The following is a 56,418-nucleotide window of genomic DNA, read 5'->3' as shown; positions in this document are numbered from 1 at the left end:
CACTGACACCCCGGCGGGGGCCTGTTGAAGGCGCCGGGGCCCGGAGTCGAGGCCCTGCGGCACGGTCTGAACGACCCGCGTCCCAGCGGGGCGTAGCCACCGCGCCGCCCCCGGAAGGGCCGTGCGGGCCCCACGCGGCCGTTCCAACGAGAAGCCGAACGCTCGGCCAGTTCCTCCTGTGTGCGGGAGGCCAGCCGCCGCAAGCGACGAGGGGTCCGCCCCGGATCTTCGCCTGCCACGCTGTCACCGTACGCCGCACCGCGCGGCAACCTCCGAGAACGCGAAAGGACCCTGTCTCACCGAAGTGAAACAAGGCCCTCAAACCGCGACTCTTTCGAGTCGGGACGACAGGATTTGAACCTGCGACCCCTTGACCCCCAGTCAAGTGCGCTACCAAGCTGCGCCACGTCCCGTTGCGCGTCTCTCCCGGTTTGGGCCGGGCTTGCCGCGCAGGAAGAACATTACCCCACTCCCAGGGGGCCTCGGGACCGGGGGGACAATTTGGGGCGTGACGCGAAACGTGACTGGCCACAGCGGGGACAGCGGGGGCGACGGCAGGGATCGGGACGGCGAGGGGCGGGCCAGGAACGCCCGGCCGCGCGACGGGCTCGGGCGGCCCCTGCCGTACGGGGCGCCCGGGGTCGCGCGGCAGCCCGAAGGGGTCGTGCGCGGCGGGGAGCAGACGGTGCGTGAGGCGCAGCGGCTGCTGGACGCCGGGATGCCGTTCCACGCCCACGAGGTGTTCGAGGACGCCTGGAAGTCGGGGGCCGAGGAGGAGCGGGAGCTGTGGCGGGGGCTCGCCCAGCTGGCTGTCGGGCTCACCCATGCCGCGCGGGGGAACGCCGTGGGCGGGGCCCGGTTGCTCCGGCGGGGCGCCTCGTGGGTCGGGGGCTTCGCGGGGGCGGACGGGGTCGGGCCGTACGGGATCGACGTCGCGGGGCTCGTCGCCTGGGCCGAGGCGTTGGCCGGGCGCGTCGACCAGGGCGTGGACGCGGCCCGTGAGGCTCCTCGGCTGCTCGGGGCCTGACGCGGCCGGTCCGGTGCCCCGGACGCTCAGGGCTCTCAGGGCGCGGCCAGGAGGATCACCTCCAGGGTGCGCGGGCCGTGGACGCCCTCCACCCTGTCCAGTTCGATGTCGCTCGTCGCGGACGGGCCCGATATCCACGTGAGGGGGCGCTTCGGGTCCAGGCGCGGCATCGCCTGCGGTACCGAGGCGACCACCTGCCCGGGGACCCGTACGACGCAGATGTGGTGGTCGGGGATCAGGGTGGTCCGGCGCCGACCCTGCGCCGCGCCGCCGTCCAGGACGATCGTGCCGGTCTCGGCGACGGCCAGGGCGCAGCCGGTGACGACGCTGTCGATCGCGTCGATGCGCTCGTGGGTCAGGTCGTCGCCGTCGTGGATCCGGGTCGGGTCGGCCGACGCGAGCCACTCGGGCGGCAGTCCCTCCGGGACCAGTACGGAGGTGGCGCCGCGTGCGGCCAGCAGGGTCGCGATCAGGTCCGCGATTCCGGCGCCGTCCGTGCGGTGGACGACCGCCCGGTAGTCCGCCAGGTTCTCGTGGAGCAGGTCGAGGACGGCGGCCGGGTCGTCGGGGGTGTGCGTGGCGAGGTAGTCGCGGGTCGGCTCGGGGGCCTCGGGGGCGTCCGCCACGGCCGTGCGGATGCGCGCGAGGATCCGGTCGCGGGACGACGCGGGCGGCGTGGTCATGTGCGGTTCTTCCTCCACCAGTCGCGGAACGGTTCCGGGGGCAGCTCGGGCAGGTCGCGGCTGTCGGTCCAGGCCGCCGCGCCCGGTGGCCTGCGCGGGTGCGCCCTGCGGGTCCTGGAAGCGGCGCGCATCCCCGCCGCCATGGCCCCGGGGTGGTCCAGGAGCCAGGTGGCGGCCTTGATCGCGGCCTTCTCGACGCGGTGCCCCCTGCCGCCCTGCCCGGCGACGCGCTCGCGCAGGTGGACCAGTACCTCGGGGATGTCGATCGCGACGGGGCACACCTCGTAGCAGGCGCCGCACAGTGAGGAGGCGTACGGCAGCGAGGCGTCGATCTCGCTCGCGGTGCCCCGGAGTTGGGGCGTGAGGATCGCGCCGATCGGGCCCGGGTAGACGGAGCCGTACGCGTGGCCGCCCGCCCGTTCGTACACCGGGCAGACGTTGAGGCAGGCCGAGCAGCGGATGCAGCGCAGCGCCTGGCGGCCCACCTCGTCGGCGAGCGTGTCGGTGCGGCCGTTGTCGAGCAGGACGAGGTGGAAGTCGCGCGGCCCGTCGCCGTCCGTCGTGCCGGTCCACATGGTGGTGTACGGGTTCATGCGCTCGGCGGTCGAGGAGCGCGGCAGGGTCTGGAGGAAGACTTCCAGGTCCCGCCAGGTGGGGACGGTCTTCTCGATGCCGACGACGGAGATCAGGGTCTCGGGGAGGGTGAGGCACATGCGGCCGTTGCCCTCCGACTCGAAGACGACGAGGGTGCCGGTCTCGGCGACCATGAAGTTGGCGCCGGACACCGCGACCTTGGCGCGCAGGAACTTCTCGCGCAGGTGCAGCCGCGCGGCCTCGGCGAGCGCGGCGGGCGTGTCGGGCAGTCCTTCGGGCGCGGCGCGGCCCCAGTCGGCCATCTTCGTGGCGAAGATGTCGCGGATCTCGGCGCGGTTCTTGTGGATGGCCGGGACGAGGATGTGGGACGGGCGGTCGTCGCCGAGCTGCACGATCAGCTCGGCGAGGTCCGTCTCGTACGCGGCGATGCCGGCCGCCTCCAGGGCTTCGTTGAGCCCGATCTCCTGGGTGGCCATGGACTTGACCTTGACGACCTCGCGTTCGCCGGTCGCCTTCACGAGGTCGGTCACGATGCGGTTGGCCTCGTCGGCGTCGGCCGCCCAGTGGACGGTGCCGCCCGCCCGTACCACCGCCTCCTCCAACTGCACGAGGTAGCGGTCGAGATGGCGCAGCGTGTGGTCCTTGATCTGCTTGCCCGCCTCGCGCAGCCGGTCCCAGTCGGACAGCTCGGCGACCGCGGCGGCGCGCTTGTCCCGGATGGTGTGGGTGGCGTGCCTGAGGTTGGCGCGCAGCGTGGTGTCGTGGACCGCTTCCTTGGCCGCGCGGGGGAAGGAGGGCATCCCCAGGTACGTTCCGCTCACTTGCGGGGCTCCTCTTCGGTCACGTGCCAGGGCTCCTCTTCGGTGGCGGCCAGGATCTCGGCGATGTGCAGGGCGTGCAGCGGGGCGTTCGCGCGGTGCAGGATGCCGCTGATGTGCATCAGGCAGGAGTTGTCCGCGCCGCACAGGACGTCGGCGCCGGTGGCGGTCGCGCGGGCGACCTTGTCGCGGCCCATCGCGGCGGAAACATCGGAGTTCTTCACGGCGAAGGTGCCGCCGAAGCCGCAGCACTCCGCGGCTCCCGGCAGCTCGCGCAGCTCCAGCCCCTTGACCGCTTCGAGGAGCCTGCGGGGGCGGTCGCCGAGGCCCAGCAGGCGCAGTCCGTGGCAGGAGGGGTGGTAGGTGACGGCGTGCGGGAAGTACGCGCCGACGTCGGTCACGCCGAGCACGTCCACCAGGAACTCGGTGAGTTCGTACGTACGGCCGGGCAGCGATGTCTCCCCCATTTTGGGGTAGTTGTCCCGCACCATCGCGGCGCACGAGCCGGAGGGCGTGACCACGTACTCGTACCCTTCGAAGGCGCGTGCCGTGCGGCGCACCAGGGGTCGCGTCTCGCGGCGGTAGCCGGTGTTGTACTGCGGCTGGCCGCAGCAGGTCTGGGCCGCCGGGAAGTCGACCTCGACCCCGAGGCGCTCCAGGAGCCGTACGGTCGCGATGCCCGTGGACGGGTACAGCGCGTCGTTGACGCAGGTGACGAAGAGTGCGGCACGCATGATCGGAGGATAGGTCGGTGCGGGGCACACCGGAAGGTCATCCGATGAATTCATCCGAGGAGTGGTTATGTGAAGCCGCTCGCCCGCCGGGGCCCCCGCCGCCCGTGGTCACCAGGTGAGGTGCAGGTGCTCCGGTGCGCGGTGGATCAGCGTCGGCAGCATCTCTCCCGGGCCCTCGTCCACGAACCGCAGGCCGGGCAGTCGCCGGCTGAACAGCTCCAGCGTGATGCGGAGCTGTTCGCGGGCGAGCTGCGATCCCGGGCAGCCGTGGGTGCCGTACCCGAAGGCTACGTGGCGGGTGGGCCTGCGGGTGATGTCGAAGACGTCGGGGCGCTCGTGCCGCTGCTCGTCGCGGTTGGCGGAGCCGTACGCCACGAAGACGACGGACCCGGCGGGCAGGACCGTGCCGGAGAGGGTGACCTCGCGGGTGGTGGTGCGGCGGAAGCCCTGCACGGCGGTGTCGTACCGCAGCGCCTCCTCGACGGCGGAGTGCACCGACTCGGGCTGTTCGCAGAGGAGTTCCCACTGCCGCCGGTCGCCCAGTAGGTGGAGGAACGCGGTGCCGATGACGGCCGTGGTGGTGAGGTGTCCGGCGATGAAGAGGTTCTGGACGTTGGAGACCAGCTCGTGGCGCTGGTCGAGGGTGAGCTCGCCCGGCTCGGGCGCCAACGCCTCGACCATGCCGCTGAGCAGGTCGTCGCGCGGGGCTGCTCGGCGGTCGCGCACGTAGCTGTCGAGCAGGTGGTGGAGTTCGACGACGTCGTGCGCCGCGGCGATCTGCTCGTCCTCGGGCAGCGGGCGGAAGAGGAGCTGTTCGGCGCGGTTGCTGCCGTAGACGGCGGCCGGCACGTCGACCGGGTCGAGGCCGATGAGCCGGCCGACGACCTCGCTCGGCAGCCGCCGCGCGTACGCCTCGACGAGCTCGACGGTGCCGTGCGGCTCGAACTCGTCGATCAGCTCGGCGCTCCTGCGGGCGACGAACGGCAGCAGCTCGCCCACTCGGCCGGTGGACAGACCCCTGTTGAGCGGCGCGCGGTGGCGCTGGTGGGCGGGGCCGTCGCTGGAGACCACGGTGGGCTGGCCGCCGAAGCCGCCCGCGAGGACCGCGAAGGCGGCGGGCGAGGGGATCACGTCGGGGCGCAGGGCCTGGACCGAGGAGAACTCGTCGGCGCGGCGCAGGACTTCGCGCACGTCCGCGTCCCTGGCGACGAGCCAGGCATCGAGTTCGGGCACGAACGTCAGCCCCTCGGCGGCGCGGGCCCGTGCGTAGAGCGGATAGGGATCGCGCTGCAACGCGTCGAGCCTGTCGTGCGCTTCTCGGTCCATGAGGATCTCCGGGGGCCTACGGGGGGGGAGGAAGGGAACGGCCGGGCTTGCGTCGCGGAACTGCCGGGGGGCGGGGGTCGTGCGGGGTCCATCGTGCCCGAGGTGCGCGCGGGCCGGAAGGCGTCAGCGGGCGAGCGCGGCAGAGAGCCCTTCGAGGAGTTCCGCCACCGGACCGAGGGACACCAGACCGCTCGCCGCACCCGCCAACTCCCCACGCGCGGGCTTGAGTTCCTCGTACGCGCGTCTCATCGCGGCCTTGTCGCCGAGGCGCAGCGCGGCCTCGGCGGCGAGCCCGGCACGGGCCTCCATGAGGGGGTCGCCGGGAGATGGCGGCAGCGCGGCGAGGGCGCGGGCGGCCGCATCCGGGTGGCCCCGGTCCAGAAGGACGAGGGGACGGATCCAGGGCGCGTACGGGCCCCATTCGGCGAGGTCCGGGGGCTCGCCCTCGCCGTGAGGGCGTCGCCCCGGCCCGGCGGGGGCGAGCGGGCGGAGGGCGTGGAGGGTGTGGAGGGCCAGCGGGAGCAGCCCTTCCGCCGCGCCGCTCATGCCGCTTCCGGACAGCCGGGCGACGGTGTCGCGGTAGGCGTCCGCCGCCTCGGACGTGCGGCCGGAGAGGGCGAGGCGCAGCGCGGCGTACCCGGCGGTGAACGCGGTGGCGCCGGGCAGTCCGTGCCGCTCGGCCAGCCGGTCCACGGCTGCGGCGTGGGCGTCGGCCTCGTCGAACTCCGCGAGCGCGGCACGGGATTGGAGCAGGACGAGGTGGCCGAGCACTTCGGTGGACGGCATTCGGCAGCGGGCTGCGATGTCCAGCAACTCGATCCCGATCAGGGCGCGTTCGGGGGCGAGGCCGCAGCGGTGGAAGGTGTGCGTGAAGCGGGCGTTCAGGGCGAGGGCGAGGAGTTCGGGGTCGGCGGCGCGACGCGCGATCGCCTCGGCCTCGCGGGCGGCGGCGAGCCCGCGCCCGTCGCGGTTGCCGCGCAGCTCCATGGCAAGGGCGCAGAGGAGGCGGGCGCGGACGGCGAGTTCGGGGGTGGTGGGGGCGGGGCCTCGGCCGGGGCGGCCGGATCCAGGGCCGGGGCCGGGGTCGGATCCGGGACGGGGGTCGGAGCCGGGGCGGGAGCCGGATCCGGGACGGGAGCCGGGGCGGGGGTCGGGGTCTTGACCAGGCCCGGGGCCGGAGCCGGGGCGGGACCCGAGGTCGTGACCAGGCCCGGGACGGGAGCCGGGGCGGGGGTCGGGGTCTTGGCCAGGCTCGGGGCCGGAGCCGGGAAGTGCCGCGAGGGCGTGCTCCGCGGCCTCCGCGACCCGGCGTGACAGCTCCTCGTCGTCGTTGCGCGGCCAGTTCGCCGGGACGTCGTAGGCACAGACGACGCGGGCGGTGAGTTCGGGGGCGCCGCCCGCCCGCGCGGCCTCGGTGAGCGCGTCCGCGCGGAGCGCCCGCGCCCCTGCCAGGTCGCCGGTGAGGGCGAGCGCGCGCACGCGGCCCATGAGGAGTTCGGTACGGGTGCGGGGGTCGCCGTGGGGCGGGGCGGCGGCACCCGTGGCGGTCGGCGCCCGGCCGTCGGCCGCCGGGGCCGTCGCACGGTCGTGGGCGGCCAGCGCCTCGCCCCAGAGCCGCGCCGCCTCGTGCGGCGCGAAGGCCCGTTCGGCCCGCTCGGCCGCCGCGCGGGCGTGGCGCACCGCGCGGACGGCGGTCGCCCGGGTGCCTGCGGCGAGGTAGTGGTGGGCCAGGAGTTCGACGGCTTCGGGACGGTCCCGCTCGGCGGCCTCGGCCGCTTCGGTGTGCCAACGCGCCCTGCGGGCACGGGAGATGTCGGCGTAGAGCGTGTCGCGCACGAGCGCGTGCGCGAAGGAGAGCCGGTCCGGGTCGGGCCCGCCCTCCGTGAGGAAACCCGCCAGGAGCGCGGACTCCACGGCGTCCAGCACGGCCCCTTCCCCCGTCCCGCCGCCCGCGCGGCCCGATCCGCCGCCCGCGAGCGGGACGAGGAGGTCCAGGTCGACGTCGAGGCCGAGCACCGCGGCCTGTTGGAGGACGGTGCGCGCCGTGGCGGGCAGCAGCGCGAGGCGGTGCCGGATGAGGTCCCGTACGCCCGGCGGTACGGACTCCATGGCCGCGGCGCCCTCGGAGTCGTACAGCCGCGCGAGCTCGCGTACGAAGAACGGGTTGCCGCCGCTGCGGCGGTGGATGGCGCGGACCGTCTCCGGGTCCGCGTCGCGGTGCGCGGTGGCGCGCACGAGCACGGCGGTGGCCTCCTCCTGGAGGCCGGCCAGCTCGATGCGCAGCGGCTCGGCGGGGGCGGTGCGGCCGAGGAACGCGGCCAGCTCGGGACCGGCCTCGCCGGTGCGGTGGGTGGCGACGACGAGTACGGGGGCGGCGAGCGGGGGCAGCGCGAGCGCGGCGAGGAGGGCGAGGGTGTCCTCGCCCGCGAGGTGGAGGTCGTCCAGGAGGAGGAGAAGGGGGCGCGGGGGTACGGCTCCGGGCGGTCGCGGCGGCTCAGGGGCGCGGGGGTCCGGCGGGGTCGGCCGGACACCCGACACCTCGGTGAGGGCTTCGGCCACGGCGTTGTGCTGGTCGAAGCGCGAGGGGGCCGGGCTCGGTGGGAGGGGCGCTCCGAGGGAGGTGAGGACCTGGATCCAGGGCCAGAGCGGGGGCGCCCCCGACACCTCGGGCGCACGCCCCCGGGCGACGGTCCAGCCGCGAGCGCCGAGGCGCGCGGCGAGGGCTTCGGCCAGGGTGGTCTTGCCCGTGCCGGGCGCTCCGCCGATGAGGGCGAGGGCGAGGCGTGCGCGTACGGCGGTGGTGGCGCCCGCGTCGAGGAGCCTCGCCAACTCGGCGTCGCGCCCCACGAGGCCGGGGTCGGTGGGGTGGCAGGCCGCCGGGGGCGCGGGGGCGGGGTCGGTACGGGAGACCGGGGCGGGGTCCGTGCGGTGTGCGGACCCCCGCACGGACTCCCGTGCGGGCATCAGGTGGGGCGCCTGGGCCAGGATGTCGGCCTCCAGGCGGCGCAGCCCGGGGCTCGCGTCGAGGCCGTGCCGCTCCCCCAGCCCGTGGCGCGCGCCGCGCAGCGCCGCGAGCGCGTCCGTCTGGCGGCCCGTGCGGTACAGCGCCAGCGCGAGCAGGCGCCACGCGTCCTCGCGCCAGGGGTGCTCGGCGAGCAGCGCCTCCAGGTCCGGGACCGTCTCGGCGGTGCGGCCCGCCGCCAGGGCGGCCCGTGCGCGGCGCTCGACGGCCAGCAGCCGGAGCTCGTCCAGGCGGGCGGCCTCGGCGCGGGCCCAGTGCGCGTCCGCGAACTCCGCGTACGCCGGGCCGCGCCACAGCGCCAGCGCCTCGTCGACGAGCGGCAGGGCCTGGGCGGGATCGGCCGACTCCAGGAGCGTACGGGCCTCGGCCAGCGCCGCCTCGAAGCGCCAGGCGTCGACCGCGTCCGGCTCGGGGCGCAGCGTGTAGCCGGGGGCGGTGGTGAGGAGGAGTCCGGGAGGCGTACGGGGCGGGCGGTCGGGCTCGATCGCGCGGCGCAGATCGGCGACGAAGGTGCGGATGGTGCCGATCGCGGTGGGCGGGGGCTCGTCCCACAGGTCGGCCACGAGGCGGGCGAGCGGGACGACGCGGCGGCGGGCGATCAGCAGTCTGGCGAGTACGGCGCGGTGGCGCGGTCCCTTGAGGTCGGCCGGGCCGGTGGGGCCCGCCGCCACGAGGGGGCCGAGGACGTCGAACTTCACGCGGTTCATCCTCGCACCGGAGCGGCGGGAAGGGCGGCCGGGAGGGCGGCCGGGGCCGGGGACCGTCGTACTGATCGGTTGCTGATCCGGTGGCGGGAGGCTCGTGCCATGGACATCGCACGAACCCCTCGTACCCCTCATACCCCTCAGGCCTCCCGCACTCTTCGCATCCCCGGATTCGACTACCGTCGCGTCGAGGTCGCCGAAGGCGTCGCGCTCAACGTCGCCGTCGGCGGCTCGGGCAGCCCGGTCGTGCTGCTGCACGGTTTTCCGCAGACCCATCTGATGTGGCGCCACGTCGCCGCCGAGCTCGCCGTGGACCACACCGTCATCTGCCCCGACCTGCGTGGATACGGGGACAGCGACAAGCCCGTCGACGTGGACGGGCTGACGTACTCCAAGCGCGCCATGGCCGCGGACGTGGTGGCCCTCGCCCGCGCGCTGGGCTTCGACCGGTTCGTGCTGGCGGGGCACGACAGGGGCGCGTTGGTGGCGGTGCGGGCGGGTCTCGACCATCCGGAGGCGGTGACGCGCCTGGTGTCGCTGGACGTGCTGCCGACGGCGGACATGTGGGAGGTGATGCGCGGGAGGTCCGCGGCGGTGGGGTTCCACCTGTACCTGATGGCGCAGCCGCCGGGACTGCCGGAGCGGATGATCGCGGCGTCGGCGGACGAGTTCTTCGGGTACTTCCTGGACGGGTGGACGCGGGATCCGGCGGCGATCCCCGCGGAGGTGCGGGCCGCGTACCTGGCCGCGTCGCGGGACGCGGTGCCGTCGATCGTGGCGGACTGCCGGGCGTCGGCCCGGATCGACGTCGAACACGACGAGGCGGACCGGGCGGCGGGACGGAAGCTGCGGATGCCGGTGACGGTGCTGCAACAGGACTGGGGGGCGGCGTTGGGGTTCGACGCGGAGGGGCTGTGGCGGGGGTGGGCGGAGGACCTCGTGCACGAGACGGTGGAGTGCGGGCACTTCATGGCGGAGGAGGCACCGGGGGTGGTCGTGCGGGCGGTGCGGGGCGCTGCGCGGGGCAGGGGTGAGGGGGCGTAAGGGCGGGCGCGGGGCGGGGCGGGGGCGCGGGGAACCGCGCGAGGCCCGCCCCTGCTATCCCTCCTCGCCCACCCCCGCGAGCAGCGCCCGCACCTCGCCGACCTCCGGCACCCCCGCCCGCGCGTACACCTCGTGCGCCTCCTCCAAGCGGGCCACCGCCTCCCTCTCCCGCCCGAGTTCGAGCAGCGCGCGGCCCAGGACTGTCAGGGCCACCCCCTGGGTCTGGAGCGCCTCGTACTCCACCGCACGCTCCAGCGCCGTGCCCGCCCGGCGCACCGCCTCCCCGGGCCGGCCTGCCGCCAGGGCGCACTCGCTGAGGCGGGACCAGGTCGCCGCCTGCCAGATCTGGTCGCCCAGCGCCTCGAACCCGCGCAGGGAGCGCCGCAGCTCCCGCTCGGCGCGCTCCGCGTTGCCCGTCCGCATCAGGACGTAGCCGTACTGGAGGTGGACGTACGCCCGGTCGTACCAGGCCTCGCGCGCCGCACCGCCGCCCGCCCCCACGCCGTCCACCCGGTCGGCGATCTCCAGGAGGTCCACGGCCTCCGCGACCCGCGCCACGGCGGCCTGGGCCGCGCCCAGCTGGAGGTGCGCGCGCCCCGCGTTGGCCGCGCAGACCGCCGCCTTGCCCAGGTCGCCGAGCGAGGTGAACGCGCGCCGCCCGAGCGCGAAGCGGTCCAGCGCCTCGGCGGCCCGGCCGCCGGTGACGAGCAGTGCGCCCAGCTCGCTCGCGCTCATCGCGAGGTTGTAGGTGTCGCCGTTCGCGTCGGACAGCTCGATCGCGGCGGCCAGCTCGCGCTCCCCGGCGTCGGCGACCAGCGTCCAGTACAGCTGGCTGCGCCCGCGCAGATGGCGGGCCCTGCCCTCGCTCCAGGTGTCGCCGCACCGTTCGGCGGTCTCGATGATCCGGTCCAGCAGGTGCAGCTCGTCCTGCTTGCGGGCCTGCGAACGGTCCAGGGAGAAGTGCAGGTAGAGCAGGTCGATGGCGGGGCGCAGCGCGGTGGGGACGTCCCGTACGGCCTGTTCGACGACGTGCGCGGTCAGGCCGCGCTCGGCCCGCAGCCACGCCCGCGCGTCCTCGGCCCCCGCGAACGTCGTCCCGCGCAGGTCGGGGCGGTGGCAGTGGCCGGGCAGCCGGCCGTGCGGCTCCAGGACCTTGTGGGCGTTGACCGTGGTGGCGAGGAGCTGGTCGAGGAGCCTGCCGACCGCCCCTTCGCGGGCGCCGCGCCCTTCGACGAGCTCGGCGGGGCGGCGGGCGTAGAGCCGTACGAGGTCGTGGAAGCCGTAGCGGTCGACGCCGTGGGTCTCCAGGAGGCCCGCGTCGACCAGGGTCTCGGCGAGTTCGCCCGCCGTGTCCGGGTCGGTGCCGAGCACGGCGGCCGCGGCGGCGGGCGGCAGTTCGGGGGCGTCGACGAGGGACAGCAGGCGGAAGGCGCGGGCCGGGGCGGGCTCCAGGGCCTCGTAGCCGACGCGGAACGCGGCCTCCACGGCGAGGTCGCCCGCCTGGAGCTCGTCGATGCGGCGGCGCTCGTCGCGCAGCCGCATCACGAGCGAGGCGAGGGTCCAGCCGGGCCTGGTGGCGAGCCGGGAGCCGACGATGCGCACGGCGAGGGGCAGCCGTCCGCAGGTGGTGACCAGCGCCCGCGCGGCCTCGGGCTCGGCCGCCACCCGGTCGGCGCCCGCGACCGCCGCGAGGAGCCGGACGGCCTCGGCCTCGGTGAGGCCGTCGAGGTCGAGCGGGCGGCCGCCGTGCAGGACGAGGGCGCGGTTGCGGGTGGTGACGAGGGCGGCGCAACTGCCGGTGCCCGGCAGCAGTTGCCGCAGCTGTTCGGCGTCGGTGGCGTCGTCGAGCACGACGAGGACGCGCCGGTCGGCGAGGAGGGTGCGGAAGAGCGCCGCGCGCTGTTCCAGTTCGTCGGGGATTCCCGCGCGATCGACGCCGAGCGCTTCGAGGAAGCCGCCGAGTACCACCGAGGGGTCGGCGGGTTCGGCGGCGCCGTCGAAGCCGCACAGGTCGGCGTAGAGCTGCCCGTCGGGGAAGCGGTCGCGCACGGAGTGGGCGACGTGCAGGGCCAGCGCGGTCTTGCCGACGCCGCCGATGCCGGTGAGGAGGGCGACGGTCAGTGCCCCGCCGCCGCTCTGGGCCCGCAGCAGCGTGGACCGTACGGCCTCGGCGGCGCGCTCGCGCCCGGTGAAGTCGGCGAGGTCGGGCGGCAGCTGCGCGGAGGGCGCGGTGCGCGGTCCTGCGGACCCGGGTGCGGGACCGGGTGCGGGGCCGGGTGCGGGGCCGGGGCCCGTACCACCCGGCCCGCCCGTTCCCCGGGCGTGCGGAGTGCCGGGGTGCGCGGGTCCGGCCGGTGACAGGGACACCGATACGGAGGCCGTCGCCGTGGCGGACACGATGCCGCCCCCGGCGACCGCCGTCGCCGCCGCGCTCGCCACCGCGTGCGTCCGGATCAGGGTGGGGTCGGCGGCGAGGATCCGGGCGTGCAGTCCGGCCAGCTCGGGGCCGGGCTCGACGCCCAGCTCCCCCACCAGCAGCGCGCGGGCCCGTGCGTAGGCGGCGAGCGCGTCGGACTGCCGGCCCGAGCGGTACAGGGCGAGCATCAGCAGGGCGTGCAGCCGTTCCCTGAGCGGGTGCTCGGCGGTCAGCACGGAGAGCGCGACGGCCGAATCGGCGTGCCTGCCCAGTTCGAGCGCGCTGCTGTGCAGTTCCTCCTGGGCGGTGACGCGCAGCCCGTCGAGCCGTTCGCGCTGCCGCTGGGCGTACGGCCCCGGTACCCCGGACAGCGCGGCGCCCCGCCACAGGCCGAGGCCGTCGGCGAGCAGGCCGTGGGTGCGCGCGGGGTCGCGGGGGTCCTGTGCGGCGGTGGCCCGGGTGACGGTCCGCTCGAAGCGTTCGACGTCGATCGGGCCTTCGGGCGGGTGCAGCACGTAGCCGTCGCCGACGGAGACCAGGACGGTGGAGGGGGAGCGGGCGGGGCGGTCGGGTTCGAGGAGGGAGCGCAGCCGGGAGGCGTAGGTGCGCAGGGCGCTGACGGCGCGCGGCGGCGGCTCCTCGCCCCAGACGGCGTCGATCAGCTCGTCGGCGCCGAGCGGGCGGCCCCGCTGGAGGATCAGGGCGCAGAAGACGGCCCGCTGTTTGGGCGGGCCGAGCTGGATGGGCTGTCCGGACCGTTCCGCGGTGACGGGCCCGAGCAGCTGAATGGAAATCCCGTCCTTGTCGTGCATCCTCCCGAGCCTAACCGTCCCGGCCGCCCCTGCCGCCACTGCGGTCGCATGTGGTCCACGTCGTGGCGGGGAACGTCCGAGCGGCGCTCTTTGCCGACGCTTTGCCCGCCGGGCGACCGGTCCGTGAGCACCCTCGGCAAGGGCCCGCCCGGCGTGTCGGGCAGCGGCTACGATCTCGCTGCATGAGCGCCTCTGACCAGGACCGAACCACAGCCGACGACGCCGTTCCCCCGGCCCCCCGCAGAGGGCTGACGCCCCGTCAGGCCCGGCGGCTGCGCATCGTCGCCGGATCCCTCGGCATGGCGGTGATGGGCGTCGTACTGGTGCTGCGGCTCGCGGACCGGTCCTCGGTCCTGGTGGTCGGCGTCTACGGTCTCGCGCTGATCCTCTGCGGCATAGTCGTCGAGCTCGGCAGGCTCGGTCGTACGCGACTGGGTTCCTGGCTCCTGGGGACGGGTCTTGCGGCGGCCCTCGCGGCGGACTGGCTGCTGCTGCCCTGACGGCTTCTTCCCTGATCAGAGGGCCCACGGGCCCCTTTCACCCCTCGCACACCGAGGGTTCCGCACCCCCTGGACGTGATCGTTCCGGATCTCAGGGCTGGCCCTGATGTCAGGGGCGGTGGCCGCCGTCTACGGTGATGTCTCCGGCACCGTTCCGATGGGTGATGCGACACGGGGGAACATCGGGGGATGTATCGGGGGACGTCATCCTCGGAACGGCCAGCCGGCCATCGTCAGCAGCGGGGCCTCGGTCACGGGGCCCCGCTGCTGCGTTGTGGGGGGGGGTACGGGGGGTTGCCCCGGAGGGTTTCCCTCCGGGGCTCCTACGCGGAAGCCCCGCGCGCCGGGCTCGCCTACGCGGAAGCCCCGAGATAGGTGAGCACCGCCATCACCCTGCGGTGCCCCAGCAGGTCCGCCGAGAGCCCCAGCTTCCCGAAGATGTTGCGCACGTGCGTCTCGACCGTCTTCGCGCCGATGACCAGGTGCTGGGCGATCGCGTCGTTCGAGCGGCCCTGCGCCATCAGCGACAGCACCTCCCGCTCCCGCGCGGTCAGCTCGTCCAGCGGCCCCGGCAGGCGCGGAGCGCCCAGGAGGCGGCTGACGACCTCGGGGTCCAGCACGCTCTCCCCCGCCGTGACCCGCTTCAGCGCGTCGGTCAGCTCGTCGATGTCGGCGACGCGCTCCTTGAGCAGGTAGCCGAAGCCGCGCGCGTCCGCGGCCAGCGCCCGGACGGTGTCCGTCGTCTCCACGTACTGCGACAGCAGCAGCACGCCGGTGCCGGGGAAGCGCGCCCTGATCCCGGCGGCCGCCACGATGCCCTCGTCGGTGTGGGTCGGCGGCATCCTGATGTCCAGCAGCACCGCGTCCGGGCGGTGCCGCGCCACCAGCTCGGGCAGCTCCACCACGTCGCCGCACTGCGCGGGCACCCCGATGCCCGCGTCGGCCAGGAGCCGTACGATCCCCTGTCGCAGAATCGCCGAGTCCTCGGCCACGATCACCTGCACGGCAGCTCCGCCCTGATTCGCGTCCCGCCACCTGCGGGACTGTCCACGTGCAGTATCCCGTCCACGGCCGCGAGCCGGTCCGCGAGGCCCCGCAGCCCGGTGCCGCGCGCGGTGTCGGCGCCGCCGATCCCGTCGTCCACGGTCTCCACGACGAGCCGTCCGCCGCTGTGCCGCGCCGAGACGCTGACGGCCCTGGCGCGCGCGTGCTTCGCGGCGTTGGACAGTGCCTCGCAGACGGTGAAGTACGCGGTGGACTCGACGACCGGGTCGTAGCGCCGCGCCTCGGCGGCCACCACGACGGGCAGCGCGGCCTGCTGGGCCAGTGCGGTGAGCGCGGGGCCCAGGCCCTCGCGGGTGAGGACGGCCGGGTGGATGCCGTGGGCGATGCCGCGCAGCTCTTCGAGCGCGAGCTTCAGGTTCGTCTCGACCTCGCCGACCGAGCGGCGCAGCGAGGGGTCGGGGTGGTCGGCGAGGCCGCGTTCGACGCGGCGCAGCTCCATCAGCGCGAAGACCAGTCTGGCCTGCGCGCCGTCGTGCAGGTCGCGCTCCAGGCGGCCCCGTTCGGCGTCGGCGGCGCGCACGATGCGCGAGGTCACCTCCTTGGCCTGGGTGCGCAGCCAGACGTTCTCCAGCGCGAGCCGCAGCGCGGCGCCGACCGCTTCGAGCAGCCCCGGGTCCTCGGCGAGGGCCGGGTCGTGGCGCAGCAGGGCGAGCGGGGTGCCGCGCGAGGAGTCGACCCGGGTGTGCCCGGGGCCGGTGCCGTCGACGGGCAGGCCGTCCTCGTCGACGTACCCGGCGGGCTCGTCGCGCCACAGCCCGAGCCGCAGCCCGGGGTCGCCGAGCACCCGCGCGAGGACGGCCCGCAGCCTGCCGGGGTCGGGGTCGGTGCCCATCTCGATGACGAGGCCGCTGACCTCGGCGCGCTGCAGCCGCATCCGCAGGAGGCCGACGAGGAAGGCGATCGGGACGGCGACCTGGGCGAGGTCGGAGACGAGGAAGACGCTCTCGCGCACGGGCCACGCGGGGTCGTCCATCACGTACAGCAGCAGGTCCCACAGGAGGAAGGCGGACGCGAGGGCGATGGCGATCCAGGCGGGGAGCAGGGCGCGCTTGCGGGCGACCGACGCCAGCTGCCAGCGCCGCACGATCGCGACCACCAGCACGGCGGACAGCACCCAGCCGAACGCGCGGTAGACCCCGTCGACGTACGGGAAGAGGTCGGTGGTGCCGGGGACGAGCAGCGGGTTGGGGCCGCAGCCCCGGCAGGTGAGGTAGGTCGCGTCGATGTCGACCGCGGGGTCGAAGGTGAGGGTGCGCAGCAGTCCGCCGACGGCGACCATGCCGTACGCGAGGCGGACCAGCCAGCGGGTGAGCGGCGTGCTGAGCCTGCCGTCGGGGAAGGTGAGCACGAGGTGGACGAGGACCGCCATGTTCAGCGCCTCCCACCAGGCGCCCAGGGCGAAGAGCGCGGGCACCGCGGTGCCCTGGAGGTTGCCGATGAACCAGGTGGTCCCCTCGGCGATCATCAGCAGGCCGGTGCGGTTGTCGGGCCTGTTCCACCAGGCGACCAGTCCGCCGACCGCGTAGGCGAGGCCGACGGAGAGGTCGCGCACGACGTCGCCGGCCGTCGCGCCCGCCTGTACGTAGGCCCAGCTGCCGACGGTCGCCGACAGCGCGGCGACGCAGGCGACGGCGACGAACCTCACCATCGGGACCTGTCTGTTCTCGCTCTTCACGGCATCACACGTTAAGCCATGGGGAGGGCATCGCGGTCCGTCGCGCGCGGGCGCCCGGAAGCACGCCCCCATTTATTGTCACCTTGACTACAAAGGATCCCCCTCCTATCGTCAGCGTGACGAGAAAAAGATCCGGGGAGGGACACCATGGCCGACATCACCCGCCGCTTCGGCTGGCGGCACCTGCGCTCCGCGCCCACCGCCCACATCCGCCACCACCGGCGCGGCAGGCTCGCCCACGACGGCCCGGGGCTGAGCTTCTGGTACCGCTCGCTCACCGCCGCGCTCTCCGAGATCCCGGTCAACGACCGCGAGCTGACCATGGCGTTCCCCGCGCGCACCGCCGACTTCCAGGACGTGAGCGTGCAGTCGACCGTCACGTACCGGATCAGCGACCCGGCCGTCGCCGCCGAGCGCATCGACTTCTCGGTCGACCCCGACACCGGAGCGTGGCGCGGCGCCCCGCTGGAACAGCTCGCCACGCTCCTCACCGAGACCGCCCAGCAGCACGCGCTCGACACCCTGGCCCGCACCCCGCTCTCAAAGACCCTGGTCGACGGCGTCGCCACGGTCCGCGAGCGGATCGCGGCCGGTCTCGCCGCCGAGCCCCGGCTGCCCGCGACGGGCATCGAGGTGGTCGCGGTGCGCGTCATGGCGATCAGGCCCGAGCCCGAGGTGGAGCGCGCGCTGCGCACCCCGGCCCGCGAGCTGGTCCAGCAGGAGGCCGACCGGGCGACGTACGAGCGGCGCGCGGTCGCCGTCGAGCGGGAGCGCGCCATCGCCGAGAACGAACTGGCCAGCAAGATCGAGCTGGCCCGCAGGGAGGAGCAGCTGGTCGACCAGCGCGGCACGAACGCGCGCCGCGCCGCCGAGGAGAGCGCGGCGGCGGACGCGGTGCACGCCGAGGCGGAGGCGGCCCGCAAGGTCCGCATCGCACGGGCGGAGGCACAGGCCGCGCGCGAGCTGGGCGAGGCGCAGGCGAGCGCGCGCGCCGCGTGGCTGCGGGTGCACGCCGAGACCGACACCGCGACGCTGCACGCGCTGGCGGCGGCCGGACTCGCCGAGAACCTGCCGCGCATCGACAGCCTCACGCTCTCGCCCGACGTCCTCACCGGGCTGCTGGCGAAGCTGGGCAGGGGCGGCGGGGGCGAAGGCGCGTGAGCCTCGCCCCGCGCGCGGTGCTCGTGCACCGCACGACCGAGTACGAGGAGCTGGTGGCCCGGCACGGCACGGCGGGCCAGGCGGCCTTCTTCCTCGCGGGGCGCGGCCGCTCGCTGGACGAGGTCCGCGAGCGGCACGAGAGGGCGCGCGCCGCGCTGGCGGCGGCCGCGGCCGCGGTGCCGCTGACGTGGCGCCAGGCGCGGGTGAACCGGGAGGGGCTCGACCGGTTCCTGTTCGCACCCGAGGACGTGGTGGTCGTGGTCGGCCAGGACGGACTGGTCGCCAACACCGCGAAGTACCTGTCGGGGCAGCCGGTCATCGGGATCGACGCGGACCCGGGGCGCAACCCCGGCGTCCTGGTGCGCCACCGGCCGGCGGACTGCGCCGCGCTGCTGCGGAGCGCGGGCTCGGCGGCCGCCTCGGCCTCGGTCGAGGCGCTGACCATGGTGGAGGCGGTGGCGGACGACACCCAGCGGCTGCTCGCGCTCAACGAGGTGTTCCTCGGCCCGCCGGGGCACCAGACGGCCCGCTACCGGCTGGGGGCGGCGGACGGCGACGAAGCGCAGGCGTCGTCCGGCCTGCTGGTCGGCACGGGCACGGGTGCCACGGGGTGGCTGCGCTCGCTGTGGCAGCAGAGCGGCAGCACCCTGCGGCTGCCGGCCCCGGCCGAGCCCCGCCTCGTCTGGTTCGTACGCGAGGCCTGGCCGTCGCCCACGACGGGCACGAGCCGGGTGGAGGGGATCCTGGACGGCGAGGAGCGGCTGCGGCTCACGGTCGAATCGGACCGCCTGGTCGCCTTCGGCGACGGGATGGAGTCGGACGCGCTGGAACTGACCTGGGGCCAAACGGTCACCGTGGGCCGAGCGGAAGCGGCCTTGCGGCTGCTGGGCTGAGGGAGGACGGCGGGGCTTCTGTCGTCGGAACCCGCGGGCCGGTGGGCGGCTGGTCGCGCAGTTCCCCGCGCCCCCAAGTGGTCCACCTCACCGGACCTCGTCCAGCACAGGCAACTCGGGGGCGCGGGGAACTGCGCGAGAGTGGGGCACACGCCGCAGATGGGCCCCGGGCCGGCCCGCACCCGACGCACCGCCCCCGGAAAGCCGCCGCCCCGGCCTGGGCGAACCCGGCCGGGGCGGCGGTACCGGTACCGGTGCTGGTACCCGTGAGCGCTACGCGAGCGTCGCCAGCGCCTCGTTCAGCGTGGTGGACGGACGCATCACGGCCTCCGCCTTCGCGGCGTCCGGCTGGTAGTACCCGCCGATCTCCGCGGGCTTGCCCTGGACCGCGATCAGCTCGTCGACGATCGTCCGCTCCTGCTCCGAGAGGAGCTTCGCGAGCGGGCCGAACGCCTCGGCGAGCGCCGCGTCGTCGGTCTGTGCGGCCAGCTCCTGCGCCCAGTACTGCGCGAGGTAGAAGTGGCTGCCGCGGTTGTCGATGCCGCCCACGCGACGCGTCGGCGACTTGTCCTCGTTGAGGAACGTGCCCGTCGCCCGGTCCAGCGTCTCGCCGAGCACCTTCGCGCGGGCGTTGCCCGTGGTGGTGGCGAGGTGCTCGAAGGAGACCGCCAGGGCCAGGAACTCGCCGAGCGAGTCCCAGCGCAGGTAGTTCTCCTTGACGAGCTGCTGGACGTGCTTCGGGGCGGAGCCGCCCGCGCCGGTCTCGAAGAGGCCGCCGCCGTTCATCAGCGGGACCACCGACAGCATCTTGGCGCTGGTGCCCAGCTCCAGGATCGGGAACAGGTCGGTGAGGTAGTCGCGCAGGACGTTGCCGGTCACCGAGATGGTGTCCTCGCCGCGGCGGATGCGCTCCAGGGAGAACGCGGTCGCCTCGACCGGGGAGAGGATCTTGATCTCCAGGCCCTCGGTGTCGTGCTCCGGCAGGTACGCCTTGACCTTCTCGATCAGCTGGGCGTCGTGCGCGCGGGTCTCGTCCAGCCAGAAGACGGCCGGGACGCCGGTGGCGCGGGCGCGGGTGACGGCGAGCTTCACCCAGTCCTTGATCGGCGCGTCCTTGGTCTGGCAGGCGCGGAAGATGTCGCCCTCGGCGACGGCCTGCTCCAGGACCGCGTTGCCCTCGGCGTCGACCAGGCGGACCGTGCCGGGGGCGGCGATCTCGAAGGTCTTGTCGTGGGAGCCGTACTCCTCGGCCTTCTGCGCCATGAGGCCGACGTTCGGGACGGAGCCCATGGTCGACGGGTCGTAGGCGCCGTTGGCGCGGCAGTCCTCGATGACCGTCTGGTAGACGCCCGAGTAGCTGCTGTCCGGCAGGACGGCGAGGGTGTCGGCCTCCTGGCCGTCCGGGCCCCACATGTGGCCCGAGGTGCGGATCATGGCCGGCATCGAGGCGTCGACGATGACGTCGGACGGGACGTGCAGGTTGGTGATGCCGCGGTCCGAGTCGACCATCGCGAGGGCCGGGCCGTCGGCGGTCTCGGCCTCGAAGGACGCCTTGATCTCGGCGCCGTTCGGCACGCCGTCCAGGCCCTTGAGGATGGTGCCCAGGCCGTCGTTGGGCGACAGGCCCGCGGCGGCCAGCGCCTCGCCGTACTTCGCGAAGGTGTTCGGGAAGAAGGCGCGCACGACGTGACCGAAGACGATCGGGTCCGAGACCTTCATCATCGTGGCCTTGAGGTGCACGGAGAACAGCACGCCCTCCGCCTTGGCGCGGGCGACCTGCTCGCCGAGGAACGTGCGCAGGGCGGCGACGCGCAGCACGGAGGCGTCGACGACCTCACCGGCGAGCACCGGCACGGACTCGCGCAGCACGGTGGTGGTGCCGTCCTCGCCGACCAGCTCGATGCGCAGGGTGCCGTCCTGGGCGATGACCGTCGACTTCTCCGTGGAGCGGAAGTCGTTCTCGCCCATGGTCGCGACGTTGGTCTTGGAGTCGGAGCTCCAGGCGCCCATGCGGTGCGGGTGGGCCTTGGCGTAGTTCTTCACCGACGCGGGGGCGCGGCGGTCGGAGTTGCCCTCGCGCAGGACCGGGTTGACGGCGGAGCCCTTGACCTTGTCGTAGCGGGCGCGGACGTCGCGCTCCTCGTCGGTCTTCGGGTCGTCCGGGTAGTCGGGGAGCGCGTAGCCCTGGCCCTGGAGCTCGGCGACGGCCGCCTTCAGCTGCGGGATCGAGGCCGAGATGTTCGGAAGCTTGATGATGTTGGCGCCCGGCGTCTTCGCCAGCTCGCCCAGCTCGGCGAGGGCGTCGTCGATGCGCTGGTCCTCCCGGAGGCGCTCGGGGAACCCGGCGATGATCCGCCCCGCCAGGGAGATGTCACGGGTCTCCACGCGGACACCGGCCGTCGAGGCGTACGCCTGGACCACCGGCAGGAACGAGTACGTCGCCAGGGCAGGGGCCTCGTCAGTGTGCGTGTAGATGATGGTCGAGTCAGTCACCGGGTGCTCCGCTCCAGATCTGCGTCTGCGTCTGCCACATTGCTCGACATCAAGATATCTCGTACTCGGCCGGTGGTGGACAGGACCCTGCCCCGGTCGTGCCGGGGGGCAGGATCACCGGCCCCGCCCCTCCCGTACGGAAAACACCGAATGGGTAGGGAAAACACTGAAGGCCGCCTTCGCATCTCTGCGAAAGCGGCCTCCGACCTGCGAAAACGCTGGTCGGGACGACAGGATTTGAACCTGCGACCCCTTGACCCCCAGTCAAGTGCGCTACCAAGCTGCGCCACGTCCCGATGCCCGTCTGACCTGGGGTTTCCCCTGGCCGAACGCGCATGAGAACAATACCGCACTTCAGCCGGTGGTCACGAACCCTTTCCCCGCAAGAGCGCCGGACGTCTCCGGGGGCTCACGGGGCCAGCTCCGGGTGCGCGTCCAGGAGCTTGCGGGGCGCGGCCTGGCGCCAGGAGTCCAGCAGGATCGCGTACAGCTCCTCCTCGTCCTCCAGGGCGGCGAGCCGCACCCGGAGCCACGCGAAGTTGTCGTCGTGCCCCGGCCGCAGGAAGAACTTGTCGGGCTCGGCCGCGATCAGCTCGGCCCTGTCCTCCTTGGGGCACTTCACGCCCATCGCCCGGTCGTCGTCGTCGAGCGACGCGAAGACCTTCCCGTCGCGCGCGAGCCTGAAGGTGGGCTGCCCCCACGCGAGCTTCTCCAGCGCACCGGGCAGCGCGAGCGCGACCCGGCGTACGTCGTCGGATGTGACCATGTGGGAACGGTACGGCGAGCCACTGACAGCGGCCCGGTCAGATGCGGCTGTCCTCCCTGCGGTGGATCTGTTCGACCAGCTCGGCCGCGTACGCCTTGATCGTGTCGAGCCCGGCCCTGCCCCACGCCCTGGGCTCCGTGTCCACCACGCAGACCGTGCCGAGCGCGACGCCCGTGCGGTCGATCAGCGGCGCCCCCAGATAGGAGCGGATGCCGATCTCGTCGACGACCGGGTTCCCCGCGAACCTCGGGTAGTCGCAGACGTCCTCCAGCACCAGGGCCTTGCGGCGGACCACCACGTGCGGGCAGTAGCCGTGGTCGCGGGCCATGAAGCGGCGCGCGTCCCGGTCGCCCGCGGCCGCCGCGCCGAGGTCGGTGCCCCGGTGCGTGCCCGCGGGGGTGTGCAGCCCGGCGAAGAACTGCCGGTTCTCGTCGATGAAGTTGACCATCGCGTACGGCGCCCCCAGTTCCTCCGCGAGTCTGCGCGCGAACGCGTCGAGCGCGGGATCGGCCAGTTCGCCGAGCCCGAGCCCGCGCAGCCGCTTGGCCCGCGCCGGCGCCTCCTTGTCGACGGGAGTGACGAGGAGGCGGCCGATGGGGTCGTACGTCATGAAGAGGCTCCCTGCGGGGCGGCCTGGGCGGGCGGGGGCGGAGCCGAGTCGAGCAGGTGCCGGATCAGCGAGGTCAGGATGGAGATGCCGGAGCTGGAGATGCGCGCGTCGCAGAGCACGACGGGCACCTCGGGGCCGAGGTCGAGGGCGGCGCGCACCTCCTCGGGCGCGTAGCGGTGCGCCCCGTCGAACTCGTTGACGGCGACGATGAAGCCGACGCCGCGCCGTTCGAAGAAGTCGATCGCCGAGAAGCAGTCCTGGAGGCGCCGGGTGTCCGTCAGCACGACCGCGCCCAGCGCGCCCTTGCAGAGCTCGTCCCACATGAACCAGAAGCGCTCCTGCCCCGGCGTGCCGAACAGGTAGAGGACGTGGTTCGCGTCCAGGGAGATCCGGCCGAAGTCCATGGCGACGGTGGTGGTCCGCTTGTCCTCCACCCCGTCGAGGTTGTCCGTACCGACACTGACCTGGGTCAGCAGTTCCTCCGTGCTGAGCGGGGCGATCTCGCTCACCGCCCCCACGAAGGTCGTCTTGCCGACCCCGAAGCCACCCGCGACCAGGATCTTCAGCGCGGTCGGAACCAATTCAGAGCTGTCGTCGTAGGCCATCGAGGACTGCCTCCAGCAGGTCACGGTCAGTCGGGTTGTCGTGCAGGCGGGGCGCCCTGGTGGTGACCGCCCCGAGGCTCACCAGGTCGGCGAGGAGCACCTTGGTCACGACGGCGGGCAGCCGCAGGTGCGCGGCTATCTCCGCCACCGTGGTCGGCGTCTCGCAGAGCTTCAGCGCCTGGTCGTGCTCGGGAGCCAGGTGCGCGTCCGGCTCCGTGCCCGTCAGCCGCACCATCGAGAGCAGGTCCAGCTCCACCGTCGGTCTGGTCCTGCCGTTGCTCACGGTGTACGGGCGGATCAGCCGACCCGCCGCGTCGTCGAGCCACGGCCCGTCCTGCGGCGCCGCCACGCTCAGTGCCCCGTGGCGCTCGTCGTGCCGACCGAATGCCTGGCGGGGGTGGCCAGGTAGGGCCGGACGCTCTTGACCAGCATCGCCATCTCGTAGCCCAGGACGGCGGCGTCGGCCTCGCTGCCGGCGAGCACGGCGAGACAGGTGCCGCTGCCCGCGGTGGAGACGAACAGCAGGGTGGATTCGAGCTCGACCACCACCTGCCGCACGTCGCTGGTGTCGCCGAAGCGCGCTCCCGCGCTGCGCCCCAGCGAGTAGAGGCCCGCCGCGAGCGCCGCCATGTGGTCGGCGCTGTCCGGGTCGAGGCCGTGGACGGACTTCACCAGGCCGTCGGAGGAGAGCAGGACCGCGTTGCGGGTGAAGGGGACGCGCTGGACCAGCCCGCTCAGCAGCCAGTCGAGATCCGAGACGTGGCCGGTCGGCACATCGCTCGTCATGGTGCATCTACTCCTTGGACGTGATGTCTTCGGGAGCCGGCGGCTGGGCACTCGGCTCGCTGTACGGCTGGACGTGCGGCTCGTTGTAGGACTGGACGTGCGACGGGGCGTAGGAGCCGGCGTACGGGTCGCTGTAGGAGGTGCCGTACGACCGGTACTCCTGCCCGTGCTCCAGCGGGTCCTCCCGCCGGTCGCGCTGCGGTGCCGACTCGGCGAGGCTGATGCCCCGCTGGAAGGCGGCCATCAGACCGGGGTCGTGCAGGGCGTACTCGTCCTCCACGCGCACCACCGGCCCCTCGCGCAACTCCGCGACCAGGTGTTCCTGGCTGCGCCGCTTGGGCAGCTGGGGGCGGCTCATGGTGCCGCGCACCATGCTGTCCAGCGGTGACCTGGTGGCGCCGTTGGCGCTGCTCTCGGGGCGCAGCGACGGGTGGTTGACGCCGGGGACCGCGGCCGCGGGGTTGGGCCGGTCGCGCTGTTCGCCGCGGACGGGGAGGGGGATGTTGCCCGTGGTGCTGCCGGAGGGTTCGGGGGCGGTGGTGGCGGGGGGTGCGTAGATGGTGCCGGGGACGTCCGTGGCGCCGTGGGGCACCACGGGGGTGTGCGGCTGGGCGGGGCGCGGCTGCTCGGTGTGCTCCGGCGCTTGGGGTGCGGGTGGCGCGGCGGGCCTCGGTACCACGGGGGCCGTGGCCGGGGTCAGCTCGGGCGGCCCGGTCTCGTCGCGGGCGGCGTCCCGGGCGCGGGCCGCGGCGGCGTCGTCCTCGCCCTCGTTCTCGCCGAGGAGCGTCTGGGGCAGGACGAGCACGGCGCCCACTCCCCCGTAGATGTTGCTCTGGAGGCGGACCGCGATGCCGTGCCTGCGGGCCAGGGCCGCGACGACGTACAGGCCGATGCGGCCGTCCTGGAGCAGGTGTGCCACGTTGACCTGGTCGGGGTCGGCGAGGAGCGCGTTCATGCGCTCCTGCTCGGGGCCCGGCATGCCCAGGCCCCGGTCCTCCACCTCGACGGCGAGTCCCGCGGTCACGTACTGGGCGCGCAGCAGCACCTGGGTGTGCGGGGCGGAGAACACCGTGGCGTTCTCGACCAGTTCGGCCAGCAGGTGGATGACGTCGGCGACGGCGTGGCCGCGCAGGGTGCCGTCGATCGGCGGGACCAGTTTGACGCGCGGGTACTGCTCGACCTCGGCGATCGCGGAGCGCATCACCTCGGTCATGGAGACCGGGTTGCTCCACTGGCGGCGGGAGATGGCGCCGCCGAGCACGGCGAGGTTCTCGGCGTGGCGGCGGATGCGGGTGGCGAGGTGGTCGACGTGGAAGAGGCCCTTGAGGAGTTCGGGGTCCTCGACCTCGTTCTCCAGGTCGTCCAGGAGCTGGATCTCGCGGTGCACCAGTGACTGGAGCCTGCGCGCGAGGTTGACGAACACCTCCACCTTCTGTTCGTTGCCGACGCTGCTGGAGAGCCGCGAGGCCTGGACCACCGCGGCGACCGCGGCCTCGTGCGAGCGCCCCAGCTCCTGGCCGAGCAGGTCGAACTCGTCGCCGCCGTGCGCCAGGTGCAGCGCGGGCTCGGGGGTGCGGCGCACGGGCGGGCCCTCGCCGTGGCGGAGCTGCTCGACGACGCGCTGGAGCTCGGCCTGGCTCCGTGCGCTGTTCCTGCGCAGCGCGTGGCAGCGGACGAGTACGGAGACGGCCGCCCGCTCCGCGCCGATGCCCGCGGCGACGACGGCCGAGAGGGCGAGGAGGGCCAGCACGCCGATGACGGTCCAGACCTCGGTGGTGGGGTGGATGCGCGCGGCGTGGACCAGGTAGAGCACGGCGGCCGCGCCGCTCAGCGCGGCGACGATGCTCGGCAGCAGGGCGGCCCGCAGCAGCAGCGGCCGTATGCGGGTCTCCGGGGGCCGTGCCTGCGACGGGCCGCCCTGCCTCGCCGGGTTCTGCGCGTGCGGCCGTGCCCCTGGCCGGCCGTGCCGACCGCCCTCGCGACGGTCCGGCCGCGCGGCGGGTGCGCGGAGTTGAGACATCAGCGTCCTCAGGGTCCTCAGTACATGGAGCGGCACGCCGGGCTGCGAACATCAGCCCAGCGTTGATCACCGAGCACACACGGTAGTCGTCAACCGTTCATGTGCGGTGGGCAGTTGACAAACTTGCCCGCGGAGCATCCCGCTCTGGTATGAGGACTCGCACGGCCGCCCGAAATACGGGGGTGGACGAGTCACCCCGTAGTGGCGGCCTCCTGAGTCACACGGGCCCCTTGCGGCACACGCGCCTTGTCCGGCACGTCGGCCGCGGCGGGCGCGTCCACGGCGACCGCACGCCACCAGTACGCGGTGGGCAGCGCGGCCGAACCGGGCTCGAAGGGCTCGCCGGGGCGCGGCAGGGCGAGCGTGACCCCGGCCCCGTCGGCGGCGGCGACGCTGCCCTCGCCGGGCTCGGCCCAGGAGTGCGGGGCGAGGTTGAAGGTCGCCCAGTGGATCGGGAGCAGCACGCCGCGCGGCTGCCCGCCCTGGAGGTCGAGGTGGGCGCGGACGCCTTCGGCGGGGGTCATGTGGATGTCGGGCCAGTGCTCGGAGTACGCGCCGATCTGGATCATCGTGGCGTCGAAGGGGCCGTACTGCGCTCCGATGTCCTGGAAGCCCTGGAAGTAGCCGGTGTCGCCCGAGTGGTAGATCCGGTGCTCGGGGCCGACCACGGCCCACGACGCCCAGAGGGTGTGCTGCTGGTTGCGCAGTCCGCGGCCGCAGAAGTGGCGGGCGGGGGTGGCGGTCAGCGAGAGCCCGGCGACCCGGGCGGTCTCGTGCCAGTCCAGCTCGTGGATGCGGTCGGCGGGCACGCCCCAGTGCTCCAGGTGCGCGCCGACGCCGAGCGGCACGGCGAAGACCGTGTCCGTGCGGGCCAGGGCCTTGATCGTGGGGAGGTCGAGGTGGTCGTAGTGGTCGTGCGAGATCACCACGGCGTCCACGCCGCCCAGGGAGCGCAGCGGCACGGGCACGGGGTGCAGCCGCTTGGGTCCCGCGAAGGAGAAGGGCGAGCAGCGCTCGCCCCACACGGGGTCGAAGAGCACGCGCGCGCCGTCGATCTCGGCGAGGACGCTGGAATGCCCCATCCAGGTGAGCCGCAGCCCGTCGGCGGGGGGCACGGCGAGGTCGGCGAGGGTCGTGGCGTGGACGGGCACGGTGCCGCCCGGCACGCGGCGCACCCGCTCCTCCTTGCGGAAGTAGGTCTTGGCCAGCTCCGCCATGGAGGCGCCCTGGGGCCTGGTGCGCGCGCCCACCGGGTTCTGGAAGGAGCCGTCGGAGAAGTTCGGCGAGCGGTGGATGCGGGCGAGCCGGTCGCCCGCCGGATCGGCGCCGAAGGCGGGGGTCCGCAGCGCGCGCAGCCGGTCGCGCAGGGGCAGCAGGGGGTCAGCGCCGGTCACAACAGCTCCTGGGGGCAGGGATCGGTGTCCCTCCCATTATGTTCGCGACACGTCGAGCGGGGGCGCCCGGAACCGTCCCCGCGGGCGCCCTGGAGGGCGTCCGCGCAGGTCGGTGCGGTGCGGCGCCCCTCACCCCTACGCGCGGGCCGGATCGATCCGTAGGGCCGGTCCGACGTCTGCGGTCGGTCCGGCCCGTGCGGTCGGCCCGGCCCCCGCGGTCAGACCAGCTCGTAGACGGCGGTCACCGTGACGCGGTCCTCGACCTCGCCGGGCGCGACCGGCACGCCCTCCTTGTCGAAGGCGACGGCCGGCATGGCCACGGGGCTCGGCGCCCCGCCGTCCGCCTCGCTGATCGAGACGAGCCGCCCGAGCTTGTGGCCGGTGTTGCGGGCGAGCTGCTCGGCCTTGTCGCGGGCGTCCTCGTTGGCCGCCTTGCGCGCCTTGGTGCGCAGCGCCTTGGAGTCGGAGACGTCGAAGGACACGGAGTGCACGCGGCCCGCGTCGCCCGCGGCGTCCGTCGCCGCCTGGATGACGGCCCCGGTCTTGCCGATGTCGCGGACCTTGATGGAGAAGATCTGGCTGGCCTGGTAGCCGACGAGCTTGGAGGTGTTGTCCTCGTGCTGGTACGCGGCGTTCAGCGAGAGGCTGTCGGTGCGTACGTCGCGGTCGGCCACGCCCTGCGCGCGGATGGCGGCGAGCAGCGCTTCCGCGGCGGAACTCTGCGCGGCCATCGCCTCCTTGGCTGTGGGCCTGGTGACCTCGACCCCGGCGGTGAGCACCGCCATGTCGGGCGCCGCGCTGGCGCTGCCCTCACCGGTGACGGTGACGGTCGCGACCTGCCGGTCGGCGTGTGCGGCGGGCGACGCGGCGCCCGTCCGCGCGGCCCCGGTCGCGGCCACGGCCGGTACTGCTCCGGCGAGCAGCAGGCCGCCCGTCACCGCGGCTGCGGCGAGGTACTGGGCGACGCGGGGCGTTGAGTTGCGTACGGACATTCTGGAGTGTTCCTTCCGAAGTCGTGCGACTGCACGTCGCCGACATCTCAGCACTGCGGAGGGACCGTTCGGGTGCGCCACTCCTGTTTTTCACCTCTCCGTACCAGCAGCGAACCGGCCATACTGGGCTCGGGCGGGGAGCCCGGAAGGGGAAACATGAACCACGACGTGCTGGTCGTCGGCGGCAGCGGGGTGGACACCGTCGTCAGGGTCGACGCCCTGCCCGTACCGCTCGCGGACTCCGTGGGCGTGGGGCCGATCAAGGAGTGGCCTGGTCACACCGGGGGCAACGTGGCGCTGGGCTGCCGGGCCCTGGGGCTCGACGTGAAGTTCATCGACTTCGTCGGGGACGACTGGATCGGCGGGCAGGTCAGACAGCGGCTCGCCGACGGCGGCGTCGACTTCGAGCCACTGATCTCACCCGCGGGGACGCGGCGCGCGGTCAACCTGGTCGATTCCGCCGGGCGCCGGATGTCCTTCTACGACGCGCGCGACCCGCAGGACCTGCGGATGCCGTCCGCCTTCTACCTCCCGCACGTGCGGCGGGCCCGCCACGTCCATCTGTCGATCACGGGTTTCGCGCGACACCTGTTCGACGACGTCGGGGCGGCCGGGGTGCCGGTCTCGACCGATCTGCACGACTGGGACGGCCTGGCCGACCACCACAGGGAGTTCGCGCTCCGCGCGGACCTGGTCTTCTTCAGCGCGGCGGGGTCGGGGGAACGGTTCGCGGACCTCATGCGGGAGATCCTGCGGGAGGGGCGGGCCGGGGCGGTGGTCGCCACGGCCGGGGCCGCCGGGTCCTACGTCCTGACCCGGGACGGCGGGCCGACGCCCCGGCACGTCCCGGCGACGGTCCCGCCCGCGCCCGTCGTGGACTCCAACGGCGCGGGCGACGCGTTCGTCAGCGGTTTCCTGTACGGGCGGCTTGCGGGCCTGGAGCCCGTGGCGTGCGCGGAGTTGGGCGCGGTCGCCGGGGCGTACGCGTGCACGGGCGAGGGGAGCACCGCGCTGATCGGCCGCTCGGAGCTGCTGGGCGGCTGAGCGGAGACAGGGGCGGGGCGGGGCGGCGTCGGGGCATGAGCGGGGTCGGGGCGGGGTCGGGGGCGGGTCCTGTCGGTTCGACGGCGGGCCCCGCCCCCGGAAGGGGCCGGGACTCAGGTCTGGCGCAGCGGGGCGTACTCCTCCGCTTCCAGACCGAACGTCCAGGCCACGCCCTCGGTGGCGGTCCGCGTGGTGGGCGGCACCCGCAGCCAGTACGTGCGGCGGGTGCCGTCCGGCTCCGGCGTCGAGTTCACCACCTCGACCATGACCACGTCCTCGTCGCGCGGCAGCGGTATCCGCCACAGGATCCCGCTGTCATCGCGGTGGACGGGCGTGGCGTCGGACTCGGTGAGGTAGCGCTCGTAGCCGTAGTGCTCCAGCATCACGCGGCGCAGCTCCGCGTTCTCCTCGGCGCGGATCCGCTCCGGGGTCAGCGCGGAGAGGCCCGCGAGGAACTCGCCGGGGACGGGCATGCCGCGCCAGGCGTGCAGCGCGAACCCGTCGGGGAAGGCGAGGGCGGGCCCGTCGCTGCGGTCCAGGCGGCCGGCCTCGTCGCGGTGGAGGTCGGTCGGGCGCTCGCAGACCACCGCCACGCGCTCGTACGGCCACCACCAGCCCGCGCTCCCCGCGACCTGTGCCAGACCGGCGAGCCGCTCGCCGCGGCCCTCGAAGGCCGCGAGCCAGGGCGCGTCGTGCTGGCCGAGGACGGCGTCGAGCAGCACGAGCCGCACGTCGGCCTCGTCCGCGGGCACGACCGTGAGGGCTTCGACGACCCCGGTGCGTATCCGCTCGGTGAGCAGCCGCGTGGTGTCCCAGAGCCGGGCGCCGGTGCGCTCCCAGTGCGCCGCCCAGCCCGCACCGCCCAACTCCGCGTGCAGCGCGCGGCGTTCCTCGGCCCACGGTGCCGTGCGCACCTCGTCCCTGACCGAGCGCCCCGCCCCTTCCAGCTTCTCGACGGCCTCCACGGCGGCCCTGGGCGAGCCGACCCAGACGATCCGCTCGGGCTCGGCGAGCCCCGCCGTGCGGTAGGCGAGCCGGACGCCCTCCTCGGCGGCCGGCCGGTCGGCCGGGCCGGTCGCGGCGGCGATCGCCCGCCACGTGTCGGCGCCGCCGGTGTTCACCGGGCTCCCGGCCCGCCCCGCGCGCTCCGCCTGCCCGGTGCGTTCCGCCTGCCCGGCGTGTTCCACGTGCTCGGTGTGTTCCGTGCGCCCTGCGTCGTTCCCGCTCACTGTCCTCGTCCCCTCGGCCCCTGTTTGTCGTTCTGTCGTTCCCGTACGCCCGCTCGCCCGGGCTCAGTCCGCGACCACGCGGACCGAGCCCGGGGTGTACTCGCGCTGCCGCACCACGCGGTACCACCCCTTGGGCAGCGGGATCGGCGCGTGCTCCTCGTGCACCACCCGCCCGCCGTCGGGCAGGCTCAGCAGCATCGGGGCGAACGGGCCGCCCGGCTCCCGCACCAACCTCCCCGGCCCGACCACCGCGTGGGCGTGCCCGGTCACTTCGCCCAGCGCCAGCACCATCCTGCCGCGCGCGTCCCTCGGCTCCTCGGGCCCGTCCGCGGCTCCCGGCGGCAGATCCGCCTGCGCGACGGGCACCAGCAGCACGTCCCCCTGCCTGTACATGCGCAACTCCCCTCGTTCCACGGCCCCGCCGGTCGGCGGACCGATCACGTCGAAGACGCTACGCCGGGGCACTGACAACGGAGTCCGGCGAACAGGGGCCCGACGCTCGACTGTCAGTGGGGCTTGGTAGAACTTCTGGCACATCCAGTCCGGGCGAGTCAGGAGACCCAGAACATGTACGTGGAACACCTTGAGGAGTTGTACGGCCTGCCCGCGTACACCTTCCCCGAGTCCGGCGACGACTCCCCGCTGCCCGAGGCCGGAGCGGTCGCCTGGCGCATCGCGGGCCACGACTGGGACAAGGTCAAGGAGGAGTTCGACGACGCCTTCGACCGCTTCGGGGCGAGCGTCGACCTGAGCGAGGTGCGCGCACTGATCCTGGGCCGCTGGGGCCAGGCGTACGAGCACCCGGCGGACGGCGCGCTGGAGCGGCTGCTGGCCCTCAAGGACCGGCTGACGGGTCTGGAGGCGCTGTTCATCGGGGACTTCGCGCAGGACGAGGAGGAGATCTCCTGGATCAACCTCTGCGACATCTCGCCCGTGTTCGAGGCGTTCCCCGGGCTGCGCGAGCTGGGCGTGCGCGGCGGCTCAGGGCTGGAGTTGCCCGCGGTGCGCCACGCGCGGCTGCGCAAACTCTGGTTCCAGGCGGGCGGGTTGCCCGCCGCGGTCGTGCGCGGCGTCGGCGGGAGCGAACTGCCCGAGCTGGAGCACCTGGAGCTGTGGCTCGGTGTCCCCGAGTACGGCGGGGACACCGAGCCCGCCGACCTCGCCCCGCTGCTGTCCGGCTCCGGCTTCCCGCGCCTGCGCCACCTGGGCCTGCGCAACAGCGAGATCCAGGACGAGATCGCGGCCGCGGTCGCGGCGGCCCCCGTGGTGCCCCGGCTGACCTCGCTCGACCTGTCGCTCGGCGTGCTCACGGACGTCGGCGGCGCCGCGCTCCTCGACGGCCAGCCGCTGACCCACCTCACCTCGCTCGACCTGCACCACAACTACCTCTCGGACGCGGTGGCCGACCGCATCCGCCGGAGCTTGGAGGCCGCGGGGGTGCGGGTCGACGTCTCGGCGGACGACGCCGACGAGGACGTGGACGACGACGGCACGGTCTACCGCTACACCGCGGTCGCGGAGTGATCCGCCGATGATCCACGTCGACCATCAGAAAGAGCTGTACGGGCTGCCGGTCTTCGTCTTCCCCGAGAAGCCCGGCGCGGCGCCGCTGCCCGCGCCCGACGCGGTCGCCTGGCGACTGGAGTGCTCCTGGGACGACGAGCGGTCGTTCCCCGAGCTGTGGCGGGACTTCCTGGACGCGGTCGACGCGTCCCGGGTGCGGGCCCTGGTCGTGGGCATGTGGTGGTCGGACGAGCCGCTGCCGCTGAGCCTCGTGCTGGAGCCGCTGCTCGCGGCGGCGGACCGGCTGACGGGCCTGCGGGCGCTGTTCCTCGCGGACGTCACCTCCGACGAGTGCGAGATCTCCTGGATCGAGATGTCCGACGTGACGCCCGTCCTCGACGCCCTCCCCGGGCTTGAGGAGCTGAGCGTGCGCGGCGGCTCGCAGTACGTGCAGGTGGAGGAGGGCGAGGACGAGCCGCCGTGGCTCCGGCCGGTGCGGCACGCGGCGCTGCGGGTCCTGCGCCTGGAGTCCGGCGGGCTGCCCGGTGAGGTGGTGCGGGCCGTCGCCGCCTGCGAACTGCCCGCGCTGGAACACCTGGAGCTGTGGCTGGGCAGCGCGGACTACGGCGACGCGGCCCTGCCCGACGTCCAACTGCTGCTGGCCTCCGGGCGCTTCCCCCGCCTGCGCCACCTGGGGCTGCAGGACAGCGAGTTCCAGGACGCCATCGCGGAGGCGGTGGCCGGCGCGCCGGTCGTCGCCGGTCTGGAGTCGCTCGCGCTCTCCAAGGGCACGCTCGGCGACCGCGGCGCCGAGGCCCTGCTGAACGGCCAGCCGCTCACGCACCTGCGCGCGCTCGACCTGCACCACCACTACATCGGCCCCGAGGTGCAGGCGCGGCTGCGGGGCGCCCTGGAGCCGTACGGCGTGCGGCTCGACCTCGATCGCGCGAACGCGTACTCGGGGCGCTCCGGGCGGCGCTATGTCGCGGTATCCGAGTAGCGGCGCCGCGCCGGGGGCGGGTCCCATCCCCGGCGCGGGCGCCGTCCGGGAAGCGGGCGCCGTCCCCGGCGCCGCGCCGCTGGTGGTCGTCGGGAATCCCGCCAACCGCAGGGTGACGCTCTTCCAGGACGCCGTGCGGGCCGCCGGGCTGCCGCCCGCCCGCGTGCTGCCCTGGCTCGACGTGCTGCGCGGGCGCGCCGAGTTCGCCCCCGGCGAGGTGGTGCGCGTGGAGTCGCCGGGCGAGGAGCCGGAGGTGGAGCGGCTGCTGCGGGGCGCCGACGACCCGACCCGGGTGGAGGGCACGGCCGTCTGGTACGCGCGCTTCACCGCGCTCGTACGGGACCTGGGCCGCGCGGCCCGGGAGGCGGGGGCCGTGCTCCTGGACGACCCGGACGAACTGGCGGTCCTCTTCGACAAGCGGCTGTGCCACGCCGCGCTGGACCGCGCGGGTGTGCCCGTCCCCGCCTCGCCCACCTCGGGGCCCGGCGCGCCCGAGGTGGGCGGCTGGGACGACGTACGGCGGCTGATGCGCGAGCACCGGATGCCGCGCGCCTTCGTGAAGCTCGCCCACGGCTCGTCCGCCTCCGGGGTGCTGGCCGTGGAGACGGCGGGGCCCGGCCGGGTCAGGGCCACCACGTCGGTGGAACGGGACGCCGAGGGGCGGCTGTTCAACTCGCTCCGGGTCCGGCGCTACACGACCGAGCCCGAGGTGGCCGCGGTCGTGGACGCGCTGGCGCCCGACGGGCTGCACATCGAGCGCTGGCTGCCCAAGGGCGCCCAGCGGGGCCGCACCGCGGACCTGCGGGTGGTGGTGGTCGACGGGCGCGCCACCCACGCCGTGGTGCGCACCAGCCGCTCCCCCATGACCAACCTCCACCTCGGCGGCGCCCGCGGCGACCTCGCGGAGGCCCGCGCCGCCGTCGAGGCAGCGGGCGGCAGCTGGGCCGGGGCCCTGGAGATCACGGAGCGGGCCGCGGCCTGCTTCCCCGGCACGCTCTGCGTCGGCGTGGACCTCCTGCCCGCCACGACCTGGCGCCGCTTCGCCGTCTGCGAGGTCAACGCCTTCGGCGACCTGCTGCCCCGGCTCACCGGACTGCCCGGCGGCCCCGCCGAGGGCCAGGACACCTACGCGGCCCAGCTCGCCGCAGTACCGCACCGCACCCACGCGAGGAACCACCGTGCACGCACTTGAGACCACCGCCCCTCCCGACGCCCCCGACGCCCCTCCAGCCCCCGACGCCCCTGCCGTCCCCGATGCGTCCGGCGGCCCCGACATGAACGACGTCGTGGGCCGGGACGACATCCTGTTCGTCACCCTGGACACGCTCCGCTTCGACGTCGCGGCCGAGCTGGCGGAGCAGGGCCGCATCCCCCACATCGCCCGCCACCTGCCCGGCGGCGTCTGGGAGCGCAGGCACGCCCCGGGCAGCTTCACCTTCGCCTCGCACCAGGCGATGTTCGCCGGGTTCCTGCCCACGCCCGCCGCGCCCGGCCCGCACCCCCGGCTCTTCGCCGCGCGCTTCGCGGGCAGCGAGACCACCGCGGGGCGCACCTACGTCTTCGACACCCCCGACCTGGTGTCGGGGCTCGCGGACGCCGGGTACCGCACGGTGTGCGTCGGCGGGGTCGGCTTCTTCAACCGACAGGGCGCGCTGGGCTCCGTACTGCCGGGGATGTTCCAGGAGGCGCACTGGGAGCCGGAGTTCGGGGTGGCGTCGCCGACGTCCTTCGAGGCGCAGGTGGCCCGCGCCGAGCGGGTCGTCCGCGACCTGCCCGCCGAGCGGCGGCTCTTCCTCTTCGTGAACGTGCCCTCGCTGCACCAGCCCAACTGGTTCCACCTGCCGGGCGCCACCCGCGGGGCGGGCGACTCGCGCGCGACGCACGCCGCCGCGCTGGAGTACGTCGACCGGCACATCGGACGCCTGTTCGCCGCCGCGAGCAGCCGCCGCCGCTGCTTCGCGATCGTCTGCTCCGACCACGGCACGGCGTACGGGGACGACGGCTACAGCGGACACCGCATCGGCCACGAGGCGGTGTGGACCGTGCCGTACGCGCACTTCTTCCTGGAGCGGGACACGGAGGGCGCCCGATGACAGGGACGACACCCCGCCCGTACGAGAGCTACGTCTACGCCTATCCGCACAAGACGGCCTACCGGCCGTTGCCGGACAGGCCCGCGCTGCGCGAGCTGTGGGCCGGTGAGCGCAAGGACGCCCTCTCGCTCTACCTGCACGTGCCGTTCTGCGAGGTGCGCTGCGGCTTCTGCAACCTCTTCACCCGCGTGGGCGCGCCCGACGAGCTGTCGACGCGCTACCTCGACGCGCTGGAGCGCCAGGCCGTCGCCGTGCGCGAGGCCCTGGGCGACGCGGAGCCGGTGCGGTTCGCCGCGGCCGCCTTCGGCGGCGGCACGCCGACCTTCCTGGACGCCGACGAGCTGACGCGGCTCTGCGACATCGCCGAGAAGCGGATGGGTGCCGACCTGCGTGCCGTACCGCTCTCCGTGGAGACCTCGCCGTCCACGGCGACGGCCGACCGGCTGGCGGTGCTCGCGGAGCGGGGCGCGACGCGGCTGAGCATCGGCGTGCAGAGCTTCGTGGAGGAGGAGGCGCGCGCGGCGGTGCGTCCGCAGCGCCGCGCCGACGTGGAGGCGGCGCTGGGGCGGATCCGCGACGCCGGGATCCCGGTCCTGAACGTCGACCTGATCTACGGCATCGACGGGCAGACCCCGAAGACCTGGCGGTACTCGCTGGACGCCGCCCTGGCCTGGGAGCCGGAGGAGCTGTACCTCTATCCGCTGTACGTGCGCCCGCTGACCGGTCTCGGCAGGCTGGGCGCGGGCGGCGACGCGGCCTGGGACGCGCAGCGGCTCGACCTGTACCGCAGGGGCCGCGACCACCTCGTCGCCCGGGGCTACGAACAGGTGTCGATGCGGATGTTCCGCCGCCCGGGGCCGGTGCACGAGGGCCCCGACGACTACGCCTGCCAGACGGACGGCATGATCGGCCTGGGCTGCGGCGCCCGCTCGTACACCTCGGCGCTGCACTACTCCTTCGACTACGCCGTCGACATGCGGGAGATACGCACGATCATCGACGCGTACACGGAGACCGAGGACTTCGACCGCGCCGAGGTCGGCTACCGGGTCGACGGCGACGGGGCAAACGAGGCCGGGCGCCGCCACCTCCTCCAGTCGCTGCTCCAGGCGAAGGGCCTGGAGAGCGCCGAGTACGCGGCGCGCTTCGGGCGTCCGCCCGCCGAGGACTTCCCGGCCGAGCTGGCCCGGTTCGCCGCGCTCGGCTGGCTGGACGGGGCCGCGCCCGACGGGCTGCTGCGGCTGAGCCCGGAGGGCCTGGCGCACTCCGACGCGCTCGGCCCGATGCTCTTCTCCCCCGCCGTGCGCGCCGCCATGGCCGCGTACGAGAGGAAGTGAGGCCCGCGTGGACCTGACCGTTCTCTACCGGGGGCCGCTGGCCTCCTGCGACTACGACTGTCCGTACTGCCCGTTCGCCAAGCGGCGCGACAGCCGCGAGCAGTTGCGCGCCGACCGGGCCGCGCTGGAGCGGTTCGCGGGCTGGGCGGCCGAGCAGACGGACGACCGGCTGTCGGTGCTGTTCACCCCGTGGGGCGAGGGCCTGGTGCGCTCCTGGTACCGGCGCGCGCTGGCCGAGCTCTCGCGGCTGCCGCACGTCCGCCGGGTGGCCATCCAGACGAACCTCAGCTGCCGCACGGACTGGCTCGCGGACGCCGATCCAGAGACGGTCGCGCTGTGGTGCACGTACCACCCGGGTCAGACGCCGTACGACAGGTTCCTGGCGAAGTGCCGCGACCTCGCCGCGCGCGGGATCCGGTTCAGCGTCGGCGTCGTCGGCCTCGCCGAGCACCTGGAGCACGCCCGCCGACTGCGCGCGGACCTCCCGGCGCACGTCTACCTGTGGGTCAACGCCGCCGAAGGCCACACCTACACAGACGCGGAGGCCGAGGTCTGGACCGGGATCGACCCGCTGTTCCCCTACAGCCGCGTTCCGCACCGCTCGGCGGGGCTGCCGTGCCGCACCGGCGAGTCCGTCGTCTCGGTGGACGGCGACGGCACGGTGCGGCGCTGCCACTTCGTCCGGGCGGAGCTGGGCAACCTCTACGACGGGTCGTACCGCGCCGCGCTGCGGCCGCGCGCCTGCCCGCTGGCCGTCTGCGACTGCCACATCGGGTACGTCCACCTGGAGTCGCTGCCGCTGTACGACGCGTTCGCGGGCGGGGTCCTGGAGCGGATACCGACGGCGGGGGCGAGAGGGGCGGGGGCGGGGGCAGCCGTCCGGCTGCCCGACCCGTCCGTCAGACGCGCGGCTCGATCAGCGACTTGAGTTCGTACGGGTCGACGTCGCCCTTGGCCTCGACGTGGTCGCCCGAGGACTCGCCGCGCAGCCGTCGCCCGATCCACGGCACCAGGTACTCGCGCGCCCAGTGGATGTCGTCGCGCCGCACTTCGAGGGTGCCGCGCGGCGGCAGCGGGGGCCACTCCTGGTCGGGGTCGGCCGGGACCTCCAGGCCGAGCACCTGTCCCGCGCGCAGCGCGACCCGGGTGTGGCCCTCGGCCGAGAGGTGCAGCCGGTCGTCGTCCCAGGCGCGCCGGTCCTGGACGGACTTGAGGGACCACAGGTCGAGCACCGGGCAGCCGTAGCGGTCCGCGATGGCCCGCACGTGGCCGTTGTACGTGGCGATCTTGCCGCGCAGATGGCGCAGCAGGGCCACGCCCCGGGTGTCGAAGCCGGTGGTCACCATGACCGTGCCGACCGAGGAGGCCAGGTCGGCGACGGCACGCTCGAAGCGCTCGGCGACCTCGTCCGGGTCGGTGCCGGGGCGGATGATGTCGTTGCCGCCCGCGCAGAAGGTCACCAGGTCGGGGGCGAGTTCCTTGGCGCGCGGGACCTGTTCCTCGACGATCTGGTCGAGGAGCCTGCCGCGGACGGCAAGGTTGGCGTAGTGGAAGGCGTGTTCGGGGAGCTGGTCGGCGAGGAGGACGGCGAGCCGGTCGGCCCAGCCGACGAAGGTTCCGTCGGGGCCGGGGTCTCCGACGCCCTCGGTGAAGCTGTCGCCGACAGCCGCGTACGACCCGATGGCGCCACTGTTATTGAATCTCGAATCGTCTGCCACAAACGAACATCCTGCCTGTCCGATTGTGACTTACGCGACCGTAATAAGGGGTTGACGTGGGGTGACATAGCCCACCCGGTCAGTTTTTGGTAAAGCCGGAATAAGCGCGAATGCGCGCGGCGCCCCCGCCCCCGCCCCTGCCCGGGGAGGGGCGGGGGCGGGACGGGGGCGCCGCGCGGACCGCGAGGTGCCCGGCCGGGCGCTCCGAGGGGCCGGCGGGTCAGAGCGAGACGCCGTGGCTCCGGAGGTAGGAGACCGGGTCGATGTCCGAGCCGTAGCCGGGGCCGGTGCGGATCTCGAAGTGGAGGTGCGGTCCGGTGGAGTTTCCGGTGGAGCCCGAGTAGCCGATCCGGTCGCCGCCGTCGACGTCCTGCCCGGAGGAGACGCCGAGCGAGGACAGGTGCGCGTACTGGGAGTAGGTGCCGTCCGTGTGGCGGATGACGACCTCGTTGCCGTACGCGCCGGACCAGCCGGCCGAGACGACGGTGCCCGCGCCCACGGCCCTGACGGTGGTGCCGGACGAGGCCGCGAAGTCCACGCCCGTGTGGTAGCCGCTGGACCAGCTGGAGCCCGACGCGCGGTACTGGGTGGTGACGTTGGCGCCGGAGACGGGGGTGGTGAAGCCGCCGCCGCTGACGCGCCCGGAACCGCCGGACTCCCGGCCGCGCTCCTCGCCGGAGGACGAGCCCCGGTCGTTCGACGAACCGCGGTCGCCGGAGGACTCCGACGAGCCCTGGTCGCCCGAGGAGTACGACGCCTTCGGCACCTGCTCCTTGTGCGAGCGCTCGGCGCGCGGCGCGGCCTCGCGGGACTCCGCCGCCGCGCCGCCCTTCGCCTTGCCGCCGAGGGTCAGCTTCATGCCGGGCAGGATGAACCCGGGGTCGTCGCCGACGGTCGCGCGGTTGTCCGCGTACAGCTTCTGCCAGCCGCCCGCCAGGCGGTGCTCGTCGGCGATCTTCGAGAGGTGGTCGCCGGTCCGCACGGAGTAGGTGGTGGTGGCCGGCGCCGCCTGCGCGGGCGCGGCCTGCGGCGCGGCCTTGACCGCGACCTGGACGGAGGCATGGGCGGAGGTCTGGGCGGAAGCGGCGACGGACGCGGCGGGAGCGGCGGCGGGCGCCGCCTTCTGAGCGGCGTTCGCGCCGGTGGCGGCGAACAGCGGCAGCGCCAGTGCGGCGCCGCCGGTCCCTGCGACGACCATGCCGCGGGAGACGGGATTCGACTTCGGACGGCGGTGCTTACCCTTCGCGGGCATGGCGAATTCCTCTCCGGCGCCTGCGAGGTGAGCTGTCGGGTTCGGGCTGGAGATGCCCGGCCGCGCTGCTGCGCGGCTTCACCCCGAGCCGAGGTGTCTCGGCGTACTGCCTGGGTCCCCCGCTCCTGCCACACGTGGATGGGTGCGGATTCCGGGAGGTGGCAGGATTCGGCGGTCCACCCGGATTGACGGTGACCGTAATCGACCCGGCTCCACCGGAACAAGCCACTCGGGAAACACGAGAATCCATGCCTCTTGATCGGCATGGATTCTCGTCACCCTCTGTCGAATACGGGCGTCCAATTCCCGGATTCGGAAAGGAATTTACTTCTGTACGTCGCGACGCACGGTCACGCCTATGATCCAGCTCACGGCCCCGGAGACATGCGTGCGCATTCTCCTAATCCGGACATCCCGCCCGGCGCGGAGGCCTCTTCAGCCGTACTCGGCCCTCCTCAGCCGTACGCAGCCCTCCTCGGCCCTCCTCAGTTTTCCTCCCTCCGCCGCCGCAGGAACTCCGCGGCCGCCTTCCTGCCCTCGTCGACCACGGCCTCCCGCCCCTCGTCCCCGAGCTGGAAGTCCGTGATGCCGACCCCGGCGCACTGCACCGTGATCGTCCTGTCGCGCACGCCCGGCCGCTCCAGCTGCGTCTGGTCGCGGCCCACCAGTGCGGTCGCCACCACCTGCTGCACCAGCTTCAGCGGCGGCGACATCACCACGGCCAGCGCGGGGAAGAGCTCGGCGATCCCCGCGGGCAGGTCCGGCAGGATCCGTACGCCGAAGGTGGGCCAGCGCGCCTCCTCGCCGTCCGTACGGTCGAAGATCTCCACCGCGAAGTTGGACAGCACGCCGCCGTCGACGATGACGGACTCCTCGCCCGTGGCCCGGTCGGTCAGCGTGCAGGGCTGGAAGTAGAACGGGATGGACAGCGAGCAGCGCACCGCTTCCGCGACCGACTGCTCGTCCGGGTCCAGGCCGTAGCGCCGGTAGTCCCAGGGCAGCCGCAGCAGCCGCCCGTGGGTGACGTCGGTGACCATCACGACCAGCTTGTAGCGCTGGTCGAGCGGCAGGTCGGCCGATGCGCCCGGGTCGTCGTACCGCAGGTCGCCGAAGGTCTCCACGCCGAGGTCGGCCAGCTCCTCGGTCAGCCACTCCTTGATCCACTCGCCCCGGTAGGCACCGCGCCCGGTGAGCAGCGACACGCCCTCGCTGAGCAGCGGTATCCCGGGCGGCGCCCGGTCGGGGATCCGGGCCAGGTCCAGCCTGTCCATGATCGCCCGCAGCTCCTTGGCGCCGACGCCCGCGGCGACGAAGGCCGCCGCGATGGCGCCCACCGAGGTCCCGGCGGCGCGCGGGAAGCTGTAGCCGTCCTCCAGGAGGCTGATCACCGCTCCCGCCGAGCCGAGTCCCCGGACGCCGCCGCCCTCCAGTACGAGATCCGCGCGGTCTCCCGCAGTCATCCGCTCTCCTCCCGCCTCTCCTGTCCCGCCGCTCCGTTCCCGGCCGGCGGGCCCGCTGCCGACGGGCCCGCTGCCGACGGGCTCACTCCCGGCCCGCGACGTTCCAGGGCACGAAGGCGTTCGTCTTGCCCGCGAGCGCGGCGCGCAGTTCGGGGTGGTGCCGCAGCAGCACGGTCACCATCGTGTTGTCGTCGATCCAGTCGAGTCCGGCCTTCGAATACACCTCGGGGGTGTAGTGGTCGGTGAAGAACCGGTCGCTGTTGAGCCTGCGCGACGCCATCAGGATGAAGATGCGGAACGCGGTGTCGCTGAAGGCGAAGCCGCGCGGCAGCTTCTCGGCGAACATGCCGACGGTGAGGTCGACCTTCTCCACGTCGCCGCCGTAGAGCCGCTTGATCTCCTTGGCCCATTCGGGGTTGTCGGTCAGCTCGTCGAAGGTCGCCGCGGGCTTCAGCCGCAGCAGCCGGCGGAATTCGTTGTAGCGGGGCACGCCGAGTTCGCGCGAGCGCAGGATGTCGGTGGCCGCCAGGTCCTGGAGGTGGCCGTCGGGGCGCTCGTACTCCTGGAGGAACTTCGGGAAGTTGTGCATCGTGACGAGCCCGGGGTGCAGCGTGCCGAAGCTGTAGAGCAGGTCGGTCGTGGAGATGCTCTCCAGGACCTTCAGCGCCTCGGGTCCCGCGATGTCGCGGAACGAACAGTCGCGCAGCGTCTCGTTGTCGCTCGCGCCGCGCAGCTTCCAGTCGTCGCGCACCAGCGGGTGCATGCGGTAGACCGCGACGAACTCCTCGGTGAGCGCGTACGGGATGCCGTAGTGGTCGTGCTTCGCGCCGGGGATGCCGCTGACGACCTCGCTGTCGCTGATCCGGCCGAAGAGGTTGTGCACCCGCTCGCCCGCGAGCCCCCACCAGTTGGTGCGCAGCGCGGTGACGGTGGTCGGGTGGCTGATGACGGCGGGGGTCCACTCCACGGTGTGGATCTTGGCGAGCAGGGCGGCATTGACCAGCCGGGCGCGCTGGAAGACCTCCTCGTCGTTCCAGTTCGGGTACGCCTGGTGGAGGCGGTCGCAGATCGCGTTGTGCTCGCGGGTGAAGAGCGACTGGAGCAGGGCCAGGCCGAGCCAGAAGCCGGGGATGCGGGAGGGGTCGCGGGCCGGGTCGGAGGGGAACGGCATCCGCTCGTCGTCCCACAGGTGCAGCTTGCCGTGCTCGCCGGTGCGCAGGGCGCGCAGTTCCTCGTCGCTGTTGCCGTAGATCTGCGAGGCGTCCCACCAGTGCGAGAAGACGTTGATCCGGGTGTCGGGGGTGCCGGCGGGCGCGTGCGGGTCCCGGGTCGGGTCGTCGGGGGTCCGCATGATCTGCATGGGTCGCTCGGGCCAGGGGTCGTCCTCCAGGAGCGGTACGGTCCAGGGGCGGTCGGCCGGGCTGGTGCCGTGGCTGAACCAGTCGCGGATCATGAACTGGAGCCAGGCCGCGACCAGCGAGTTCACGGACTCGGCCGCGATGAACTCCTTGCGGGTGAGCAGCGCGCGCGAGACCTCGCGCGGGTTCGGCGTGGAGAGCACGTCCTCAGGGGTGACCGGCGGGACCTTGTCCAGCGGGACGTTCCGGCCGAAGCGGGTGCCCGCCATGCCCATGCGCGGGTTGTCGAGGTCGTTGTAGCTGCCGTCCGACGTGCGGTTGACCTTGTTCGACTCGACGGGCGGCGCGGGCTCGGGGACGTTGACCGCCGGGATCTTGTTGGTGTCGTGCAGGTTCTCCTGGCGGAGCCTGACGCGCAGGCCGAGCAGGGTGGCCAGGCCGAGCGGCAGGGGGAGCTTGTCCCAGCCGATGCGGCGGTCGAGGTACTCGGCGACGCCCGTGACGATCCGCCACGGCAGGGAGGTCCGGTAGTTCATGAGGTACCCCTTCGGGAAGTGGTGCGCGGGGTGGCGGCCGATGCGTCGGCGAGGATCACGTCACTGGCCTTTTCGCTGATCATGTAGAGCGGCGCGGCGATGAAGAATCCGGGGATGCGCGGGAAGACCGATGCGTCCACGATGCGCAGACGTTTGGCTCCGCGCACCCGGAAGGCGCTGTCGACGACCGCCGCGGGGTCGTCGGCGCGGCCCATCCGGCAGCTGCACGAGGCGTGGTGCCCCCAGGCCTCGTCCTGGACGAAGCGGCGCACGGCGTCCTTGCCGCGCACGTGCTCGCCCGGCCACAGCTCGCCGGTGACGACCTCGCCCGCCTCGCGGTTCATCTCCCGTACGAACTCCACCGCCCCGGCCATCGCGTCGAGGTCGACGCCGTCCTTGTCGGTGCCCTCGGCGAAGTGGTGGAAGTTGATCAGCGGGGTGTCGCGCGGGTCGGCCGAGCGCAGCCGCACCCGGCCTCCGGTGTTGTGGGTGCGGGACTTGAGGATCGCCCAGGTGAACCGGTCCTTGTGGCGCAGCGAGTCCTTGGAGTAGCCCGGGTAGTAGCCCCGGAAGTCGGCCGGGAAGCCGAAGATGAAGAGGTCGGGGGCGTCCAGCTCGGGACTGGACTTGCGGCTGATGCCGATGACGTTGCCGTTGGTGGTGTAGAGCCCCTTGCCCCGCTGCCACTCCCGGTAGCAGCGGTCGGGCTCGGCGCCCGGCTCGGGGGCGTGGAACGTGCAGTCCTTGACGATCGGGAACTCCTTGACCATCTGGCTGACGATCCCCACCTCGTAGCGGTCCTGGAGGCCCGCGCCGACCCCGGGGCTGTCGATCCGTACGGGAATGGAGTGCCGTTCCAGCTCCTCGCGCGGCCCGATGCCGGAGAGCATCAGCAGCTGCGGGGTGTTGAACGCGCCCGCGGAGAGGATCACCTCGCGGGAGGCGAGCACGCGGACGGGTTCGGGCAGTTCGCCGCCCTCGAAGCCGGGGTCGGCGCGGTAGGCGTGCGGCAGGTCGACGTACTCGACGCCGGTCGCCGCGCCCTCCTCGTCGAGGACGACCCGGGTGACGAGGACCCCCGTGCGGACGGTGAGCTGTTCGGGCAGCCTGCCGAGCACGTCGGCGACCCGTTCGCGGGCCGCGCTGCGACGGCCGCCCGAGGTGGAGATCGGGATCTGCCACAGGCCCTGGAGCGCCCGGGTCTGCACTCTCCAGTCGTTGGGGTCGACCAGCGCGGTCAGCCCTTCGAGCGGGGACAGCGGCCTGCCGAGGAAACCGGTGAGGGCGTTCTCGGCCGCCGAGAGGATCACCTTCAGGAGCTGTTTGTCCTGGATGATCAGTCCGGGGTCGGCCAGGCTGGTCGGCAGCCAGCCGTCGAAGCCGTGCCGCGACTTGTTGACGTAGCGGTCGGAGACGAACGGCAGCCGCTCCAGGAGCGCGGCGAGGAGCTTGTTGGACGGCAGGGCCTTGGGCCGGGGCCGGTAGCCGCAGCGCTCCAGCCGCTCGAAGTAGCCGCGCATCGCGGTGCTGTTCCAGGAGCTGTCGCCGGTCTCGGCAGCGATCGCGTCCCAGTCGCGGTTGTACGGGTAGATGGTGATCATCGCGTGGTGCGCGGTGCAGCCGCCGACCGTGCCCGCCCGCGGGTAGAGGATGCCCTTGTCGGGCACGAACTTGGAGTCGCGCCGCTGCTGCTCGTCGTCCGCGTAGTGGCGCACGAAGTAGTCCCAGCGCTGCACCGGGTCCTCCGACGCGTCGCCGTGGAACGCGGGCACGAGGTAGTTGTCGTTCTCCTCGGCGCCGCCCGCGTCCAGCAGCAGCACCCGCATCCCGGCCTCGGCGAGGTTGGCCGCCAGCGGTCCGCCGCCCGCTCCCGCGCCGACGACCACGTAGTCGTACGCCTCCAGGGCGCCGGTCACTTCTTGTCCCGGCCCGCTGACCTGCCCGCGGGCTTGCCGGGGGCCTTGGCCGACGCGCCGGCCGCGGGTTCGCCGGGGAGCAGGCCGCTGCCCAGCGCGCGCACGGCGAGCACGGTGTTGCCCGCCGAGATGAGCGTGGTCATCAGCGCGGTGCGGGGCGGGAGGTGGCCGCGGATGCCGAGCATGGCGGCGGTGACGGTGTCGCTGCCGTGGATGAGGACGCCCTCGCGCAGGTCCTGCTGGAGGCGTTCGCCCCTGCTGGTGAGCAGGTCGAGGCCGAGGAGGATGGTGCGGATGCCGAAGAGCCTGAAGGCGTAGACGGCGGCCGGGTTGGGCTCGGAGTCCCGGTCGAGCCGGTTGATCAGGAGCGCGGGCGCGAGCAGCCCCGCCACCCCGTTGAAGAGCCGGATCCCGGCGAGTCCGTAGACCGCGGCGGGCCTGCGCTCGGCCGCGGCCGCTTTCCTGTCGCGCTTCTTCGACATGTGCCGTCACTCCTGTCCTAGTCGCCGCGAACTGCTCGCGCCGTAGGCGGCGTCGCGGGAGCGGTTGAGGTTGCCGAGCGGACGGAAGGGTTCCGTGGTCCGCCACGGGGTGAAGACGAGCTGGTCGATCCGGTGCGCTCGGGCGCGCGCCTCCTCCGTCGTGACGTCCTGCGCGGGGAGGGTGACGTCGGCGACGGGCACGGGCGGCGACTGGTCCTTTGGCCACTCGACCGAGGCGTCCTCGACGGGGGTGGTGTGCTCGTCCACGAAGCGCTGGAGGCACAGTTCGAAGACGACGTCGCCGGCCGCGAGGTGCCGGGCGAGTTCGGTGCGCAGCCGGTCGGGGTCCTTGCGGTCGGCGGCCGGGGCCTGGGCCGGGGCAGTGGCCGGGTCCTGGTCCGGGTCGGCGGAGGCGTCCCGGGCGCGGGGCCGCAATTGGTACTGCACGGGGCCCGCGTTGCCCCACAGGACCGGGCCCTGGCTCCAGTACGTCTCCCGGGTCAGGCTCACGACCTTGCGGCCGACCGCGCGCTGGAGGGTGCGGCGCATCCGGTTCGCGGCGCTCCAGCCCACCGCGCGCGGCAGCTTCACCAGGAAGCGCCAGGCCACCGAGAGGGTGCCGGTGGCGCCCGCCATGACGACGGAGAAGCCGACGAACTCGCGGGCGTTGGCGGCGTGCGACGCCGGGGTGTTGAGCAGCAGCAGGTCGTGCCGCTCCTGGTCGGAGACGACGACGCGCACGGCGATGCCGCGCAGGTCGGGCGCCGCGTCGGGCCGCGGGATCCCGGATGCGTTGGAGAACCGGACGACGGCCCGGTACTCCGCGCCGGGCCGGGCGTACCCGACCGTCAGGCCGGGCGGCAGGTCGTCGCGGAAGCGGATCCGCGCGTTGTCGACGGCGAGCGTGGTCTTCGCGTGGAACGCCCGGTCGGGCCCCGGCAGCCGTCCCTTGCGCCGGTTCACCTCCTGGACGCGCACGATCCGCCCGGCGAGTTCGGCGAAGACCTGCCGCTCGGCCTCGGCACTGCCGCCCTCGTAGTGCTCGTACTTGTTGTCTGCCTTGTTGGCTGCCTTGCTGTCTGCTTCGCCGGCTGCCTCATTGGCTGCTTTGCTGGCTGCTTCGTTCTCGGCGCCGCCGGTGTTTCCGGCTCCGCCGGTGTCGCCCGTCTCGTGCTGCCGGGGATCAGGCATCGCGCATTGCCTCCCAAACCGTGGCAGGGGGCTGCGACGCTACTCGCCGGTCTTGATGCGGGGATACGTGACTTTCGGGCCCGTTCGGCGATCTTCCCGCGCTGTTTTCCCCGGCGTACAACAAGGGGCGGTATGCCTGGCAATGGCGGCGTACGGCCCGGTGGAACGGCCCGCGCCCGTGTCACCGCGTGCGCGCCCGCCCCACGCCTCCCTTCCGGCGGGAACGTTCATGGCCGGACACCGGCCCGCGCCCCCAGGCGCTCAGAGCCTGCGCAACCGCACCACGGTCGCGTCGAGGTCGCCGCGCAGCCCGGTGTGCAGCCCCCGGTGCATCAGTACGGCGCCGCTGTGCACCGCCCCCGTGTCCCGGCAGACGTACGTGCCGTCGGGGTCGAGCCCGCGCAGTCCGAGCGCCGGGGGCCGCTCCCCGTACGCCTGGGCCCTGAGCCACGCCAGGACCACCACGTCGTCGCCCCGTACGTACTGCACGGCGCTCAGGGCCTCGTCGGGCGGCCGCAGCCGGTAGGCGTCGCCGAGCTGGACGACGGGCCTGACGTCCTTGTAGAGCGCCACCCACTCCCGGGCCTCGGCCAGCTCCTCCTCGCTCCACCGCGTGAGGTCGGCGCCGACGCCCAGGACCCCGGCGAAGGCGCTCACGAAGCGGAAGCGGAGCGTGCTGACCCGGCCGTTGCGCTCGGCGTGCGGGCTGTCGGTGACCCAGGCGGCCGCCACCCTCGCCGGGTGCAGCTGGCTCAGGCCGTGCTGGATGGCGAGCCGGTCGAGCGGGTCGGTGTTGTCGGACGTCCACACCTGGTCCGTACGGGAGAGGATGCCGAGGTCGATCCGGCCGCCGCCGCCCGAGCAGGACTCGAAGGCGACGCCGGGATGCGCGGCGCGCAGCCGGTCCAGGAGCCCGTACACCCCTTCCACCTGCCGCTGCCACAGCTCCTGGCGGTCGGTGAGGCAGCGGTTGAAGTCCCACTTCACGTAGTCGACGGGGACGGACGAGAGCAGCGCGTCCAGCTGCTCCCACAGGTGCTCGCGCACCTCGTCGAGCGCCAGGTTCAGCACGAGCTGGTTGCGGAACTCCGTGCGCGTGCGCCCCTTCTCCACGAGGGCCCAGTCCGGGTGCGCGCGGTAGAGGTCGCTGTCGGCGTTGACCATTTCCGGTTCGACCCAGATGCCGAACCGCATTCCCAGGGCGTGCACTTCGTCGGCGAGCGGCTTCAGCCCCTCGGGGAAGCGCTCCGGGTTCGGGGTCCAGTCCCCCAGGCCCGCCCGGTCGCTGGTGCGCCGCCCGAACCAGGCGTCGTCGACCACGAACAGCTCGACGCCCAGGGCGGCGGCCCGCCGCGCGAGGCCGCGCTGCTGCTCGTCGGAAACCTCGAAGCCGGTGGCCTCCCAGGAGTTGTAGAGCACGGGCCGGGGCGTCCGCGCGCGGGGGACGACGTGCGCCAGCTGCCAGGCGTGCCAGGCCCTGCTGGCCGCGCCGAACCCGCCGTCGGTCCACAGGCCCGCGAAGACGGGCGAGGTGTAGCGCTCGCCGGGGCCGAGCCGCAGCAGCCCCGCCTCGTCGTGCCCGGCGCCGCCGGTGATCTGCACGGCCCCGTCGGGCAGTCGCTGTACGGCGATGCGCCACGACCCCGACCAGCCGAGGGCGCAGCCGTACACCTCGCCCCGTTCCTCGGTGGCGCCCTCCGCGTCGAGGGCGGCCCACGGCAGGTGCTGGTGTCCGGTGTGGCCGCGCCTGCTGCCGAGGACCTTCTCGCCCGGCGTCAGCTCCGCGCGTACGAGCCGGGTCTCGGCGGCCCATCTGCCGTGCAGCTGGGAGAGGCGCCAGCGGTCGCGGCGGGGCAGGGTCCAGGTGGCGGCGTCGGCGCGCAGCACGTCGAGCGGCGGGCCGTCGCCAAGGTGGTCGAGGGTGGTCCAGCGTTCGACGACGTCGGTGTCGTCGCGCACCCGGTAGTGCAGGGTGACGGCGAGCCGGTGCAGCGGGTCGGTGAACGCCAGGCGTAGTTCGTGGCCCCCGCCCCCGGCAGGCCCGCCCTCGACAGGCCCGTCCTCGGCCGACCCGTCCTCGGCCGACCCGTCCTCGACGCTGGCGCCGTCGAAGCGCCACTCGGTGCCGCGCGTCTCGTCGGTGCGTACGGACAGGGCCGGGCGCACGAAGCGCGGGCCGCCCTCCACCGGGTACTCCTCGCGCCCGTCCAGCGGCGACTCGAACGGCCAGGGCGGCGGGGCGGGTTCGGCCGCCAGTGCCTCGGCGGCGGCCAGCGGGATGCGCGGCCCCCAGTGCAGGTGCAGCAGCTCGTCCCGGTCGGTGACGTGCAGCGCATAGCTCCCGCGCGCCCCGGAGAGCAGCCAGACACGACCCGAGCCACCGGTCTCGATCATGCCCACATCATGGACGGGGCCCCTCTCCCGGGCAAGACGGTTGCCGGGGGAACCCATGTCGTATCGTCGAGATCGCGCCAACGGCGGCCGAGCCGCGCCGACCCGAGCCGCGCCGAAGCCCGGAGACCGGGAGATGACGGAGGAACCCCCCGTGACCCAGCAGCTGCCGCAGGTCCCGTCCACCGAGCCCGAGCTGTCGGGCGTGCGCAACTTCCGCGACGTGGGCGGACTGCCGACCGAGGACGGCGGGCGGGTGCGGTACGGGAAGCTCTTCCGCAGCGGCCACCTCGCGCACGCGACCGACGAGGACGCGGCGTTCCTCACCGCGCTGGGGCTGCACACGGTCTTCGACTTCCGCAACTCCGCCGACCAGCGGCTCGAAGGGCCCGACGTGGCGCTGCCGGGCGTGCGCAACGTGAACATACCGCTCTCCGACCCGGCGGACGGCGCGGAGTTCTGGCGGATGGTGCGCGACGGGAACCTCGACCAGCTGCGCTCCATCCTCGCCGACGGCAGGGCCGCGGACCGGATGGCGGAGTCGTACCACGCGATGATCAAGGACCGTACGGCCGAGCACAGCCGGGTGCTGCACGCGCTCGCCGAGGACAGCGTCCCCGCCCTGATGCACTGCGCGGCGGGCAAGGACAGGGCCGGGCTCTCGATCGCGGTGACGCTGCTGGCGATAGGCGTGACGCGCGAGGCGATCGAGGCGGACTACCTGAAGTCCAACGACCCGCACCGGCGCTACAAGGTCCGCCGCAGCGACGAGTCGGCCGCCGGGATGTCCCCTGAGGTGATGGACCTGCTGGCGCCGCTGTTCGACGCGCGCGCCGCCTACCTGAACCGGGCCTTCGACACGATCGAGGAGGTCTGGGGCTCCACCGACCGCTACCTCTCCGACGGCCTGAACCTGACCCCCGGGACCCGGCGGCTGCTGCGCGAGCGCCTGGTCGAGCACGCCGGCTAGGGCGTACGGCGCCGGCCGGCCTTCCCGGCTATTCGCCGCCCATGGCGAACAGCAGGTAGAGGAAGGCCGCGAAGAGGTGGCCGGCCACGAGATAGGCGAAGAGCCGGATGACCAGGCCCTTGGGGAACCTGCTCTCCTCGCGCTCCGGGTTGGTGTGCGGGTACTGCGGGTCCATGGGGCTTCCTCTCCTCAGGCGTGCGGGTGCGGGTCGGGGCTCTGCAGCAGGGTGTGCACGAAGAGCAGCTCGGCCCCTCCCGGGCTCACCGCGGTGATCCGGTGCGGGGTGAGCGAGTCGAAGTGGGCGCTGTCCCCCGGATCGAGCTCGTGCACGGCCTCGCCCAGGCTCAGGCGCAGGCGCCCGGTGAGCACGTACAGCCACTCCTCGCCGGGGTGCACCCGCACCAGGTCGCCCTGGGTGCCGTACGGCACCTGGACGCGCAGGGCCTGCATGGCGCGGCCGGGGCCGCCCGCCCGCTGGTACGTCCAGCCGTCGGCCTCGGCGGGCCCGAGCCGCCCGCCGCGGATGACGGCCTCGCGCTCCGGGGCACTCTCGCCGAGCAGCTCGGAGACGGTGGCGCCGTAGATCCGGGCGAGCCCGAGCAGCATGGGCAGCGAGGGCTGGCGGCGGCCGGTCTCCAGCCGGGACAGATGGGCGGGCGAGAGTCCGGCGCGCTGGGCGGCGGCCTCCAGGGTGAGTCCGCGGCGGCGGCGCAGGGCGCGCAGCTGGGGCGCGACGTCGGGCAGTGCCTCGTCGGGCGCCCCGCCGAGGTCGGCAGGCGGTTTCATGTCTCCATTGCGCCAGCAAAATGCCTCTCGGGCAAATTTCTTGCCCGAGAGGCAAAAGCTCGGTGGGGGACGTCAGCGTTGCGCGACGGCCTGCTTCACCAGTGTCCTCCCGAACTCCCACATCAGCCCACCGCCGCCGTGTGCGTCGTCCATCACAGCGGTGAACGCGGTCACGAACCGGTCCACGTCCGCCTCGTCGATCACCAGCGGCGGAATGAGCTTGATCACCTCCAGGTGGTCGCCCGACACCTGGGTGAGGATCCGGTGCTTCTGCAGCAGCGGCACCACCACCATCTGCGCGAAGAGCCCCTTGCGGGCCGCCTGGAGCACCGTCCACTTGCCGCGCAGCTTCAGCGACGAGGGCCGGCCGAACTCGATGCCGATCATCAGCCCGCGCCCGCGCACCTCGTGCAGCAGCTCGTAGCGGTCCACGAGCGCGGCGAGCCGGGACCTCAGCAGCTCGCCCGTGGTCCTGGCCCGCGCGACGACCTGCTCGTCCTCCATGACGGCGAGCACGGCGAGCCCGGCCGCCATCGCCTGGGCGTTGGAGCCGAAGCTGGCCGAGTGGACCAGCACCCGGTCCATCGACGAGTAGACCTTCTTGAAGATCCAGTCCTTGCCGAGGGTCGCCCCGACGGGCACGTAGCCGCCGGAGAGCGCCTTGGCGACGCACACCAGGTCGGGCTCGACGCCCTCCTCGTGCTGGTACGCGTAGAAGTCGCCGGTCCTGCCCAGACCCGTCTGCACCTCGTCCGCGATGAGCAGCGCCTTGTGCTGGTGCAGCAGCTCCTGCGCGGCCCGCAGGAAGCCGGGCGGCGCCGCGTGCACGCCCTTGCCCTGGATCGGCTCCACGACGAGGGCCGCCACGTCGCCGCGCTTCAGCTCCCGGCGCAGCGCGTCCAGGTCGCCGAGGGCGATCTCGGTGTCGGGCAGCAGCGGGGCGAAGCCGTCGCGGAAGCCGTCCTCGCCGTTGACCGAGAGGGACCCGGTGGTGAGGCCGTGGAAGGCGTGCGCGCAGTACAGGACCCTGGGCCTGCCGGTGGCGTACCGGGCGAACTTCAGCGCGGTCTCCACCGCCTCGGTGCCGCTGTTGCCGAAGAACACCCGGTCCAGGTGCGGCGAGTGCGCCAGCAGCCGCTCGGCGAGCAGGCCGGGCAGCGGCTGGCAGTCGAACCTGGTCAGGTCGGCGAGCGAGGCGTCCAGCACGTCGTGCAGCGCCTTGCGCACGACGGGGTGGTGCCTGCCCAGGCCCATCACGCCGAAGCCCGCGAGCATGTCGAGGTAGTCGGCGCCGTCCGCGTCCCAGAAGTGCGCGCCCTCGGCCCGTTCGTACACCTTGTCGAAGCCGATGGTGTGCAGCATGCGCGGCAGCTGGTGGTTCAGGTGCCGCGCGTGCAGCTCGTAGCGCTCCGCGCCGCGCTCGGCCAGGAGTCTGCCCAGGTCGAACTCCTTGCTCATGCCGCACTCTCCCCGCTCACGCCGCACTCTCCTCGCCGCTCATCGCACGCCTTCCTCGCCCGCCAGCGCGGCGGTGATCCGTCCCGCGATCTCGACCGGGGTGAGCCCGATGTCGGCCAGCACCTCGCCGCGCTTGGCGTGCGCGAGGAACTGCTCCGGGATGCCGAACGTGCGCAGCGGCACGTCCGTGCCCGCGTCGCCCAGCGCCTGGCCGACCGCCTGGCCCACGCCGCCCGCGCGGCTGTTGTCCTCCACGACCGCGACCAGCCGCTTGCCGCGCGCCAGCTCCGGCAGCGCCGGATCGACCGGCTTCACCCAGCGCGGGTCCACGACCGTGCACCGCGTCCCCGCGCCTGCCAGCAGCCCGGCGGCCTGCAGGCAGACCCCGGCGAGCGCCCCCACCGCCACCAGCAGCACCTCGGACTCCCCTTCGGCGGGCTCGGCCAGCACGTCCACCCCGCCGACGCGGCGCAGCGCGGGCAGCGGCTCGCCCACCGACTCCTTGGGGAAGCGCAGCACCGTCGGCGCGTCGGACACGTCCACGGCCTCGCGCAGCTGGGCGCGGAGCTGGTCGGCGTCGCGCGGGGCAGCGATCCGCAGCCCCGGCACCACCTGGAGGATCGACATGTCCCACATGCCGTTGTGGGAGGGGCCGTCCACGCCGGTGACGCCCGCCCTGTCCAGGACGAAGGTGACGCCGCACTTGTGCAGCGCCACGTCCATGAGCAGCTGGTCGAAGGCCCGGTTGAGGAACGTGGCGTAGACGGCGACGACCGGGTGCAGCCCGCCGGTGGCGAGCCCGGCCGCCGAGCACACCGCGTGCTGCTCGGCGATGCCGACGTCCCAGACCCGGTCGGGGAACCGCTCGGCGAACTCGGTCAGGCCCACCGGGTGCAGCATCGCCGCCGTGATCGCCACGACGTCGGGCCGCTCGGCGCCGATCTCCGCGATCTCGGCGCCGAACACCGAGGTCCAGGAGGGGCCGTTGGACGGGGTCAGCGGCTCGCAGGTGAGCGGGTCCATCGCCCCGACGGTGTGGAACCTGTCCGCCTCGTCGGCCTCGGCCGCCGCGTAGCCCCGCCCCTTCCGGGTGAGGCAGTGCACCAGGACGGGCCCGTGGAAGCGCTTGGCCCGGCTGAGCGCCGACTCGACGGCCTCGATGTCGTGCCCGTCGATCGGCCCGACGTACTTGAGCCCCAGGTCCTCGAACATGCCCTGCGGGGCGAAGGCGTCCTTGAAGCCCTTCTTGGCGCCGTGCAGCGACTCGTACAGCGGCTGCCCTATCACCGGCGTGCGCTGGAGGACGTCCTTGCCCCAGGCCAGCACCCGCTCGTAGCCGTCGGTGGTGCGCAGCGTCGCGAGGTGGTTGGCGAGGCCGCCGATGGTCGGCCCGTAGGAGCGCTCGTTGTCGTTGACGACGACGATCAGCGGGCGGTCCTTGGCGGCGGCGATGTTGTTCAGCGCCTCCCAGGCCATGCCGCCGGTGAGCGCGCCGTCGCCGATCACCGCCACCACGTGGTCGGTGCGGCCGAGCACCTGCTGGGCCTTGGCGAGGCCGTCGGCCCAGCCGAGGACGGTGGAGGCGTGGCTGTTCTCGATGACGTCGTGCGCGGACTCCTCGCGCGAGGGATAGCCGGAGAGGCCGCCCTTGCCGCGCAGCTTGGAGAAGTCCTGTCGGCCGGTGAGGAGCTTGTGCACGTAGCTCTGGTGTCCGGTGTCCCACAGGATCCGGTCCACGGGCGAGTCGAAGACGCGGTGCAGGGCGATGGACAGCTCCACCACCCCCAGGTTGGGCCCGAGGTGCCCGCCGGTCCTGGCCACCGCCCGTACCAGGAACTCCCTGATGTCCGCCGCGAGTTCGTCGAGCTCGGCCCCGTCCAGGTCCTTGAGGTCGTGCGGCCCGCGGATGGTCTCCAGAATCGTCACGCCGGTCCCCCTTCGTATGGTTCAGCTCACGGTGACGGCGGGACGCCCGGCGGGCGCTCCCGCTTCCTCCATGGACGCGGCGATCTTCATCGCCTCTTCGATCAGGGTCTCGACGATCTTCGACTCGGGGACGGTCTTGATGACCTCGCCCTTGACGAAGATCTGGCCCTTGCCGTTGCCCGACGCGACGCCGAGGTCGGCCTCGCGCGCCTCGCCGGGGCCGTTGACGACGCAGCCCATGACGGCGACGCGCAGCGGGACCTCCATGCCTTCGAGGCCCGCGGTGACCTCTTCGGCCAGCCTGTAGACGTCGACCTGGGCGCGGCCGCAGGACGGGCAGGAGACGATCTCCAGGCGGCGCTGCCGCAGCCCCAGCGACTCCAGGATCTGGATGCCGACCTTGACCTCCTCGGCGGGCGGCGCGGAGAGGGAGACCCGGATGGTGTCGCCGATGCCCTCGCCGAGCAGCGCGCCGAAGGCGACGGCCGACTTGACGGTGCCCTGGAAGGCGGGGCCCGCCTCGGTCACCCCCAGGTGCAGCGGGTAGTCGCAGGCCGCCGCGAGCTGCCGGTAGGCGTTGACCATCACGACCGGGTCGTTGTGCTTGACCGAGATCTTGATGTCGCGAAAACCGTGCTCCTCGAAGAGCGAGCACTCCCACAGCGCCGACTCCACCAGCGCCTCGGGCGTGGCCCTGCCGTACTTGGCGAGCAGCCGCCGGTCCAGCGAGCCCGCGTTGACCCCGATGCGGATCGGGACGCCCGCGGCCTTCGCGGCCCGCGCGATCTCCTTGACCTTGTCGTCGAACTGCTTGATGTTGCCCGGGTTCACCCGGACCGCCGCACAGCCCGCGTCGATCGCCGCGAACACGTACTTCGGCTGGAAGTGGATGTCCGCGATCACCGGGATCTGCGACTTGCGCGCGATCGTGGCCAGCGCGTCCGCGTCGTCCTGCGTCGGACACGCCACCCGCACGATCTGGCAGCCCGAGGCCGTCAGCTCGGCGATCTGCTGGAGCGTCGCCCCGATGTCGGACGTACGCGTGGTCGTCATCGACTGCACCGAGACCGGCGCGTCCCCGCCGACGGCCACCGACCCGACCTGGATGCGCCGCGAGGGGCGGCGCACCGCGAGGGGGCGGGTCGGCGGCTCGGGGAGCCCCAGGTTCACGGGCCCGTTGCCCGCCATGACGTCACCTGTTCCCGTTGACGGTCTCACGGGCGGCGCGGATGGACTCCTTGAGCGAGCCCATGGTGGCGAGCACGGCGGTCGGCTCGTAGCCGCAGTGCGCCATGCAGTTGGCGCACCGGGGGTCCTTGCCCCGGCCGTACTTGTCCCAGTCGGTCTTCTCCACCAGCTCGCGGTAGGTGGGCACGTACCCGTCGCTCATCAGGTAGCAGGGGCGCTGCCAACCGAAGAGCGAGTAGTTGGGGATCGCCCACGCCGTGCACTGGAAGTCGACCTTGCCCTCCAGGAAGTCCAGGAACAGCGGCGAGTGGTTGAGCCGCCAGCGGCGCCTGTTGCCGCCCGCGAAGGCCTTCTTGAACAGCTCGCGGGTCTGCTGCACGCCCAGGAAGTGCTCCTGGTCGGGCGCCTTCTCGTAGGCGTAGGCGGGCGAGAGCATCATCTCGTCCACCTTCAGCTCGTCGTTGAGGAAGTTGAGCACCTCGATGATCGTCTGCGGGGTGTCGGTGTTGAAGAAGGTGGAGTTGGTGGTCACCCGGAAGCCGCGCCGCTTGGCCTCCTTGATGGCCGCGACCGCCTCGTCGAACACCCCTTCCTTGGCGACGGACTCGTCGTGCCGCTCGCGCATGCCGTCGATGTGCACGGCGAAGGCGAAGTACGGCGACGGCTGGAACTTGTCCATCTTCTTGCGCAGCAGCACGGCGTTGGTGCACAGGAAGACGTAGCGCTTGCGCGCCACCAACTGCCGCACGATCTCGTCGATCTGAGGGTGCATCAGGGGCTCGCCGCCCGCGATGGAGACCATCGGCGCGCCGGACTCCAGCACCGCGCCGACGGCCTGTGCGACCGGCATGCGCTGCTTGAGCACCCCGGCCGGGTGCTGGATCTTCCCGCAGCCCTCGCACTTCAGGTTGCAGGCGTAGAGCGGTTCGAGTTCGACGATGAGGGGGAATTTCTCCCGCTTGCGGAGCTTCTGTTCAAAGAGATACGTCCCGACCCGGATGGTCTGGCGGAGCGGCATGGCCATCTAGCTCACCTCCTGGGGAGCAGCAAAGAACGGTGCCATTCGAAGAAAGCCGGAAGAACGGCGCGCAGAACGCGGAAAGCTGATATTCCTCCGCGTACCGTCCCAATTCGGAGAAGTTCATGCTCAGGAGCGTCCACGACCACCCGGACGGCCGCAACCGCGCGCGAACCGGTGCGCACGGCGCTCAGGAGCGTGGCGGCGGACTCCATGTCCACCGCGATCGCGCCCGTGGCGCACAACGCGGCGCGCTCGGCGCCGCGCACCACGTGGTCGGAGCCCGCCAGCGGACCCGTGTGCACGGTCCTGCCGGGCAGTGCGTCGGCGAGCGCCTTCACCAGCACCTCGGTGCCCGCGCACGGCGTCGCGCCCGACGGGTCCCCGACGATCCGGGTCCCGTCGGCCACCACCAGGTCCCC

The 56,418-nt window shown here is 73.6% G+C and carries 47 protein-coding genes, 2 tRNA genes, 1 pseudogene and 1 riboswitch (1 of these 51 cut by a window edge); of the genes and pseudogenes, 13 read left to right on the top strand and 37 right to left on the bottom strand.

The genetic code is table 11. The features are described 5' to 3' along the window. Positions 1-339: 339 nt before the first annotated feature. Positions 340-413: transfer RNA gene (locus ACIBNE_RS02005), tRNA-Pro, on the bottom strand. 95 nt (positions 414-508) lie between these two features. Between ACIBNE_RS02005 and ACIBNE_RS02000 the strand changes: the two genes are divergently transcribed. Further along, positions 509-1,027 (top strand): DUF309 domain-containing protein, encoded by a 519-nt coding sequence (locus ACIBNE_RS02000; protein ID WP_399268448.1) that lies wholly within the window; start codon positions 509-511, stop codon positions 1,025-1,027. A 35-nt stretch (positions 1,028-1,062) separates the two neighbouring features. Here ACIBNE_RS02000 and ACIBNE_RS01995 read toward each other — a convergent pair whose 3' ends face one another. From ACIBNE_RS01995 to ACIBNE_RS01975, 5 genes are all read right to left on the bottom strand, one after another. After that, positions 1,063-1,710 (bottom strand): lactate utilization protein C, encoded by a 648-nt coding sequence (locus tag ACIBNE_RS01995; protein WP_399268446.1) that lies wholly within the window; start codon positions 1,708-1,710, stop codon positions 1,063-1,065. Further along, positions 1,707-3,125 (bottom strand): LutB/LldF family L-lactate oxidation iron-sulfur protein, encoded by a 1,419-nt coding sequence (locus ACIBNE_RS01990; RefSeq protein WP_399268444.1) that lies wholly within the window; start codon positions 3,123-3,125, stop codon positions 1,707-1,709. Before ACIBNE_RS01990 ends, ACIBNE_RS01995 begins: the two co-directional genes overlap by 4 nt. Beyond that, complete coding sequence (locus ACIBNE_RS01985; protein ID WP_399268442.1) at positions 3,122-3,856, bottom strand: (Fe-S)-binding protein; 735 nt, start codon at positions 3,854-3,856, stop codon at positions 3,122-3,124. The genes ACIBNE_RS01990 and ACIBNE_RS01985 overlap by 4 nt, the downstream gene beginning before the upstream one ends. A 108-nt stretch (positions 3,857-3,964) precedes the next feature. Next, positions 3,965-5,182: a cytochrome P450 gene (locus ACIBNE_RS01980; RefSeq protein WP_399268440.1), complete on the bottom strand. Its 1,218-nt coding sequence runs from the start codon at positions 5,180-5,182 to the stop codon at positions 3,965-3,967. Between the two features lie 123 nt (positions 5,183-5,305). Further along, positions 5,306-8,902 (bottom strand): BTAD domain-containing putative transcriptional regulator, encoded by a 3,597-nt coding sequence (locus ACIBNE_RS01975; protein WP_399268438.1) that lies wholly within the window; start codon positions 8,900-8,902, stop codon positions 5,306-5,308. Positions 8,903-9,010: 108 nt separating this feature from the next. On the opposite strand from ACIBNE_RS01975, the gene ACIBNE_RS01970 reads away from it, so the two are divergent. Further along, entirely contained in the window at positions 9,011-9,952 is a 942-nt protein-coding gene (locus ACIBNE_RS01970) for an alpha/beta fold hydrolase (RefSeq protein ID WP_399268436.1), read from the top strand. Between the two features lie 54 nt (positions 9,953-10,006). On the opposite strand, the gene ACIBNE_RS01965 is transcribed toward ACIBNE_RS01970, so the two are convergent. Then, positions 10,007-10,687 carry a tetratricopeptide repeat protein gene (locus ACIBNE_RS01965; RefSeq protein WP_399270013.1) on the bottom strand — a complete coding sequence of 227 codons (681 nt, stop codon included), beginning with the start codon at positions 10,685-10,687 and terminating at the stop codon, positions 10,007-10,009. A gap of 846 nt (positions 10,688-11,533) precedes the next feature. Further along, positions 11,534-13,180, bottom strand: a pseudogene (locus ACIBNE_RS01960) (BTAD domain-containing putative transcriptional regulator); the annotation flags it as partial. A gap of 182 nt (positions 13,181-13,362) precedes the next feature. On the opposite strand from ACIBNE_RS01960, the gene ACIBNE_RS01955 reads away from it, so the two are divergent. Next, on the top strand, positions 13,363-13,680 hold the full coding sequence (locus ACIBNE_RS01955) for a hypothetical protein (RefSeq protein ID WP_399268434.1): 318 nt from the start codon (positions 13,363-13,365) through the stop codon (positions 13,678-13,680). A gap of 353 nt (positions 13,681-14,033) precedes the next feature. On the opposite strand, the gene ACIBNE_RS01950 is transcribed toward ACIBNE_RS01955, so the two are convergent. Together ACIBNE_RS01950 and ACIBNE_RS01945 are read right to left on the bottom strand one after the other, a co-directional pair. After that, positions 14,034-14,678: a LuxR C-terminal-related transcriptional regulator gene (locus ACIBNE_RS01950; RefSeq protein WP_399270011.1), complete on the bottom strand. Its 645-nt coding sequence runs from the start codon at positions 14,676-14,678 to the stop codon at positions 14,034-14,036. Then, positions 14,675-16,420 carry a histidine kinase gene (locus ACIBNE_RS01945; RefSeq protein WP_399268432.1) on the bottom strand — a complete coding sequence of 582 codons (1,746 nt, stop codon included), beginning with the start codon at positions 16,418-16,420 and terminating at the stop codon, positions 14,675-14,677. The genes ACIBNE_RS01950 and ACIBNE_RS01945 overlap by 4 nt, the downstream gene beginning before the upstream one ends. Positions 16,421-16,567: 147 nt before the next feature. On the opposite strand from ACIBNE_RS01945, the gene ACIBNE_RS01940 reads away from it, so the two are divergent. Together ACIBNE_RS01940 and ACIBNE_RS01935 are read left to right on the top strand one after the other, a co-directional pair. After that, positions 16,568-17,581, top strand: a complete 1,014-nt coding sequence (locus ACIBNE_RS01940; RefSeq protein ID WP_399268430.1) for an SPFH domain-containing protein — start codon at positions 16,568-16,570, stop codon at positions 17,579-17,581. Further along, entirely contained in the window at positions 17,578-18,474 is an 897-nt protein-coding gene (locus tag ACIBNE_RS01935) for a hypothetical protein (RefSeq protein WP_399268428.1), read from the top strand. The genes ACIBNE_RS01940 and ACIBNE_RS01935 overlap by 4 nt, the downstream gene beginning before the upstream one ends. Before the next feature lie 273 nt (positions 18,475-18,747). On the opposite strand, the gene ACIBNE_RS01930 is transcribed toward ACIBNE_RS01935, so the two are convergent. The 10 genes from ACIBNE_RS01930 to ACIBNE_RS01885 form a co-directional block, all read right to left on the bottom strand. Further along, positions 18,748-20,967, bottom strand: a complete 2,220-nt coding sequence (locus tag ACIBNE_RS01930; protein ID WP_399268426.1) for an NADP-dependent isocitrate dehydrogenase — start codon at positions 20,965-20,967, stop codon at positions 18,748-18,750. Between the two features lie 219 nt (positions 20,968-21,186). Beyond that, positions 21,187-21,263, bottom strand: a tRNA-Pro gene (locus ACIBNE_RS01925). 113 nt (positions 21,264-21,376) lie between these two features. Then, entirely contained in the window at positions 21,377-21,733 is a 357-nt protein-coding gene (locus ACIBNE_RS01920) for an MmcQ/YjbR family DNA-binding protein (protein ID WP_399268424.1), read from the bottom strand. A gap of 37 nt (positions 21,734-21,770) precedes the next feature. Continuing rightward, positions 21,771-22,343, bottom strand: a complete 573-nt coding sequence (locus tag ACIBNE_RS01915; RefSeq protein WP_399268422.1) for a GAF domain-containing protein — start codon at positions 22,341-22,343, stop codon at positions 21,771-21,773. Next, a complete protein-coding gene (locus ACIBNE_RS01910; RefSeq protein WP_399268420.1) occupies positions 22,340-22,948 on the bottom strand; it encodes a GTP-binding protein in 609 nt (202 codons plus the stop codon). The genes ACIBNE_RS01915 and ACIBNE_RS01910 overlap by 4 nt, the downstream gene beginning before the upstream one ends. Next, a complete protein-coding gene (locus tag ACIBNE_RS01905) occupies positions 22,926-23,297 on the bottom strand; it encodes a DUF742 domain-containing protein (protein WP_399268418.1) in 372 nt (123 codons plus the stop codon). The genes ACIBNE_RS01910 and ACIBNE_RS01905 overlap by 23 nt, the downstream gene beginning before the upstream one ends. Positions 23,298-23,299: 2 nt before the next feature. After that, entirely contained in the window at positions 23,300-23,734 is a 435-nt protein-coding gene (locus ACIBNE_RS01900; RefSeq protein WP_399268416.1) for a roadblock/LC7 domain-containing protein, read from the bottom strand. 7 nt (positions 23,735-23,741) lie between these two features. After that, positions 23,742-25,754 (bottom strand): sensor histidine kinase, encoded by a 2,013-nt coding sequence (locus ACIBNE_RS01895; protein WP_399268414.1) that lies wholly within the window; start codon positions 25,752-25,754, stop codon positions 23,742-23,744. A gap of 191 nt (positions 25,755-25,945) precedes the next feature. Continuing rightward, positions 25,946-27,148, bottom strand: coding sequence for an MBL fold metallo-hydrolase (locus tag ACIBNE_RS01890; RefSeq protein WP_399268412.1), 1,203 nt, complete (start codon positions 27,146-27,148; stop codon positions 25,946-25,948). A 218-nt stretch (positions 27,149-27,366) separates the two neighbouring features. Beyond that, positions 27,367-28,140, bottom strand: a complete 774-nt coding sequence (locus tag ACIBNE_RS01885; RefSeq protein WP_399268410.1) for an SIMPL domain-containing protein — start codon at positions 28,138-28,140, stop codon at positions 27,367-27,369. Positions 28,141-28,296: 156 nt separating this feature from the next. Here ACIBNE_RS01885 and ACIBNE_RS01880 point away from each other — a divergent pair, with 156 nt between their 5' ends. Then, positions 28,297-29,184, top strand: coding sequence for a carbohydrate kinase family protein (locus tag ACIBNE_RS01880; protein ID WP_399268408.1), 888 nt, complete (start codon positions 28,297-28,299; stop codon positions 29,182-29,184). A gap of 113 nt (positions 29,185-29,297) precedes the next feature. On the opposite strand, the gene ACIBNE_RS01875 is transcribed toward ACIBNE_RS01880, so the two are convergent. Together ACIBNE_RS01875 and ACIBNE_RS01870 are read right to left on the bottom strand one after the other, a co-directional pair. After that, a complete protein-coding gene (locus ACIBNE_RS01875; protein WP_399270009.1) occupies positions 29,298-30,305 on the bottom strand; it encodes a DUF6745 domain-containing protein in 1,008 nt (335 codons plus the stop codon). 171 nt (positions 30,306-30,476) lie between these two features. Further along, on the bottom strand, positions 30,477-30,806 hold the full coding sequence (locus ACIBNE_RS01870; RefSeq protein ID WP_399268406.1) for a hypothetical protein: 330 nt from the start codon (positions 30,804-30,806) through the stop codon (positions 30,477-30,479). Positions 30,807-30,980: 174 nt separating this feature from the next. Between ACIBNE_RS01870 and ACIBNE_RS01865 the strand changes: the two genes are divergently transcribed. From ACIBNE_RS01865 to ACIBNE_RS01840, 6 genes are all read left to right on the top strand, one after another. Further along, positions 30,981-31,937, top strand: a complete 957-nt coding sequence (locus ACIBNE_RS01865; RefSeq protein WP_399268404.1) for an STM4015 family protein — start codon at positions 30,981-30,983, stop codon at positions 31,935-31,937. A gap of 7 nt (positions 31,938-31,944) precedes the next feature. Next, on the top strand, positions 31,945-32,916 hold the full coding sequence (locus ACIBNE_RS01860) for an STM4015 family protein (RefSeq protein ID WP_399268402.1): 972 nt from the start codon (positions 31,945-31,947) through the stop codon (positions 32,914-32,916). Beyond that, positions 32,897-34,108, top strand: coding sequence for an STM4014 family protein (locus tag ACIBNE_RS01855; RefSeq protein ID WP_399268400.1), 1,212 nt, complete (start codon positions 32,897-32,899; stop codon positions 34,106-34,108). Before ACIBNE_RS01860 ends, ACIBNE_RS01855 begins: the two co-directional genes overlap by 20 nt. Before the next feature lie 82 nt (positions 34,109-34,190). Then, on the top strand, positions 34,191-35,009 hold the full coding sequence (locus tag ACIBNE_RS01850) for an STM4013/SEN3800 family hydrolase (protein ID WP_399270007.1): 819 nt from the start codon (positions 34,191-34,193) through the stop codon (positions 35,007-35,009). Further along, positions 35,006-36,346, top strand: coding sequence for an STM4012 family radical SAM protein (locus tag ACIBNE_RS01845; protein WP_399268398.1), 1,341 nt, complete (start codon positions 35,006-35,008; stop codon positions 36,344-36,346). The genes ACIBNE_RS01850 and ACIBNE_RS01845 overlap by 4 nt, the downstream gene beginning before the upstream one ends. A gap of 7 nt (positions 36,347-36,353) precedes the next feature. Further along, a complete protein-coding gene (locus ACIBNE_RS01840) occupies positions 36,354-37,274 on the top strand; it encodes an STM4011 family radical SAM protein (RefSeq protein ID WP_399268396.1) in 921 nt (306 codons plus the stop codon). Here the strand turns inward: ACIBNE_RS01840 and ACIBNE_RS01835 are convergent. The 8 genes from ACIBNE_RS01835 to ACIBNE_RS01800 all read right to left on the bottom strand — a co-directional run bounded on the left by ACIBNE_RS01835 (position 37,246) and on the right by ACIBNE_RS01800 (position 48,653). Continuing rightward, on the bottom strand, positions 37,246-38,064 hold the full coding sequence (locus ACIBNE_RS01835; protein WP_399268394.1) for an SGNH/GDSL hydrolase family protein: 819 nt from the start codon (positions 38,062-38,064) through the stop codon (positions 37,246-37,248). The genes ACIBNE_RS01840 and ACIBNE_RS01835 overlap by 29 nt on opposite strands. A 220-nt stretch (positions 38,065-38,284) precedes the next feature. Beyond that, positions 38,285-39,316, bottom strand: a complete 1,032-nt coding sequence (locus ACIBNE_RS01830; RefSeq protein ID WP_399268392.1) for a peptidoglycan DD-metalloendopeptidase family protein — start codon at positions 39,314-39,316, stop codon at positions 38,285-38,287. A 4-nt stretch (positions 39,317-39,320) separates the two neighbouring features. Continuing rightward, a riboswitch (cyclic di-AMP (ydaO/yuaA leader) is annotated at positions 39,321-39,500 on the bottom strand. A 301-nt stretch (positions 39,501-39,801) separates the two neighbouring features. Continuing rightward, entirely contained in the window at positions 39,802-40,776 is a 975-nt protein-coding gene (locus tag ACIBNE_RS01825; RefSeq protein WP_399268390.1) for a patatin-like phospholipase family protein, read from the bottom strand. 82 nt (positions 40,777-40,858) lie between these two features. Continuing rightward, a complete protein-coding gene (locus ACIBNE_RS01820; RefSeq protein ID WP_399268388.1) occupies positions 40,859-42,670 on the bottom strand; it encodes a peroxidase family protein in 1,812 nt (603 codons plus the stop codon). Further along, entirely contained in the window at positions 42,667-44,586 is a 1,920-nt protein-coding gene (locus tag ACIBNE_RS01815; protein ID WP_399268386.1) for a GMC family oxidoreductase, read from the bottom strand. Before ACIBNE_RS01815 ends, ACIBNE_RS01820 begins: the two co-directional genes overlap by 4 nt. Further along, positions 44,583-45,068 carry a hypothetical protein gene (locus ACIBNE_RS01810; protein WP_399268384.1) on the bottom strand — a complete coding sequence of 162 codons (486 nt, stop codon included), beginning with the start codon at positions 45,066-45,068 and terminating at the stop codon, positions 44,583-44,585. The genes ACIBNE_RS01815 and ACIBNE_RS01810 overlap by 4 nt, the downstream gene beginning before the upstream one ends. Before the next feature lie 6 nt (positions 45,069-45,074). After that, the gene (locus ACIBNE_RS01805) at positions 45,075-46,259 is read right to left on the bottom strand and encodes a hypothetical protein (RefSeq protein WP_399268382.1); all 1,185 of its coding nucleotides are present in this window, start codon (positions 46,257-46,259) and stop codon (positions 45,075-45,077) included. 261 nt (positions 46,260-46,520) lie between these two features. Next, positions 46,521-48,653: an alpha-galactosidase gene (locus ACIBNE_RS01800; protein WP_399268380.1), complete on the bottom strand. Its 2,133-nt coding sequence runs from the start codon at positions 48,651-48,653 to the stop codon at positions 46,521-46,523. A 133-nt stretch (positions 48,654-48,786) separates the two neighbouring features. Between ACIBNE_RS01800 and ACIBNE_RS01795 the strand changes: the two genes are divergently transcribed. Beyond that, complete coding sequence (locus tag ACIBNE_RS01795) at positions 48,787-49,620, top strand: tyrosine-protein phosphatase (protein WP_399268377.1); 834 nt, start codon at positions 48,787-48,789, stop codon at positions 49,618-49,620. A 28-nt stretch (positions 49,621-49,648) separates the two neighbouring features. On the opposite strand, the gene ACIBNE_RS01790 is transcribed toward ACIBNE_RS01795, so the two are convergent. From ACIBNE_RS01790 to ACIBNE_RS01760, 7 genes are all read right to left on the bottom strand, one after another. Then, positions 49,649-49,795 carry a DUF6126 family protein gene (locus ACIBNE_RS01790; RefSeq protein WP_399268375.1) on the bottom strand — a complete coding sequence of 49 codons (147 nt, stop codon included), beginning with the start codon at positions 49,793-49,795 and terminating at the stop codon, positions 49,649-49,651. A 14-nt stretch (positions 49,796-49,809) separates the two neighbouring features. Beyond that, positions 49,810-50,406 (bottom strand): XRE family transcriptional regulator, encoded by a 597-nt coding sequence (locus ACIBNE_RS01785; protein WP_399268373.1) that lies wholly within the window; start codon positions 50,404-50,406, stop codon positions 49,810-49,812. A 72-nt stretch (positions 50,407-50,478) separates the two neighbouring features. After that, a complete protein-coding gene (locus ACIBNE_RS01780; RefSeq protein ID WP_399268371.1) occupies positions 50,479-51,864 on the bottom strand; it encodes an aspartate aminotransferase family protein in 1,386 nt (461 codons plus the stop codon). A 39-nt stretch (positions 51,865-51,903) separates the two neighbouring features. Then, positions 51,904-53,790: a 1-deoxy-D-xylulose-5-phosphate synthase gene (gene dxs, locus ACIBNE_RS01775; protein ID WP_399268369.1), complete on the bottom strand. Its 1,887-nt coding sequence runs from the start codon at positions 53,788-53,790 to the stop codon at positions 51,904-51,906. 21 nt (positions 53,791-53,811) lie between these two features. Then, positions 53,812-54,978, bottom strand: a complete 1,167-nt coding sequence (ispG, locus tag ACIBNE_RS01770; protein WP_399268367.1) for a flavodoxin-dependent (E)-4-hydroxy-3-methylbut-2-enyl-diphosphate synthase — start codon at positions 54,976-54,978, stop codon at positions 53,812-53,814. Positions 54,979-54,982: 4 nt separating this feature from the next. After that, complete coding sequence (gene hpnH, locus ACIBNE_RS01765) at positions 54,983-56,002, bottom strand: adenosyl-hopene transferase HpnH (protein ID WP_399268365.1); 1,020 nt, start codon at positions 56,000-56,002, stop codon at positions 54,983-54,985. 5 nt (positions 56,003-56,007) lie between these two features. Then, positions 56,008-56,418, bottom strand: the 3' portion of a protein-coding gene (locus ACIBNE_RS01760; protein ID WP_399268363.1) for a 1-hydroxy-2-methyl-2-butenyl 4-diphosphate reductase. 258 nt of this gene lie beyond the right edge of the window; the window shows 411 of its 669 coding nt (coding positions 259-669); its start codon lies beyond the right edge, outside the window — the gene reads right to left on this strand; the stop codon is at positions 56,008-56,010.

This window comes from Streptomyces sp. NPDC050504, assembly GCF_044458065.1.
Taxonomy (GTDB): domain Bacteria; phylum Actinomycetota; class Actinomycetes; order Streptomycetales; family Streptomycetaceae; genus Streptomyces.
This window is presented reverse-complemented; position numbering and strand designations above follow the sequence as displayed.

Coding starts and splice junctions, on each gene's coding strand:
- ACIBNE_RS01995 (WP_399268446.1), bottom strand. CDS start 1,710: ATGACCACGCCGCCCGCGTCGTCCCGCGACCGGATCCTCGCGCGCATC.
- ACIBNE_RS01985 (WP_399268442.1), bottom strand. CDS start 3,856: ATGCGTGCCGCACTCTTCGTCACCTGCGTCAACGACGCGCTGTACCCG.
- ACIBNE_RS01980 (WP_399268440.1), bottom strand. CDS start 5,182: ATGGACCGAGAAGCGCACGACAGGCTCGACGCGTTGCAGCGCGATCCC.
- ACIBNE_RS01970 (WP_399268436.1), top strand. CDS start 9,011: ATGGACATCGCACGAACCCCTCGTACCCCTCATACCCCTCAGGCCTCC.
- ACIBNE_RS01965 (WP_399270013.1), bottom strand. CDS start 10,687: ATGAGCGCGAGCGAGCTGGGCGCACTGCTCGTCACCGGCGGCCGGGCC.
- ACIBNE_RS01955 (WP_399268434.1), top strand. CDS start 13,363: ATGAGCGCCTCTGACCAGGACCGAACCACAGCCGACGACGCCGTTCCC.
- ACIBNE_RS01940 (WP_399268430.1), top strand. CDS start 16,568: ATGGCCGACATCACCCGCCGCTTCGGCTGGCGGCACCTGCGCTCCGCG.
- ACIBNE_RS01920 (WP_399268424.1), bottom strand. CDS start 21,733: ATGGTCACATCCGACGACGTACGCCGGGTCGCGCTCGCGCTGCCCGGT.
- ACIBNE_RS01915 (WP_399268422.1), bottom strand. CDS start 22,343: ATGACGTACGACCCCATCGGCCGCCTCCTCGTCACTCCCGTCGACAAG.
- ACIBNE_RS01910 (WP_399268420.1), bottom strand. CDS start 22,948: ATGGCCTACGACGACAGCTCTGAATTGGTTCCGACCGCGCTGAAGATC.
- ACIBNE_RS01900 (WP_399268416.1), bottom strand. CDS start 23,734: ATGACGAGCGATGTGCCGACCGGCCACGTCTCGGATCTCGACTGGCTG.
- ACIBNE_RS01895 (WP_399268414.1), bottom strand. CDS start 25,754: ATGTCTCAACTCCGCGCACCCGCCGCGCGGCCGGACCGTCGCGAGGGC.
- ACIBNE_RS01885 (WP_399268410.1), bottom strand. CDS start 28,140: ATGTCCGTACGCAACTCAACGCCCCGCGTCGCCCAGTACCTCGCCGCA.
- ACIBNE_RS01880 (WP_399268408.1), top strand. CDS start 28,297: ATGAACCACGACGTGCTGGTCGTCGGCGGCAGCGGGGTGGACACCGTC.
- ACIBNE_RS01870 (WP_399268406.1), bottom strand. CDS start 30,806: ATGTACAGGCAGGGGGACGTGCTGCTGGTGCCCGTCGCGCAGGCGGAT.
- ACIBNE_RS01865 (WP_399268404.1), top strand. CDS start 30,981: ATGTACGTGGAACACCTTGAGGAGTTGTACGGCCTGCCCGCGTACACC.
- ACIBNE_RS01860 (WP_399268402.1), top strand. CDS start 31,945: ATGATCCACGTCGACCATCAGAAAGAGCTGTACGGGCTGCCGGTCTTC.
- ACIBNE_RS01855 (WP_399268400.1), top strand. CDS start 32,897: ATGTCGCGGTATCCGAGTAGCGGCGCCGCGCCGGGGGCGGGTCCCATC.
- ACIBNE_RS01850 (WP_399270007.1), top strand. CDS start 34,191: ATGAACGACGTCGTGGGCCGGGACGACATCCTGTTCGTCACCCTGGAC.
- ACIBNE_RS01845 (WP_399268398.1), top strand. CDS start 35,006: ATGACAGGGACGACACCCCGCCCGTACGAGAGCTACGTCTACGCCTAT.
- ACIBNE_RS01830 (WP_399268392.1), bottom strand. CDS start 39,316: ATGCCCGCGAAGGGTAAGCACCGCCGTCCGAAGTCGAATCCCGTCTCC.
- ACIBNE_RS01825 (WP_399268390.1), bottom strand. CDS start 40,776: ATGACTGCGGGAGACCGCGCGGATCTCGTACTGGAGGGCGGCGGCGTC.
- ACIBNE_RS01820 (WP_399268388.1), bottom strand. CDS start 42,670: ATGAACTACCGGACCTCCCTGCCGTGGCGGATCGTCACGGGCGTCGCC.
- ACIBNE_RS01810 (WP_399268384.1), bottom strand. CDS start 45,068: ATGTCGAAGAAGCGCGACAGGAAAGCGGCCGCGGCCGAGCGCAGGCCC.
- ACIBNE_RS01805 (WP_399268382.1), bottom strand. CDS start 46,259: ATGCCTGATCCCCGGCAGCACGAGACGGGCGACACCGGCGGAGCCGGA.
- ACIBNE_RS01800 (WP_399268380.1), bottom strand. CDS start 48,653: ATGATCGAGACCGGTGGCTCGGGTCGTGTCTGGCTGCTCTCCGGGGCG.
- ACIBNE_RS01795 (WP_399268377.1), top strand. CDS start 48,787: ATGACGGAGGAACCCCCCGTGACCCAGCAGCTGCCGCAGGTCCCGTCC.
- ACIBNE_RS01790 (WP_399268375.1), bottom strand. CDS start 49,795: ATGGACCCGCAGTACCCGCACACCAACCCGGAGCGCGAGGAGAGCAGG.
- ACIBNE_RS01785 (WP_399268373.1), bottom strand. CDS start 50,406: ATGAAACCGCCTGCCGACCTCGGCGGGGCGCCCGACGAGGCACTGCCC.
- ACIBNE_RS01780 (WP_399268371.1), bottom strand. CDS start 51,864: ATGAGCAAGGAGTTCGACCTGGGCAGACTCCTGGCCGAGCGCGGCGCG.
- ispG (WP_399268367.1), bottom strand. CDS start 54,978: ATGGCGGGCAACGGGCCCGTGAACCTGGGGCTCCCCGAGCCGCCGACC.
- hpnH (WP_399268365.1), bottom strand. CDS start 56,002: ATGGCCATGCCGCTCCGCCAGACCATCCGGGTCGGGACGTATCTCTTT.